The sequence below is a fragment of the Leifsonia naganoensis genome, from assembly GCF_013410615.1.
GTDB lineage: Bacteria > Actinomycetota > Actinomycetes > Actinomycetales > Microbacteriaceae > Leifsonia > Leifsonia aquatica.
This window is the reverse complement of record NZ_JACCHJ010000001.1, coordinates 1-56150: the sequence shown is the minus strand read 5'-3', so window position 1 is coordinate 56150 and position 56150 is coordinate 1. Positions and strand designations below refer to the sequence as shown.

Annotated in this window: 52 protein-coding genes, 2 tRNA genes, 1 other RNA gene and 1 pseudogene (1 of these 56 running past the window's edge); 21 read left to right on the top strand and 35 right to left on the bottom strand. The window is 69.9% G+C overall.

Going from position 1 to position 56150, the window contains the following annotated elements; all coding sequences use genetic code 11:
- Both HNR14_RS00275 and HNR14_RS00270 read left to right on the top strand, forming a co-directional pair.
- Positions 1-996 carry the 3' portion of a hypothetical protein gene (locus tag HNR14_RS00275; RefSeq protein ID WP_179699315.1) on the top strand. Its footprint begins 546 nt before the window's first position, so only the last 996 of its 1542 coding nucleotides appear in the window; its start codon lies off the left edge, out of view; its stop codon occupies positions 994-996.
- A gap of 22 nt (positions 997-1018) precedes the next feature.
- Positions 1019-1297 carry a DUF3039 domain-containing protein gene (locus HNR14_RS00270; RefSeq protein ID WP_021764578.1) on the top strand — a complete coding sequence of 93 codons (279 nt, stop codon included), beginning with the start codon at positions 1019-1021 and terminating at the stop codon, positions 1295-1297.
- A gap of 37 nt (positions 1298-1334) precedes the next feature.
- On the opposite strand, the gene HNR14_RS00265 is transcribed toward HNR14_RS00270, so the two are convergent.
- The gene (locus HNR14_RS00265) at positions 1335-2645 is read right to left on the bottom strand and encodes a nicotinate phosphoribosyltransferase (RefSeq protein WP_179699314.1); all 1311 of its coding nucleotides are present in this window, start codon (positions 2643-2645) and stop codon (positions 1335-1337) included.
- Between the two features lie 52 nt (positions 2646-2697).
- On the opposite strand from HNR14_RS00265, the gene murI reads away from it, so the two are divergent.
- From murI to HNR14_RS00245, 4 genes are all read left to right on the top strand, one after another.
- A complete protein-coding gene (gene murI / locus HNR14_RS00260) occupies positions 2698-3516 on the top strand; it encodes a glutamate racemase (RefSeq protein WP_179699313.1) in 819 nt (272 codons plus the stop codon).
- Positions 3517-3544: 28 nt separating this feature from the next.
- A complete protein-coding gene (gene rph / locus HNR14_RS00255; RefSeq protein ID WP_021762389.1) occupies positions 3545-4285 on the top strand; it encodes a ribonuclease PH in 741 nt (246 codons plus the stop codon).
- Positions 4286-4290: 5 nt separating this feature from the next.
- On the top strand, positions 4291-4881 hold the full coding sequence (gene rdgB, locus HNR14_RS00250) for an RdgB/HAM1 family non-canonical purine NTP pyrophosphatase (protein WP_179699312.1): 591 nt from the start codon (positions 4291-4293) through the stop codon (positions 4879-4881).
- Between the two features lie 69 nt (positions 4882-4950).
- Positions 4951-5853 carry a cation diffusion facilitator family transporter gene (locus tag HNR14_RS00245; RefSeq protein ID WP_021762387.1) on the top strand — a complete coding sequence of 301 codons (903 nt, stop codon included), beginning with the start codon at positions 4951-4953 and terminating at the stop codon, positions 5851-5853.
- Between the two features lie 14 nt (positions 5854-5867).
- Here HNR14_RS00245 and HNR14_RS00240 read toward each other — a convergent pair whose 3' ends face one another.
- From HNR14_RS00240 to HNR14_RS00225, 4 genes are all read right to left on the bottom strand, one after another.
- Positions 5868-6575 carry a DedA family protein gene (locus HNR14_RS00240; protein ID WP_179699311.1) on the bottom strand — a complete coding sequence of 236 codons (708 nt, stop codon included), beginning with the start codon at positions 6573-6575 and terminating at the stop codon, positions 5868-5870.
- Positions 6576-6714: 139 nt separating this feature from the next.
- A tRNA-Leu gene (locus tag HNR14_RS00235) sits at positions 6715-6796 on the bottom strand.
- A gap of 18 nt (positions 6797-6814) precedes the next feature.
- Positions 6815-7852, bottom strand: coding sequence for an LLM class flavin-dependent oxidoreductase (locus HNR14_RS00230; RefSeq protein ID WP_179699310.1), 1038 nt, complete (start codon positions 7850-7852; stop codon positions 6815-6817).
- Between the two features lie 88 nt (positions 7853-7940).
- Entirely contained in the window at positions 7941-9206 is a 1266-nt protein-coding gene (locus HNR14_RS00225) for an MFS transporter (protein ID WP_179699309.1), read from the bottom strand.
- Positions 9207-9276: 70 nt separating this feature from the next.
- On the opposite strand from HNR14_RS00225, the gene prfB reads away from it, so the two are divergent.
- The 6 genes from prfB (at position 9277) to HNR14_RS00195 (ending at position 14493) form a co-directional block, all read left to right on the top strand.
- Positions 9277-10395 (top strand): peptide chain release factor 2, encoded by a 1119-nt coding sequence (gene prfB, locus HNR14_RS00220; protein ID WP_179699308.1) that lies wholly within the window; start codon positions 9277-9279, stop codon positions 10393-10395.
- 111 nt (positions 10396-10506) lie between these two features.
- A complete protein-coding gene (gene ftsE / locus HNR14_RS00215; protein WP_179699307.1) occupies positions 10507-11601 on the top strand; it encodes a cell division ATP-binding protein FtsE in 1095 nt (364 codons plus the stop codon).
- Positions 11598-12503, top strand: a complete 906-nt coding sequence (ftsX, locus tag HNR14_RS00210) for a permease-like cell division protein FtsX (protein ID WP_021764028.1) — start codon at positions 11598-11600, stop codon at positions 12501-12503. Before ftsE ends, ftsX begins: the two co-directional genes overlap by 4 nt.
- 70 nt (positions 12504-12573) lie before the next feature.
- A complete protein-coding gene (gene smpB, locus HNR14_RS00205) occupies positions 12574-13050 on the top strand; it encodes an SsrA-binding protein SmpB (protein ID WP_021764027.1) in 477 nt (158 codons plus the stop codon).
- A 20-nt stretch (positions 13051-13070) separates the two neighbouring features.
- On the top strand, positions 13071-13811 hold the full coding sequence (locus HNR14_RS00200) for a tyrosine-protein phosphatase (RefSeq protein ID WP_179699306.1): 741 nt from the start codon (positions 13071-13073) through the stop codon (positions 13809-13811).
- A gap of 85 nt (positions 13812-13896) precedes the next feature.
- Positions 13897-14493: a hypothetical protein gene (locus tag HNR14_RS00195; RefSeq protein WP_179699305.1), complete on the top strand. Its 597-nt coding sequence runs from the start codon at positions 13897-13899 to the stop codon at positions 14491-14493.
- On the opposite strand, the gene HNR14_RS00190 is transcribed toward HNR14_RS00195, so the two are convergent.
- The gene (locus HNR14_RS00190) at positions 14494-15162 is read right to left on the bottom strand and encodes an SIMPL domain-containing protein (RefSeq protein WP_179699304.1); all 669 of its coding nucleotides are present in this window, start codon (positions 15160-15162) and stop codon (positions 14494-14496) included.
- A 128-nt stretch (positions 15163-15290) separates the two neighbouring features.
- On the opposite strand from HNR14_RS00190, the gene ssrA reads away from it, so the two are divergent.
- Positions 15291-15685, top strand: a transfer-messenger RNA (tmRNA) gene (ssrA, locus tag HNR14_RS00185).
- 82 nt (positions 15686-15767) lie between these two features.
- On the opposite strand, the gene HNR14_RS00180 is transcribed toward ssrA, so the two are convergent.
- From HNR14_RS00180 to HNR14_RS00165, 4 genes are read right to left on the bottom strand one after another with little or no spacing between them, the layout of a single operon-like run.
- Positions 15768-16847 carry a HesA/MoeB/ThiF family protein gene (locus HNR14_RS00180; RefSeq protein ID WP_179699303.1) on the bottom strand — a complete coding sequence of 360 codons (1080 nt, stop codon included), beginning with the start codon at positions 16845-16847 and terminating at the stop codon, positions 15768-15770.
- A complete protein-coding gene (locus HNR14_RS00175) occupies positions 16847-19315 on the bottom strand; it encodes an FtsX-like permease family protein (RefSeq protein ID WP_179699302.1) in 2469 nt (822 codons plus the stop codon). The genes HNR14_RS00180 and HNR14_RS00175 overlap by 1 nt, the downstream gene beginning before the upstream one ends.
- Entirely contained in the window at positions 19275-19949 is a 675-nt protein-coding gene (locus HNR14_RS00170) for an ABC transporter ATP-binding protein (protein ID WP_425485011.1), read from the bottom strand. Before HNR14_RS00170 ends, HNR14_RS00175 begins: the two co-directional genes overlap by 41 nt.
- A gap of 37 nt (positions 19950-19986) precedes the next feature.
- A complete protein-coding gene (locus tag HNR14_RS00165; protein WP_179699301.1) occupies positions 19987-20925 on the bottom strand; it encodes an LpxL/LpxP family acyltransferase in 939 nt (312 codons plus the stop codon).
- 272 nt (positions 20926-21197) lie between these two features.
- On the opposite strand from HNR14_RS00165, the gene HNR14_RS00160 reads away from it, so the two are divergent.
- Positions 21198-21860, top strand: a complete 663-nt coding sequence (locus HNR14_RS00160) for a hypothetical protein (protein WP_179699300.1) — start codon at positions 21198-21200, stop codon at positions 21858-21860.
- Positions 21861-21960: 100 nt separating this feature from the next.
- Complete coding sequence (locus HNR14_RS00155; protein ID WP_218874942.1) at positions 21961-23346, top strand: DUF1214 domain-containing protein; 1386 nt, start codon at positions 21961-21963, stop codon at positions 23344-23346.
- A gap of 3 nt (positions 23347-23349) precedes the next feature.
- Here HNR14_RS00155 and HNR14_RS00150 read toward each other — a convergent pair whose 3' ends face one another.
- From HNR14_RS00150 to HNR14_RS00140, 3 genes are all read right to left on the bottom strand, one after another.
- The gene (locus HNR14_RS00150) at positions 23350-24759 is read right to left on the bottom strand and encodes an APC family permease (protein ID WP_343064371.1); all 1410 of its coding nucleotides are present in this window, start codon (positions 24757-24759) and stop codon (positions 23350-23352) included.
- Between the two features lie 169 nt (positions 24760-24928).
- Positions 24929-25759: an alpha/beta fold hydrolase gene (locus HNR14_RS00145; RefSeq protein ID WP_179699298.1), complete on the bottom strand. Its 831-nt coding sequence runs from the start codon at positions 25757-25759 to the stop codon at positions 24929-24931.
- Positions 25756-26796: an adenosine deaminase gene (locus HNR14_RS00140; protein ID WP_179699297.1), complete on the bottom strand. Its 1041-nt coding sequence runs from the start codon at positions 26794-26796 to the stop codon at positions 25756-25758. Before HNR14_RS00140 ends, HNR14_RS00145 begins: the two co-directional genes overlap by 4 nt.
- 83 nt (positions 26797-26879) lie before the next feature.
- Here HNR14_RS00140 and HNR14_RS20675 point away from each other — a divergent pair.
- Positions 26880-27188: pseudogene (locus HNR14_RS20675) on the top strand (ribosomal maturation YjgA family protein); the annotation flags it as partial.
- Between the two features lie 37 nt (positions 27189-27225).
- Here HNR14_RS20675 and HNR14_RS00135 read toward each other — a convergent pair.
- The 5 genes from HNR14_RS00135 to HNR14_RS00115 all read right to left on the bottom strand — a co-directional run bounded on the left by HNR14_RS00135 (position 27226) and on the right by HNR14_RS00115 (position 32143).
- Positions 27226-28206, bottom strand: a complete 981-nt coding sequence (locus HNR14_RS00135) for an NAD(P)H-quinone oxidoreductase (protein ID WP_179699296.1) — start codon at positions 28204-28206, stop codon at positions 27226-27228.
- A complete protein-coding gene (locus HNR14_RS00130; RefSeq protein WP_179699295.1) occupies positions 28206-29447 on the bottom strand; it encodes an ABC transporter permease in 1242 nt (413 codons plus the stop codon). The genes HNR14_RS00135 and HNR14_RS00130 overlap by 1 nt, the downstream gene beginning before the upstream one ends.
- A 1-nt stretch (position 29448) precedes the next feature.
- The gene (locus HNR14_RS00125; protein ID WP_179702460.1) at positions 29449-30324 is read right to left on the bottom strand and encodes an ABC transporter ATP-binding protein; all 876 of its coding nucleotides are present in this window, start codon (positions 30322-30324) and stop codon (positions 29449-29451) included.
- Between the two features lie 127 nt (positions 30325-30451).
- Entirely contained in the window at positions 30452-31234 is a 783-nt protein-coding gene (locus HNR14_RS00120; protein ID WP_179699294.1) for an inositol monophosphatase family protein, read from the bottom strand.
- A gap of 9 nt (positions 31235-31243) precedes the next feature.
- On the bottom strand, positions 31244-32143 hold the full coding sequence (locus HNR14_RS00115) for an NAD(P)H-binding protein (RefSeq protein WP_179699293.1): 900 nt from the start codon (positions 32141-32143) through the stop codon (positions 31244-31246).
- A gap of 67 nt (positions 32144-32210) precedes the next feature.
- Here HNR14_RS00115 and HNR14_RS00110 point away from each other — a divergent pair, with 67 nt between their 5' ends.
- Together HNR14_RS00110 and HNR14_RS00105 are read left to right on the top strand one after the other, a co-directional pair.
- Positions 32211-32549 (top strand): metalloregulator ArsR/SmtB family transcription factor, encoded by a 339-nt coding sequence (locus tag HNR14_RS00110; RefSeq protein ID WP_021762968.1) that lies wholly within the window; start codon positions 32211-32213, stop codon positions 32547-32549.
- Positions 32550-32693: 144 nt separating this feature from the next.
- Positions 32694-33785 carry a fatty acid desaturase family protein gene (locus HNR14_RS00105; RefSeq protein WP_179699292.1) on the top strand — a complete coding sequence of 364 codons (1092 nt, stop codon included), beginning with the start codon at positions 32694-32696 and terminating at the stop codon, positions 33783-33785.
- A 15-nt stretch (positions 33786-33800) separates the two neighbouring features.
- On the opposite strand, the gene HNR14_RS00100 is transcribed toward HNR14_RS00105, so the two are convergent.
- The 10 genes from HNR14_RS00100 to HNR14_RS00055 all read right to left on the bottom strand — a co-directional run bounded on the left by HNR14_RS00100 (position 33801) and on the right by HNR14_RS00055 (position 44185).
- The gene (locus HNR14_RS00100; RefSeq protein ID WP_179699291.1) at positions 33801-34343 is read right to left on the bottom strand and encodes a hypothetical protein; all 543 of its coding nucleotides are present in this window, start codon (positions 34341-34343) and stop codon (positions 33801-33803) included.
- A gap of 104 nt (positions 34344-34447) precedes the next feature.
- Positions 34448-34523, bottom strand: a tRNA-Lys gene (locus HNR14_RS00095).
- 88 nt (positions 34524-34611) lie between these two features.
- Positions 34612-35718 carry an AI-2E family transporter gene (locus HNR14_RS00090; protein WP_179699290.1) on the bottom strand — a complete coding sequence of 369 codons (1107 nt, stop codon included), beginning with the start codon at positions 35716-35718 and terminating at the stop codon, positions 34612-34614.
- Between the two features lie 72 nt (positions 35719-35790).
- The gene (locus HNR14_RS00085; RefSeq protein WP_179699289.1) at positions 35791-36867 is read right to left on the bottom strand and encodes a glycoside hydrolase family 130 protein; all 1077 of its coding nucleotides are present in this window, start codon (positions 36865-36867) and stop codon (positions 35791-35793) included.
- Positions 36864-37889, bottom strand: a complete 1026-nt coding sequence (locus HNR14_RS00080; protein WP_179699288.1) for a glycoside hydrolase family 130 protein — start codon at positions 37887-37889, stop codon at positions 36864-36866. Before HNR14_RS00080 ends, HNR14_RS00085 begins: the two co-directional genes overlap by 4 nt.
- A gap of 22 nt (positions 37890-37911) precedes the next feature.
- Positions 37912-38778 carry a carbohydrate ABC transporter permease gene (locus HNR14_RS00075; RefSeq protein ID WP_179699287.1) on the bottom strand — a complete coding sequence of 289 codons (867 nt, stop codon included), beginning with the start codon at positions 38776-38778 and terminating at the stop codon, positions 37912-37914.
- The gene (locus tag HNR14_RS00070; RefSeq protein ID WP_021762962.1) at positions 38778-39734 is read right to left on the bottom strand and encodes a carbohydrate ABC transporter permease; all 957 of its coding nucleotides are present in this window, start codon (positions 39732-39734) and stop codon (positions 38778-38780) included. Before HNR14_RS00070 ends, HNR14_RS00075 begins: the two co-directional genes overlap by 1 nt.
- A gap of 2 nt (positions 39735-39736) precedes the next feature.
- Positions 39737-41044 (bottom strand): extracellular solute-binding protein, encoded by a 1308-nt coding sequence (locus HNR14_RS00065; protein ID WP_179699286.1) that lies wholly within the window; start codon positions 41042-41044, stop codon positions 39737-39739.
- Between the two features lie 31 nt (positions 41045-41075).
- Positions 41076-42101 (bottom strand): LacI family DNA-binding transcriptional regulator, encoded by a 1026-nt coding sequence (locus HNR14_RS00060; RefSeq protein WP_179699285.1) that lies wholly within the window; start codon positions 42099-42101, stop codon positions 41076-41078.
- Complete coding sequence (locus tag HNR14_RS00055) at positions 42098-44185, bottom strand: hypothetical protein (protein ID WP_179699284.1); 2088 nt, start codon at positions 44183-44185, stop codon at positions 42098-42100. Before HNR14_RS00055 ends, HNR14_RS00060 begins: the two co-directional genes overlap by 4 nt.
- Positions 44186-44374: 189 nt before the next feature.
- On the opposite strand from HNR14_RS00055, the gene HNR14_RS00050 reads away from it, so the two are divergent.
- Positions 44375-45496, top strand: coding sequence for a baeRF8 domain-containing protein (locus HNR14_RS00050; protein WP_179699283.1), 1122 nt, complete (start codon positions 44375-44377; stop codon positions 45494-45496).
- Here the strand turns inward: HNR14_RS00050 and HNR14_RS00045 are convergent.
- Genes HNR14_RS00045 through HNR14_RS00035 form a run of 3 tightly spaced genes read right to left on the bottom strand, consistent with a single transcriptional unit; the run spans position 45493 to position 48067 of the window.
- A complete protein-coding gene (locus HNR14_RS00045; RefSeq protein ID WP_179699282.1) occupies positions 45493-45996 on the bottom strand; it encodes a DUF2017 family protein in 504 nt (167 codons plus the stop codon). The two genes, HNR14_RS00050 and HNR14_RS00045, sit on opposite strands and share 4 nt — an antisense overlap.
- Entirely contained in the window at positions 45993-46295 is a 303-nt protein-coding gene (gene clpS, locus HNR14_RS00040) for an ATP-dependent Clp protease adapter ClpS (protein ID WP_179699281.1), read from the bottom strand. The genes HNR14_RS00045 and clpS overlap by 4 nt, the downstream gene beginning before the upstream one ends.
- On the bottom strand, positions 46292-48067 hold the full coding sequence (locus HNR14_RS00035) for a glycoside hydrolase family 15 protein (protein ID WP_179699280.1): 1776 nt from the start codon (positions 48065-48067) through the stop codon (positions 46292-46294). The genes clpS and HNR14_RS00035 overlap by 4 nt, the downstream gene beginning before the upstream one ends.
- Positions 48068-48096: 29 nt before the next feature.
- On the opposite strand from HNR14_RS00035, the gene HNR14_RS00030 reads away from it, so the two are divergent.
- Entirely contained in the window at positions 48097-49473 is a 1377-nt protein-coding gene (locus tag HNR14_RS00030; protein ID WP_179699279.1) for a glucose-6-phosphate dehydrogenase, read from the top strand.
- A gap of 12 nt (positions 49474-49485) precedes the next feature.
- On the opposite strand, the gene HNR14_RS00025 is transcribed toward HNR14_RS00030, so the two are convergent.
- Both HNR14_RS00025 and HNR14_RS00020 read right to left on the bottom strand, forming a co-directional pair.
- Positions 49486-49890, bottom strand: a complete 405-nt coding sequence (locus tag HNR14_RS00025; RefSeq protein ID WP_246311492.1) for a hypothetical protein — start codon at positions 49888-49890, stop codon at positions 49486-49488.
- Positions 49891-50045: 155 nt separating this feature from the next.
- Positions 50046-50264, bottom strand: coding sequence for a hypothetical protein (locus HNR14_RS00020; protein ID WP_039921017.1), 219 nt, complete (start codon positions 50262-50264; stop codon positions 50046-50048).
- Between the two features lie 78 nt (positions 50265-50342).
- Here HNR14_RS00020 and HNR14_RS00015 point away from each other — a divergent pair, with 78 nt between their 5' ends.
- A complete protein-coding gene (locus HNR14_RS00015) occupies positions 50343-51497 on the top strand; it encodes an SLC13 family permease (protein WP_179699277.1) in 1155 nt (384 codons plus the stop codon).
- A gap of 30 nt (positions 51498-51527) precedes the next feature.
- Here the strand turns inward: HNR14_RS00015 and HNR14_RS00010 are convergent, their stop codons facing one another.
- Positions 51528-53501 carry a YhgE/Pip family protein gene (locus HNR14_RS00010; protein ID WP_179699276.1) on the bottom strand — a complete coding sequence of 658 codons (1974 nt, stop codon included), beginning with the start codon at positions 53499-53501 and terminating at the stop codon, positions 51528-51530.
- Positions 53501-56150: MMPL family transporter (locus HNR14_RS00005; RefSeq protein ID WP_179699275.1), on the bottom strand; the 2650-nt coding region annotated here is incomplete at its 5' end. The genes HNR14_RS00005 and HNR14_RS00010, both read right to left, overlap by 1 nt.

Genomic DNA, 56150 nt, shown 5'->3' with positions numbered 1-56150 from the left:
GACTGGGGTCGCGACGGCCTGGCCTCCCTCCATGCGACGGCCTCCTGGCTGGCCTGGACGCCGCTCGGCGCCGTCTGGGGCGCTCCCGGCGCGGCCGCTGCCGGCGACTGGGGCACCGCACTGCTCCAGCTGCTCATCGCCGCCGCCACGGCCGGTGCGCTCTGGCTGGTGTGGGATGTGCTGGTCCGCACCGTCCTGGTGAGCCCTCCGCGGCAATCGCGGGTGAAGTCGTACCACGGCACCGGCTGGTTCGGCCGGCTGCACGGCGGCCCGACCGCGGCGATCGCCGCCCGGTCCATGACGTACTGGGGGCGCGACCCGCGCTACTGGGTGTCCCTGGTGATGATCCCGGTCATCCCGGTCTTCGTGCTCGTCGCCCTGCTCCTCGCCGGCCTGCCGGCCCACTACGTCTCCCTCGTGCCGCTGCCGCTGGTGTGCCTGTTCCTCGGCTGGAGCATCCACAACGACATCGCCTTCGACGGCACAGCCATCTGGCTGCACGTCGTCTCTGGCACCAAGGGCATCGCCGACCGCGTGGGGCGGCTCTTCCCGCCCGTCGTCGTGGGCATCCCGGTGATCGCCATCGGTTCGATCGCGACGGTGATCGCGTACGGGGACTGGGCGCTCCTGCCGGCGGTCGCCGCCTTGAGCGGCGCGATCCTGGTGATCGGCCTCGGACTCTCGTCGATCTCGTCGGTGCTCTTCCCGTATCCGGCGACGAAGCCGGGCGACAGTGCGTTCACGCAGCCCCAGACCTCCGGCGCGTCGGCGGCGCTCGTGCAGTCGCTCAGCTTCTTCGCGATCCTGATCCTCGCCTCCCCGGCCATCGTGTTCCTGGTGCTGGGGTTGACTGTCAACCCGTTCTGGCTCGGGATCTCCCCGATCGTCGCCGTCGTCATCGGCTTCGTCTCGCTCTTCGCGGGGCTGTGGGCGGGCGCCCGGTTGTTCGACCGTCGCGGTCCGGAGCTGATGGCCTTCGCCACGCGCAACGGCTGAGCCGCGCGTCTACACTGGAACGATGAACGAGGCGAGCATCTCCGAACCAGGCGGCCTGCCCTCGGGCGGCGGCGCGGCGACGCTGGACCGCGAGCTCGAGGAGCTCCTCCAGAACGTCGAGCCGGGCGACCACGAGCGCTTCTCGCACTACGTGAAGAAGGAGCAGATCCTCGAGTCGGCGATCACCGGCAAGCCGGTGAAGGCGCTATGCGGCAAGATGTGGACGCCGGGACGCGATCCGGAGAAGTTCCCCGTCTGCCCCACCTGCAAAGAGATCTACGCGAAGCTCCGCGACGAGTAGGCGGGCGCGCAGGGGGCCGGCGCGCAGCCGGTAGCGCTCACGCGAAGATCGTCGGAAGCACCGGATCGCCGCGGCTCACGCGGAACGCCTGCTCCGGCAGCTCCCGCATCGCCTGCTCGCGGTGTTCGCGCGCGCGGCGCGTCCCCTCGGCACCCAGATGCTCGGGGTGCACCTCACCGTCGGTGACCAGGGGCACGAGGAGGTCGCGTCCGGTGTCGTCGGGACGATCCCCGCTCTCGACGATGTGCACGACCTCGGCCACGGCCACGCCCCGGTCGTCGAGCCGCCGCACCGGGTGCTTGCGGCCTCCGACGCTCGCCTTGCCGTCCGACTTCTTCGCCACCGGCACCCAGTCGCCCGTCCCGTCGGCCGAGCGGTGCGCGACCAGCTTGTAGACCATCCCGGAGGCGGGGGAGCCCGAGCCGGTGACGACGGAGGTGCCCACCCCGTAGGAGTCGACGGGGGAGGCCGCGAGTGCGGCGATGGTGAATTCGTCGAGGTCGTTCGTGACCGTGATGCGGGTCTTCGTCGCTCCGAGGCCGTCCAGCTTGTCCCGCACGCGGCGGACGAGCTTGGGGAGGTCGCCCGAGTCGAGCCGGACGGCGCCGAGCTCCGGCCCGGCGACCTTCACGGCCGTCTCGATCGCCTGGTCAACGTCGTAGGTGTCGACGAGGAGGGTGGTCCCCGGCCCCAGCGCGTCGACCTGCGCGCGGAACGCGTCCTCTTCGCTGTCGTGCAGGAGCGTGAAGGCGTGGGCGGCCGTCCCCATGGTCGGGACACCCCACGTGCGGCCGGCCTCGAGGTTCGAGGTCGCACCGAAGCCGGCGATGTACGCGGCCCGTGCCGCGGCGACGGCGCTGCGCTCGTTGGCGCGGCGCGAGCCCATCTCGGCGAGCGGGCGCCCCCCGGCGGCCGAGACCATGCGGGCGGCGGCGGAGGCCACGGCCGAGTCGTAGTTGAAGACGCTGAGGATGAGCGTCTCGAGCACCACTCCCTCGGCGAACGGAGCGTCGACGACCAGGAACGGGGAGCCGGGGAAGAACACCTCGCCCTCGCGGTAGCCGCTGATCGTCCCCGAGAAGCGGTATCCGGCGAGCCAGTCCAGCGTCTCGCTGCGCACCACGGAGTTGTCGCGCAGGTAGTCCAGCTCCTCATCGCGGAAGCGGAACTCCTGCAGCAGCTCCAGGAGGCGCCCGGTGCCCGCGAGCACGCCGTACCGGCGCCCGGCTGGCAGCCGCCGGGTGAAGGCCTCGAAGACGCACTCCCGGTCGTGTGTGCCCTTCAGCAGGGCCGCATCGATCATGGTGAGCTCGTAGCGGTCGGTCAGGAGCGCGGATGACTCGGTCACGCGATCAGCCTAGCGGCGTGCCGTCGCGGACGGCGGGGTAGGCTGGATCGCTGTGACGGATGCGCCGATTGGGATCTTCGACTCGGGAGTCGGCGGGCTCACGGTCGCCCGCGCGATCCGCGACCAGCTCCCGAACGAGTCGATCCTCTACATCGGCGACACCGCGCACTCCCCGTACGGCCCGAAGCCGATCGCGGACGTCCGGCGCTACTCCCTGGAGGTCCTGGACCTCCTCGTCGAGCAGGGCGTCAAGCTGCTCGTGATCGCGTGCAACACGGCCTCGTCCGCGATGCTCCGCGACGCCCGCGAGCGCTACTCGGTGCCGGTCATCGAGGTCATCCAGCCCGCCGTACGCCGCGCGGTCGCCGCCACCCGCACCGGCCGCGTGGGCGTCATCGGGACCGTCGGGACCATCGCCTCCCGCGCCTACGAGGACGCGTTCGCCGCCGCGCCGACCCTGCAGCTGTTCACGCAGGCGTGCCCGCGGTTCGTGGAGTTCGTGGAGGCGGGGATCACCAGCGGCGACGAGGTCCTGCGCGTCACGGCCGAGTACCTCGAGCCGCTCCGTGAGGCCGACGTGGACACGCTCGTCCTCGGCTGCACGCACTACCCGTTCCTGAAGGGCGCCATCTCGTACGTCATGGGAGAGGGCGTTTCGCTCGTCTCGAGCGACACCGAGACCGCCAAGGACGTCTACCGCACGCTCGTCGGCGGCGGCCTGGAACGTCGCTCCGCGGAGCCGCCGACCATCCACTACGAGGCGACCGGTCTCGACGCCGACAACTTCCTGCGCCTCGCGCACCGCTTCATCGGTCCGGAGGTCTCCCGGGTCGACCTGGTGCAGACCGGCGTGATCGACCTTCCGCTCTGATCCACCCACACCACACGAGGAGATCCACGTGACCGACATCATCCGCGCCGACGGGCGCACCGCCGATCAGCTCCGCCCGATCACCATCGAGCGCGGCTGGAGCAAGCAGGCGGAGGGATCGGCCCTGATCTCCTTCGGGGAGACCCGCGTGCTCTGCACCGCCTCGTTCACCAACGGCGTGCCGCGCTGGATGGCAGGCAAGGGCCGCGGCTGGGTCACCGCCGAGTACGCGATGCTCCCGCGCTCGACCAACGACCGGATGGACCGCGAGGCCGTCAAGGGCAAGGTCGGCGGGCGGACCCACGAGATCAGCCGCCTGATCGGCCGCAGCCTGCGGGCCGTCGTCGACATGAAGGCGCTGGGCGAGAACACCATCGTGCTCGACTGCGACGTGCTGCAGGCCGACGGGGGGACGCGCACGGCCGCGATCACCGGGGCCTACGTCGCGCTCGCCGACGCGCTGGAGTGGGGCCGCGAGCACCGCTTCATCGGCCAGAAGGCGACCCCGCTGATCGACTCCGTGTCGGCGGTCTCGGTCGGCATCATCGACGGCACGCCGATGCTCGACCTCGCCTACGTGGAGGATGTGCGCGCCGAGACCGACATGAACGTCGTGGTCACCGGCCGCGGTCTGTTCGTCGAGGTGCAGGGCACCGCGGAGGGCGCACCCTTCGACCGCGACGAGCTGAACTCGCTCCTCGACCTCGCGCTCCTGGGCACGACCGAGCTCGCGGGCATCCAGACCGCGGCGCTGGGCGAGAAGGCCTGAGCCGGATGGTCCGCGTCGTCCTCGCCACCCACAACGCCCACAAGGCGCTGGAGTTCCAGCAGATCCTCGGCGACGCCGTGCCCGGGCTCGAGATCGTCCGTTACGACGGTCCCGAGCCCGTCGAGGACGGCTCGACCTTCGCCGCCAACGCCCTGATCAAGGCGCGCGCGGCGGCCGAGCACACCGGCCTGCCGGCGCTGGCGGACGACTCCGGCATCTGCGTGGACGTGATGGGCGGCTCGCCCGGCATCTTCTCGGCCCGCTGGGCCGGGCACCACGGCGACGCGGAGGCCAACCTGCAGCTGTTGCTCGACCAGCTCTCCGACATGCCGGAGGGCTCCCGAGCGGCGCACTTCACGGCCACCCTGGCGCTCGTCGTGCCGGGGGAGGAGCCGGTGATCGTCGAGGGGGTCTGGCCGGGCAGCATCGCCCGCCACGCCCGGGGCGGCCACGGGCACGGATACGACCCGATCTTCGTGCCGGAGGGGCACGACGGGACCGCGGCGGAGCTGGGGCCGGACGTGAAGAACCGCGAGAGCCACCGTGCTCGGGCGTTCGCCGCGATCGTCCCCGCGCTGCGCGGGCTCGCCAGCTGAGAACGGCACTCATTCCTATCTAGCGCGATCGCTGGCTTCGCGAGCGGCAGTGTGTCTACCGTAGAAGCGATGAGTCACGACCACGGGCATTCCGCCAACCGCAACCGCCTCCTGATCGCGATCGGCATCGTATCGACGGTGCTGGTCGTGGAGATCGTCGGCGCCTGGTTGAGCGGCTCGCTCGCGCTGCTCGCCGATGCCGGCCACATGCTGAGCGACCTCACCGGCCTCATCGTGGCGCTGGTGGCGACGATCGTGGCCGCGCGCCCGGCGACCGACCGCCAGACGTTCGGCTACCGCCGGGCCGAGGTCTTCGGGGCCCTCATCAATGGATTGATCCTGCTGGTCGTCGCGGTCGGCGTCGCGATCGGCGCGATCGGGCGTCTGACCGGCGGGGAGACGGAGGTCCACAGCGGCCCCATGCTCATCGTCGCGGCGATCGGCCTGGTCGCGAACCTGGTCGCACTGCTCCTGCTGCGGCCGGCGGCCGGGCACTCGATCAACATGCGCGGGGCGTACCTGGAGGTCTTCGGCGACCTGATCGGATCCATCACCGTCATCGTCGCCGCCGTGGTGATCATGACGACGGGGTTCGCTCCGGCGGACGCGATCGCCTCGCTGCTGATCGCGGCCTTCATCGTCCCGCGCGCCTACCTGCTCCTGCGGGACGTGGTGCACGTGCTGAGCGAGTCCGCGCCCGCGGACACCGACGTCGCCCAGATCCGGGACCACATCCTGCGGACGAAGGGTGTCGTGGCCGTGCACGACGTGCACGTCTGGGCGATCACCTCGGGGGCGCCGGTGTTCACGGCGCACGTGGTGGTCGAGCCGGAGGTGTTCCGCTCAGGCGGGACGGGTGCGCTGCTGGACGAGCTGTCGGGCTGCCTCACGGAGCACTTCGACGTCGAGCACTCGACGTTCCAGCTCGAGCCGGCCGAGCATGCCGAGCACGAGGACGAGTTTCACCGGTAGCAGCGAGCGCGGTCTCAGACCTCGGGGGTCGGCGCGGGATGCGCAGCGGCCTCGTCGGCCTCGGCGAGACGCTTCTTCTTCGCCTTGCGCAGCGACTGGAAGTAGTGGAACAGCGTCGGGATGAGCGTGATGACAACGGCCCCGATGAGGATGATGTCGATGTAGTTCGAGACGAACGTCGCGACCGGCGGGATGTAGCCGATGAGGTACCCGAACAGGGTCAGGCCGGCGCCCCAGATCAGCGCGCCGATAGCGTTGTAGAGCGAATACTTCTTGTAGTTCATGTGCCCGACGCCGGCGGCGACCGGTGCGAACGTGCGCACGATCGGGACGAAGCGGGCGAGGATGATGGCGAGGGCGCCGAACCGGTCGAAGAAGGCGTTCGTGCGGCGCACGTTCTCCATGCTGAAGAGGCCGCTCTCCCGGCGTTCGAACACCCTCGGCCCCGCCTTGTGCCCGATCAGATAGCCGACCTCACCGCCGAGGAAGGCGGCGAACGCGATCGCCAGGCACACCCACCAGATGTCGACGCCGAACACGAGCGACGTGTGGGTCAGCAGGCCGGAGATGACGAGAAGTGTGTCACCGGGGAGCAGGAAACCGATCAGGAGTCCGGTCTCGGCGAAGATGATGCCGCAGACGACGACGAGCGCCCACGGCCCGGCGGCCGTGATGATGGTGTTCGGGTCGAGCCACGGGATGAGGCCGGCGTGATGGATCAAGACGCTCCAGACGGGTTCGAGGTACGGAGCCGAGTTTAGTGTCCGGAAGCTGCACGAACCGTGCGAATTCTCGCCGCGCGGCCGAAGATCATCCTGTGGTGTGACTGTGCGCCGTCTTTGACGGTGCGACGGTCTGATGTGCGGGAGAAGGGACTCGAACCCTCACGCCGTGAAGCACAGGAACCTAAATCCTGCGTGTCTGCCAGTTTCACCACTCCCGCGGCGCGCGCTGGGCGCGGCTACGACAATAGCTCATGCACGCGCGGGGCGACCTCGGTGCCGTACAGCTCGATGGCGCGCATCAGGTGGTCGTGCCCGAGCGTCCCGTTGCTGATCTTGAGGTCGAACCGCTCGATGCCGAGACCGCGCGCCGTGTAGGCGATCTTCTGTGCGACCGTCTCGGGCGAGCCGACGACGAGGGCGCCGTCCTCTCCGGCCTCGTGCTCGAAGCGGGCGCGCGACGCCGGCGGCCAGCCGCGCTCCCGGCCGATCCGGTTGGTCATCGCCTCGTAGTGCGGCCACAGGATCTCCTTGGCCTCCTCGTCGGTCGCGGCGATGAAGCCCGGGGAGTGCACGCCGATCGGGAGGGTGGTGTCCTGCCCGAACTGGTCGAGCGCCTTGCGGTAGAGCTCGGCGAGCGGCTGGAAGCGCATCGGCCCGCCGCCGATGATCGCGAGCATCAGGGGGAGGCCGTAGTGGGCGGCGCGCACGACCGACTCGGGGCTGCCGCCGACGCCGATCCAGGTCTTCAGGGGGCCGTTCTCCAGGTGCGGGTAGACCGACTGCCCGGTGAGCGAGGGACGCAGACTGCCCTCCCAGGTCACCGGCTCCTGCTTGCGCAGCTCGGCGAAGAGGTTCAGCTTCTCCTCGAAGAGCTCCTCGTACTGCCCGAGGTCGAGGCCGAAGAGGGGGAACGACTCGATGAAGGAGCCGCGCCCCAGGATGACCTCGGCGCGCCCGTCCGAGACGCCGTCGAGTGTCGCGAAGCGCTGGAAGACCCGCACGGGGTCGTCCGAGCTCAGGACGGTGACGGCCGAGCCGAGGTGGATGCGCTCGGTGCGGCCGGCGATCGCGGCAAGCACGACCTCCGGGGCCGAGACGGCGAAGTCCTCGCGGTGGTGCTCGCCGACGCCGATGAAGTCGAGCCCGACCTGGTCGGCCAGCACGCCCTCCTCGACCACGTTGCGCAGCACCTGCGCGTGGCTCAGCGGTGCACCGTCGGCGTCACGGGTGACGTCTCCGAAGGTGTCGATCCCGAGTTCGATCCTGGTCGCCATGTCAGTCCTCACATTCATGCGTTTGCATGAAGCCGAACGGCCTCGGCGCCGAGCCTATTCCCGCGTCCGTCCGTCGCGCAGGCCCCGGTCAGGCCGTGCGGACCTTGCGGGGCACATAGCGCGGGATGTAGCGCGCGAGCATCCCGGCGCCGAGCAGGCCGAGCACGCCCATCACCCCGCCCGCGAACGAGATGGAGACGACGGCGGTGAGCAGCGAGACCACGAGCGGAGCGGCCGCCTGACCCGCATCGCTGGAGAACCGCCACGCGCCGAGGAAGGCCGCCGGTGCATCGCGCGGCGCCAGGTCGGCGCCGAGGGTCATGACGATCCCCGACCCGATCCCGTTCGCCATCGACAGGAACAGGGAGACGCCGATGTACCAGGCGACTCGGGAGTCCAGGTCGTGCGTGAACGACAGCGCCAGGAAGCCGAGTCCCAGGCCGATCATCGACGGGATGGCGCTCCACATCCGCCCGAAGCGGTCCATGATCTGGCCGCTGGCATAGAAGAGGGCGAAGTCGACGGCGCCGGCGATGCCGATGATCAGGGCGGTGTTGGCCTCGCTGAGCCCGATCGACACCGCCCACAGGGGGAGGAGCACGGTCCGGGCCGAGCGCACCGCGCTCACCAGCGCGACGCCGGAGCCCATCCGGACCAGGACGGCTCGGAACGCCCAGATGGTCTGGAACAGGCCGTGCGTCCGCTCCTCGGCCTCCTCCTCGCCGGCGGTCACGCGCTCGCCCGCGGCGTCGGTCGTGCGCGGGCTCGGCCCGAACATCTTCTCCGGATCGGGCAGGGCGACCAGCACGAGCACCGCGCCCACGCAGCCGACGACGAAGATCCAGAACACCGACTGCGTCGATCCGGTCAGCGCGATGATGCCGGAGGCGATCAGCGGCCCGACGAACCAGCCGCAGCGGAAGATCCCGCCGAGCGTGGAGAGCGCCCGCGCGCGATACCGCTGCGGGACGTAGGTCGTCATGAAGGCGTGCCGTGCGAGTGCGAACACCGCGGTCGCGAGACCGACGAGGAAGATGCCCACCATCAGGACCCAGTAGTTCGGCGCGAGCAGGCACACCGCGATGCCCCCGATCGCGACCAGGGCCGCGGCGATCATCGAGCGGCGCTCGCCGAAGCGCGACACCACCCAGCCGCTCGGGATGTCGCCCGCAAGCTCGCCGAGCATCACCATGGACGCGATGAATCCGGCCATCGCGAGCGAGGCGCCGAGGTTGCCGGCGGCGATCGGGATGATCGGGATGATCGCGCCCTCTCCGATGGAGAAGAGGAGCGTCGGCAGGAAGGCCGCGAGTGCGACGGAGCGGAAGCTGAAGGGGCGCTCGTCGGAAGTCATGTCCTTAACACCGTACAACTTCCGGGCGCCGCCCCCGCGTGCACGCCCGGCCGGTAGGCTGGATGCCGACATGATTGAACTGGACCTCACCCCGCAGATCGCCGAGCTGCGCTCGACCCTGGGCGACATCACCGCCGTCGTCAACCCGGACAAGCTCCGTGCCGACATCGCCGCACTCAGCGAGCAGGCCGGTGCGCCCGACCTCTGGGACGACACCGCGAACGCGCAGAAGGTGACCAGTGCGCTCAGCCACCGGCAGTCGGAGCTCGGCCGCATCACCGCGATCGAGCAGCGCCTCGACGACCTCGAGGTGCTCGTCGAGCTCGCCGTCGAGGGCGACGACGAGGAGTCCGCCGTCGAAGCCCGCGCGGAGCTGGAGGCGCTGCAGAAGGCGCTCGGCTCCCTCGAGGTGCAGACCCTCCTGAACGGCGAATACGACGAGCGCGCCGCGATCGTGACCATCCGCTCCGGCGCCGGCGGCGACGACGCCACCGACTTCGCCGAGATGCTGCTGCGCATGTACCTGCGCTGGGCGGAGCGCCACAAGTACCCGGTCAAGGTGATGGACACCTCCTACGCCGAGGGGGCGGGCATCAAGTCCGCGACCTTCGAGGTCGATGTGCCCTACGCCTTCGGCACGCTGTCGGTCGAGGCCGGCACCCACCGCCTCGCGCGCATCAGCCCGTTCGGCTCGGCGGACAAGCGCCAGACGTCCTTCGCCGCCGTCGAGGTCATCCCGCTCATGGAGGAGGCCGTGCAGGTCGACATCCCCGAGGGCGACATCCGCGTCGACGTCTTCCGTTCGTCCGGCCCCGGCGGCCAGTCGGTCAACACGACCGACTCCGCGGTGCGCCTCACCCACCTCCCGACCGGCATCGTCGTGTCCATGCAGAACGAGAAGTCGCAGATCCAGAACCGCGCCGCCGCCATGCGCGTCCTGCAGACCCGCCTGCTCCTGCTGCAGAAGGAGGAGGAGGCCGCGAAGAAGAAAGAGCTCGCCGGCACCATCACGGCGAGCTGGGGCGACCAGATGCGCTCCTACTTCCTCTACGGTCAGCAGCTCGTCAAAGACCTGCGCACCGGATTCGAGTCGGGCAACCCCAGCTCGGTCTTCGACGGCGACCTCGACGGCTTCATCGCCGCGGGCATCCGCTGGCGCGCCGGAGCCAAAGCAGAGGCCCAGGCGTAGCCGATCAGGCTCCGACCCCGCACGGACCCCGTGCTCGGCGCGCTGTCAGGCTCGCGCCACGCCCGCGCTGATACGGCGGATGCGCCCGAAGATGCATAGTCTCTAGAGGTCATGATCCGGTTCGAACACGTATCCAAGCAGTACTCGGGCACGACCCGCCCGGCGCTGAACGGCATCAACCTCGAGGTGCTGCGCGGTGAGTTCGTCTTCCTCGTCGGCGCGTCCGGCTCGGGCAAGTCGAGCTGCCTGCGCCTCATCCTGAAAGAGGAGAAGCCCACCAAGGGCAACATCCACGTGCTGGGGCAGGACCTCGGCTCGATCTCCTCCCGCAAGGTGCCGTACTTCCGCCGCAACCTCGGTGTCGTCTTCCAGGACTTCCGCCTCCTCCCCAACAAGAACGTCTTCCAGAACGTCGCCTTCACCCTGCAGGTCATCGGCAAGTCCCGTGGCTTCATCCAGGAGGCCGTTCCGGACGTGCTCAAGATGGTCGGACTCGACGGCAAGGCCCAGCGCCTGCCGCACGAGCTCTCCGGCGGTGAGCAACAGCGCGTCGCGATCGCGCGCGCCGTCGTCAACAAGCCCCAGATCCTCCTGGCGGACGAGCCGACCGGAAACCTCGACCCCGCGACGAGCGCCGGCATCATGGCCGTGCTCGAGCGGATCAACGCCGGCGGCACCACCGTGCTGATGGCGACCCACGAGGCCGCCATCGTCGACCAGATGAAGCGACGCGTGATCGAGCTCGTCGGCGGCCAGATCGTGCGCGACGAGCGTCACGGCGGCTACGGCGTGACGGCGGCCGTCCCCATCCAGCGCGAGCAGCTCACGGTCCCCGCGCAGGGCGTGCCCGTCCCCGTGGGAGCCCCCGCGCCGGCTGCGCCCTTCGCCTCGGAGCCGATGACGCGACCGAACACGCCGGTCGGCAACCCGACCGGGCCCGTCTCCGTGCCGCAGCCCACCGGGCCGCAGCCGTCGGTGCCGCAGCCGGTCGCGTACCCGCCCGCGGCGTACCAGCCGGTCGCGCCGCCTCCCGTCGCCCAGCCCGTCGTGTCGCAGGCCGCACCGGCCCAGCAGCAGCCGGTCGAGCCGGCCCCCGCCGGCGAGTCCCTGCCGGACCACCTCAACTTCACCGCGAACCTGGACCTGCGGGGCCTGCGCGAGAACACCGACCGCGACGGCGAGCAGAATGTGGGGCCGACCAAATGAGATTCGGACTGATCTGGTCCGAGGTCGGCAACGGCCTGCGCCGCAACCTCTCGATGGTGATCTCGGTCATCCTCGTCACGTTCATCTCGCTGACCTTCGTCGGCACGGCGGTGCTCCTGCAGGTGCAGATCGGCCAGATGAAGAACTACTGGTACGACCGGGCGCAGGTCGCCGTGTACATGTGCACGGAGGCGGACAACTGCCAGGGCGGCGCCGCCACCGACCAGACGGTCGAGGCGGTCAAGAAGCAGCTGGAGTCGCCGGAGCTGTCGCCGTACATCCAGAAGTTCTACTTCCAGAACCAGCAGCAGGCCTACGACGAGTTCAAGCAGCAGTTCAAGGGCAACCAGATCGCCGACTTCGTCACGCCGGACATGATCCCGCAGACGTTCTGGGTCAACCTCAAGGACCCGAACCAGTCGGCGGTGCTCACCGAGACGCTGGCGGGATCCGCCGGCGTGCAGAGCGTGGTCGACCAGCGCAGCTACCTCGACCAGATCTTCAGCATCCTGGGCGCCGCCAGCGCCACGGCGCTCGTCGTCGCGGTGGTGATGCTGGTCGCGGCAGTGCTCCTCATCGCCACGACCATCCGGCTCTCGGCGTTCTCGCGAAGGCGGGAGATCGGGATCATGCGACTCGTCGGGGCCTCGAACAGGTTCATCCAGACACCGTTCATCATCGAGGGCGTGCTCGCGGCCCTCATCGGGGCGCTGCTCGCAGCGACCGTCCTGGTGCTGATCGTGCAGCTGTTCGTCCGCGGACCGCTGCAGAACAGCATCCAGTCGATCAACTTCGTCTCGATGTCGCAGGCGTGGCCGGTGATCCCGCTGATCGTCCTCGTCGGAGTCCTTCTGGCGGCGGCGTCGGCCAACTTCGCCATCAAGCGCTATCTGAAGGTCTGACGCACGATAGACTGGTCTGCTGCCCGGCGATGCGCCGGGCAGCACCACCGTCGAACGTCAGGAGTGAGCCGTGCCCAAGGAGCAGGGACAGAAGGTCGTCGCGACCAACCGTCGCGCCCGCCACGACTACCTCATCGAGGACACCTTCGAGGCCGGTCTCGTCCTCACCGGCACCGAGGTGAAGTCGCTGCGGATGGGCAGGGCGTCGCTCGTCGACGGGTACGCCTTCGTCGATCGGGGAGAGGCGTGGCTCGATGCCGTGCACATCCCGGAGTACGCCGACGGCACCTGGAACAACCACGCCCCGCGCCGCAAGCGCAAGCTGCTGCTCCACAAGGCCCAGATCGTCAAGATCGAGAACAAGGTCAAGCAGGGCGGATACACGATCATCCCGCTGCAGATCTACTTCAACGACGGCCGCGCGAAGGTCGAGATCGCGATCGCCAAGGGCAAGAAGGACTACGACAAGCGCCAGGCGCTGCGTGAGCGGCAGGACAACCGCGAGGCCGAGCGGGCCATGTCGAGCCGTCGTCATCTCGGCGAGTAGCCTCCTGGCAGACTGAGGGCATGACCGTCTCTCCGCAGCGCATCCCCGTCCCCGGCACGTACAACTTCCGCGATGTCGGGGGATACCGGGTGGAGGGCGGCGAGACCCGGTCGGGCAAGCTGTTCCGGGCTGACGCGCTCGGTCGCCTCGGTGAGGCGGGCAAGGAGTCCCTGCGCGAACTCGGCGTGCGTGTCGTCATCGACCTGCGCGACGACTTCGAGGTGGATTCGCTCCCCGACGACCTCGACGGCCTGGACGTGAAGGTGCTCCGGCTGCCGGTGTTCGAGGGCTCGGGGGCATCCCAGGCCACCATCGGCGCCACGCTGGCCGACCTGTACGAGAAGATCGTCCTCCAGCATCGGGATGTCGTCGTACGCGCGCTCCGCGAGATCGCGGACACCGGCGACGAGCCCGTCGTCGTCCACTGCACGGCGGGAAAGGACCGCACCGGCGTCGTCGTGGCGCTCGCCCTGCTGGCGGTGGGTGTCGACCGCGAGACCGTCCTCGACGACTACGCCGCGACCCAGGCGAATCTCGCCGGGGAATGGCTCGAGGGGATGCTCGCCCTGGTCCGGGGCTATGGCGTCGAGATCACGCCGGACCTCCAGGTGATCATGGGCGGCAGCCCTCGGGAGGCGCTGGCGGCCATGCTCGACCTCATCGGGCGCGACTTCGGCGGCGTGCGTGCCTACCTGCTCGACGCGGGGCTGGACGAGCTGGAGCTGGCGAAGCTGCGCTCGGTGCTCATCCAGCCGGCCTGACCCTCTCAGACTCGGCGCCTGATTCACAGGGAAGTCATCATGCGCTCGCAGTCCGATCGCGGGCTGCGCATGCTTCCATGTGCTCATGGATGAGAACCAGCCGACGCAGCCGCTGCCACCGGCGCAGCCGCAGCAGCCGCTCGCGCCACCGGTGGCCGAGCCGTTCTACAAGCGGCACGGCCTCGCGTTCGCCATTTCGACCCTGGTGCTCGGGATCGTCGTCCTGGTCGGGCTCGTCGGCGTGGGGACCGTCGTCGCGGTGAACGTGGTGACGCACTCGATCTCCGCGCGGAACCATGCCGCTCCGGGCGACCGCACCGTGCCGGGTCAGGGTCGGGACAACGGCGGGCGCGGCCAGGGCGGCACGGGCGGCACGCAGGGCGGCACCGGCGGGACGCAGCGTGAGCTCGTCCGCGGGACGCTGGAGTCGGCCGCGGGCGCCGAGTGGAGCGTGAAGACCACCGCCGGGGAGACCGTCACGGTGAAGGTCACCGCATCGACCGCATACGGCCTCCCGAACCAGGCGGCGTCGAAGTCCGATTTCGCGACCGGCGACGAGGTCGTCGTGGTCGGGACCGACCGCAGCGGTGACACCATCACCGCGACGCGCATCCTGAAGCTCGCGGACTTCCCGCGCCCGCGCTCCACCCCCGGTCCGACGCCAGGGAACGGCGCACCCTGATCAGGAGGCCGCGAAGCGGGCGTGCACCTGCACGGCGACACGGATCTCATCCGGCTTGAGGGCGAGGGAGGCGCTGCCTGCGTCTGCCGCCATCATGCGCGCCGCGAACGGCGGCGCGGGCTGCGGGGGAGCGCCGGCATCGCCCAGCAGCCCCGTGTCGCTGAGCGCGACCGGGCGGAGGTCGGTCAAACCCAGACCGGACGCGTACCGGCGTGCCTTCGCCACGGCCTCCTCGACTGCACGCTGCGACACCTGCGCGGTGAGCCGCCGGTGGGTCTCGTCGGACAGTCTCCAGGTCACCCCCTCCACCGTGACGCCATCGCGGAGGGAGACCGTGCCCACCCAGTCGGACAGGGCGGCCGGGTCGGAGAACTCCGCTTCGATCCCGACCTGGGCGTGATGGACGATCGGCAGTCGCTCGCCGTTCTGGCTCCAGGGCCGGTCGCCCCAGACCCGCAGCTGATCGGAGGACCAGTGCAGCACCGGGCCGTTCTGCGCGTCGTGGATCTCGCGAAGCCCGGCCGCGAGTTCCGCGTGCCGCTCGGTCGCGAGCGCCTGCGTCTCGCGGCGGGAGTCACCGTCGTAGGTGACCAGGAGCCTCACCGTGCCGCGTTCTGCGGCCCGCCGTTCCTCGTGCTCGCCCTGGACTGTGATGATCGTCTCCGACATGGACCGATCGTGGCATAGAACGACCCTCACCGCTGTTGTATGATGAGAAGCTCGCCGGCAGCGGCGAGATCTGCATCTGGACAATTCAACAGCGCGCGACAGCGACCCAGCCACACCAGGCTGCGCATGGGGATGATCGGTTTCGACATTGTCTGCGTGACTGTGAGAAGCGGGTCGAGGATGCATGCTTATCTCGTTAACGACGCATGCAAAACAATAAGTGCCAATTCCAAGAGCACTGTCTCGGCCAAGGCCGACTTCGCCCTCGCGGCGTAAGTTCACCTCCGCCATTTAAGAGACCGTCAGACCGGGAACCGTCTTCTACCCGGATCCTGGCGTCAGCTAGAGGACTAGCTTCTGCGTTGAGTATCAGGGCGCAGAGGGACTTCAACTGATGCTGGGCCCGTCGGATCAGGTGCCAGTGGCAAGATCCGGGGCCGAGAACACGCCTTCACTGGCTACACCCGTAGAAGGCACATGACCACAGCAGTGGACGGGGGTTCGATTCCCCCCATCTCCACCACCAGGCCGCTGTCGCGCGTTGTTCGAACAGGCGCAGAACCACGAAGGCCGTCCCGTATCCGGGGCGGCCTTCGTGGTTCCCGTCATCCGACACCCGCGCAGGCCGCGCACGCCCGCTGCGGCTCGACGTCGAGCGTCCGCCATCCGAAGCCCGCGAGGTCGAGCTCGCGGACGGCGTTGACCAGGGTCGGAGCGAGGCCTGCGAGGATCCTCAGCGCGTCCAGCGCCACGAAGTTCGAGATCAGGCCCGTGATCGGTCCCAACGTGCCGGTCGTTCGTGCGCGTCCCTTGATCGCGGTCATCCCAGCTCTTGGAGCGAGAGTCCCCGTCGCGGCCCGGATGCAACTCCAGCACACGGAGAGCCCCGGCACGACTGAGACCGGCAGCATCCCGAGGTTGGCGCCGTATGCGCCACCGACGATATGCGGGATGCCCCGACCCATCGACCAGTCGGCGACCGTGTCGGACATCTCGAGGACATCCGGTTCGTCTGCGCAATTGACCACGAGGTCGATCCGGTCCGATCTCGGGGTCGACGCTCTCTCGAACCGTTCCCGGCGGGCGCGGACGATGGTGCCCGGGCTGATCTCTTCCAGCCGCTGCGCGGCAGCGTCGGTCTTCGGTCGACCGACGTCTGCGTGAGCGTAGAGAATCTGCCGATGAAGGTTCGACGGCTCGACGATGTCAGGGTCGAATATCTCGATCGCGCCGACGCCGGCGCGTGCGAGAGCGTCGAGAACATGGGTGCCCATCCCACCGCAACCGACGACCAGTACGCACGAACGTCGAACGCGCGCCTGAATTTCTTCGCCGGACGTGGTGGCGAGTTCCGGCTGCCGCGAGACCATCTCGTCGAAATAGGCGATCTGCCGCGAATGCAATCCCTCACTCGGCTCTGCGGCGCGAGGATGCGACAGGAGCCGCTCGGCGGCCAAGACCTGGATGCACTGGATGATGTCGCCCTCCGACGCTTCGCTCCGTATCGCCGCAACGATGTTTCTGACGGAGTTCTCGCCCGTCAGCAGCCTGATCAGGCTCGGAACCCATTCGTCGACCGCGAAGTCCTTCATCACGAGCGAGCCCAGGTCGACGAAACGAACAAGGTGCTCGCCTTCGAACGCCATCACCTCTCCGCGCACGCGCGGCCGCCAGTTCGCATCCATCAGCTCTCCTTCCTGAGCGCGTCCATGGGCTGGACGCGCCGTGCCGTTCGAATCGACGTCCATGCTGCGAGTTGCACGGCGAGAGCCATCGCGATGGCGATCGTGACGGACCCCGGCAGCGCGGGATTCCACGACAGGGTCGCCCCGAGCAGCCCACCGATCACCCGGGTCACGAGACCGCCGGCGAGGATGCCGAAAAGGAGGCCGCCGACGGCCGCGGCGACCCCGGTGTTGATGGCGTCCGACGCAGCCAGCATGGCCGAGCTCCTCCGGGATGCGCCGACTGCTCGGAGGACAGCCAACTCCTCAGAGCGTTTCCGCTGGTTCACCGAGAAACCGATGGAGGCAGCCACGCAGATGAAGACAGCCAGGACGACGGCGATGGCGAAGACCATCGCGGTATAGCCGAGGACTTCGGAGGCGGCACGTTCGCGCATCTGTGCCGCCGAGATCACGGTGACGCCGGGAACCGACCCGACCGACGACTCGATACGGTCCTGCGCGATCGCGATGCTCGTACCCTCTCGCACCGCGATGTTCCATCCGGTGATCGTTACGACGCCGAGTTCCTGGGCGTCTGCTCGCGTCATGAACAACTGGTTGCCCGTGATCATGGCTCCGAACGTGCCGGCGACCGTGAAGGAGCGCACCGCATCGCCGTGGCCGAGCGTGACCGTATCGCCGGGTCGCGCATCCGCCTTATCGGCGAGCGCGGTGGGTAGGGCGACGTAGCCGCCGCCTTCGAGCCGAGCCCGCGCGACGTCGCCAGGGGTCCCCATCCAGGAGAAGTCGGCGCCGGCGAAATAGTCGGACGGGTCCGCGGCGAGCACGTCGCAGTCGCAGGAATACGACGAAGTGGAGAGCGAGACGGTCCCGGTGACCAGAGTGGCGACGCTCTTCACCCCATCGACGGCGCGAAGGTCGGCGCCGATGGCGTCGGAGCTCTGTGCCACCGTGCTCGCGACCTGGACGTCCGAACCGAACTGCTTCCCGATCTGAGCGACGGTCGCGTCCGCGATCGCTGTCGCGCCCGACAGCAAGGCGATGATCACGGCCGTCGCGGCACCCGTGACAGCCGTGACCGTGGTGACGCCGCCGCGCTGTCCCATCCTGCGCAGGCTTGCCGACCGGGTCCACCTCGCGGCACCCATTCGCCCGACGACAGGCAGCAGCGCGACGCTCGCGAGGGCGGCGGCCACGACGAGAGCGACGACGGCGACGGCGTCGTGCAGCGGCGATCGCGGGAGGGTAGCGAGCACGGCCGCGAGGACGGCGGCGCCGCCGAGTGAGAGACCCCACCCCATCCTGCTCCGTCGGCGGACGACCTGGCTGGTGAGACCGATGACCGGCTGGATCCGGGCGAGCTGGATGAGTCCCTTCGCCGCCGCCGCGAGTCCGGCGAGCATTCCGAGCGACACCACGATGAGCACATCTCCGGCTCCGGGCGGGGAGAGCGCGGGATCACCCCCGATGAGCGGAGTCACCGCGGCCTGGATAGCGAACGAACCGAAGTAGCCCGCGATCAGACCCACAGCGACGGCGACGACCGTGACAGCGAGGGACTCGGAGAGGAGTGAGCGCACCATCCAGGCACGAGTCGCCCCGACAGCGCGCAGCGTGCTGTAGAACTGTTGACGCCGAGCGACGACATCCGCATAGGCCGATGCTCCGAGGAGTGCCCCGAGGAGCGACATCAGGACCGCGAGCCCGATCATGACCCACCTCAAGGCCGAGAGGATGGGGCTGAGCGTCGACGACAGCGCCGACGTGTCCTGCACTCGGGATCCGGCGGGAAGCGAAGCCGACTCCGACAACTCCCACTCTTCCGCGGGAACATCCAGCATCAGGTCGACACGCGTGATTCGATGGTCATCCCCGAAGATCCGCTGCGCGAGACGCAGGTCGGTGAACACGTTCTCGTAGGCCAGTATGCCGAGCTTCTTCGCGTCCGCGAGTCCCACGATCCGCAGGTCGACCGGCCCGGAGGGGGATGCGATCACGACGGAGTCGCCGACATCGGCGCGAAGGGATGCGGCGATGTCGTCGGGGAGGAGGACTTCGGGGGCGCCCTCACGAGGCATCCTCCCCGATGTCGCAGCAGCTGAGACGCGGTCATTCAGGTCCGGGGGATAGCCCGTGATCGTCACGCTCTGCTCGTCGGACGAACCTGTCGCCCGAATGACCGTCCTCCTGCTCAGCGTCGGAACCGCGAGAGCGACACCCGGCGCGGACGACACAGCGGCGAGATCGCGTTCGTCGAGGGTCGCGCCGTTCTCGGTCGGCACGATCCCCAACTGGCCGAAGCCGCCCAGCCCCTCCACGCCGTCCGAGACCGTCCGTTCGACGGCGCCGATACCGGTCAATGTCGCCATCATGACAGCCGCACCCGCCGCCAAGCCGATCGCACCGGGGGCGAGCCGCTTCAGTTCACGGCGTGACCGTCTCCAGCCACGCGCGTAGCTGCTCATGAGGGTCACCTCCCAGCCGCATCTCGCCGGCGACGCGCCCGTCGGAGAGGAGCACGACTCGCTCGGAGCGCGCCGCCACCGCCAGGTCATGTGTCACCGTGATCAGGCATCCGTTCCCCTGGGCGCGGACGTGCTCATGCAGAAGGTCGAGCACCGCTCGGCCCGTCGCGCTGTCCAGGCTTCCGGTCGGCTCGTCCGCGAGCACGACTTTCGGGCGTGCGAAGAGTGCTCGCGCGACAGCCACGCGTTGCCGTTGGCCGCCAGACAACTCCTGCGGCAACCGATCCGCGGCACCTTCGAGTCCGAGCGCAGCCAGCAGCCGAGCCGCTTGTTCGCTCCACCGGCGCTCACCCCCGACGATGGCGGTGACGGCGACGTTCTCGCCGACGGTCATCGACGGGACGAGGAAGAAGGATTGAAAGACGAATCCGCAGTCGCGTCGTCGGTACAGTGTCCGCTCCCGCTCGGACGCCTGGACGATGTCCCGCCCGTCCACGTGAACCGTGCCTGCTGTGGGACGGTCGAGCGCGCCGAGGATGTGGAGCAGGGTCGATTTTCCTGATCCCGACGCGCCGAGGATGGCCACGGACTCTCCGTCGGCGACGCTGAGGTCGACTCCGCGGAGCGCGAACACGTCCGAGTCGTCGTAGCGCCGCTCGATCCCCGCCGCCTCAATACCCACGGGGATCCTCCCGGTCTGTCAGCATCCGCTCGAAGTCGTACCAGATCTCCCAATCACCGAATCCGGTCCGCTCCAACTCGCTTTCGATGAGTCGCCACACCGCGACGGTGCGGTCGACGCACTCCGCCGAGGTGGTGGGCGCAGCGATCGGCTCATGGATCTGCAGACGGTAATGTCCGCCGGTATCCGCTCGCTCCAGCGTCACGGGCATCATCGCCGAACCCGATGCGCGGCTCAGGATCGCTGGCCCGAGCGGCACGTCCAGTTCGGCGCCGAAGATCTGCACGGCTGTGTGATGTCTCGACTTTCCTCGCGGGTCGACTTCGGGATACATGGAGAACAGTCGGCCACCCGCGAGGGCTCGAAGAGCGCTGCGGTAGGTGCCTCCCTCGGCTAGAGGCACGGCTTCCACGTCGAGATCGGGGAAGGCGAGCGGGCGAAGGTCGTCGACGTTGGCTCGGTTGTAGACGAACGTCGTCGGATGAAGATGCCCGAACAGGAGCGGGGCGGCGTAGGAGGGGCCGATGTGCAACGGCAGGAGGACGACTCCGCGACGGCGCGAGGCCTCGGCCAGCAGCCGCTCCGTCCCGGATAGGTCGACGCAGCGGAAGAGCGCCTCTGGGTCGTTCAACCACAGCGCTAGAAAGTAGCTGTCCAGTTGCATCCGGTACGGGTAGGCCTCGAACCGGCGCGCCTCGTCGGCGATCCGCTCTCGATCGAGGCGCGGTGCGCGAGCCATCGCTCGTCGTGCGATCTGTTCGAGGGTCGGCTCCCCGGCCGGAGAATCCTGCGCCCGGTAGTGCGGCAGGTCGGCTTCCGATAGCTCGCTCATGACGTCCCACGCGCGTTCCGGACCGAGACTCTGGAGGGAGCGGAAGAGCGCGGGATGCGAGGGAAGGTCGAAGGAGTTGAAGACAGGAAGGGTCATGCTTGAGCCAATCGATACGTGTGAGGAGAGGGCTGAGAGCGCCGACACGCTCTCAGCCCTCCGTCCGTCAGGTGCACATGCACTGCTGGTTGCAGCGCATCGCTGCTCCGATGTCCAGCGGGCGCTCATCGAGCTTGATCATGTCGTCACCCCCTCCGCGTCGATTTCCTTCAAACTAGCGGGATGAATCTGACATTCACAAGAGGTATCTCAGGCGTCACCGATGGGTGCCCATCATGGCCGTACCCGCCCGGCGGGCGTATCTTCGGCGCATGTCCACCTTCGATGAGCGGATGAACGAAATGCGGGGCTGGTCGAGCGCGCGTGCGACCGTGGACCTCGATGTCACGGTCGACCGGATGCCGGGTGTCGTCCGGCAGGCCGTCGCCTCCGTGCCGAGGCTGGGTGTCTCCGAGTTGGGACCGGAAGCGGGCACCCTCTTTCGGAAGACGACCCTCGCGTATCGCGCGGGCACCATCGCACTGACATTCGCGCCGCAGGGGTCTCGGACCCGTGTGGTCGCAGTCACCCGCTCGTCGATGCCCCTGGTCGGTACCGACTACGGGAGGGGGGACAAGGACATCACCGCACTCTTCGAAGCGATGAGGGCGGCAGTCGCCGGCCCGAAGCCCGTGCCGTTTCCGCTGCCGCACTCGCCGTCACCGGCGATGCAGCGCATCGCGATCGAGCGTTCGCGGGTATTCGGCGTGATCTTCGTCGTCGTGGGCACGATCGGGTGGGCGCTGGCAATCGCGCTTCTCATCTCAGGCGGAGAACCGGTCAGCGCCGTGCTTCTCGTGGGGACGTGGGCGGTCTTCATCGGCGCGGGGATCGCGCAGCTGGTCAGAGCGCGCCGACGCCTCAAGGTCTTCGAGGCGAAGTACGGCGCGGGAGCGGGGCAGCGTCGGGTTGCTGGTCGGGGGTGGACGCCGTAGGGAGGCTCCTGTTGCCCGTGCAGGGTCTTCCGCGGGCTTCCCGGCCCTCGTAGGCTTCGCGCAACGGCACCGCCAGGAGCCGCCGATACGGGGGTGCCAGGTGAAGCGACACGACTACCGGTTCGACGGGGGATTCCCGGACCAGGAGACAGTGGCCGAGGCCTACGATCGGTCCGACTTCGTACGTGCCATCGTGGCGTACAAGCACTTCTTCCCGGCCGTTTCGGGCATGGCGATCTGGGCGGGCACGCAGGCGGCCGGGATCGTCCCCAACCGGGTGTTCGGCACGATGGACACGCGGCCGGGCCAGGTGGGCTTCACCCTGAACTCCGACACTCCGTACGCCCCGCTGTTCCTCGACCTCACTGCGGAGCCGCTCGTGGTGACGCTTCCACCGGGCCCGATCGTCGGTGCCGCGCTCGACATCGATCAGGGCTGGATCGCCGACCTCGGCATCGCCGGCCCCGATGCGGGAGCCGGCGGGAGGCACATCTTCGTCCCGTTCGACCACCCCGCCGAGGGCCTCGATGACGTCGACGGCTTCGTGCACCGCGGCCGCGGCCGGCGGGTGGTGGTCGGCCTGCGCGGGATCCCGCAGAACGGCGACGTCGAGAAGGCGATCGCGCTGCTGCGGTCGGTCACCGTGGCTCCGCTTCGGGACGACCAGGGCTGGGTCGAGCCCGTCTGGACGGACCTGACGGGAAAGCCTCAGGACACGACTCCTTTCGCCGTGCAGGGGACGCTGGACTACTGGAGGGTGTTGCAGGAGTACATCGACACCGAGCCGGTGCACGACGACGACCGCGCCTACCTGGGCGAGCTGGCCGTGCTCGGCATGCGCGCCGGACAGCCGTTCGATCCGGACGACCGACTCCGCTCGATCCTCACCGCCGCGGCGGCGGAGGCCGACGCGCAGCTGCGGGTGCAGTCGCTCGCCGATCGCCGCCCGGACCGGGTGGTGTGGCCGGACCGGCAGTGGGAGTGGGTGACACTGCGCCCCGAGAACGCGGACTTCCGTGTGGAGGGCCGGACCGACGTGGATGCGCGGGAGACCTGGTTCTACCAGGCGATCGCGGCCTCCCCGGCCATGTTCCGCAGGCAGGCCGGCGCCGGCTCCCTCTATTGGTTCTCGGCCCGGGATGCGGACGGACGCTATCTCGACGGCGGACGTGCGTACACGCTCCAGGTGCCGTTGCCCGTTCCCGCCGGTCTGTTCTGGTCGGTGACGGTCTACGACGCGGTCACGCGCAGCCAGATCGCGACCGAGCAGGACGGGGCGGCGCTGCGCAGCCTGTTCGAGTTGACGGGACTCCCCGTCTCGGGCGCGACGACGCTGCACTTCGGTCCCGAGGCGCCACAGGATGCGGGCGCGGCCTGGATCCAGACCATCCCGGGCCGTGGCTGGTTCGTCTACGTGCGGCTCTACGGCCCGACGGCCGAAGCGTTCGACGGGTCGTGGACGCTCGGCGATTTCGTCGCGGGGTGACGCCTACTCGTCATCCTTCGTGATCGCCTTGTTGAACCCCGTCACCGGCTGCGCCTCGTCGAAGGCGGCGGCCTTGCGGCGGAATCCGCGGGTGAGCACCAGCAGGTAGACGAAGCCGATCGCCGCCCAGATGACACCGCCGACCAGCGCGTCCGTGTGGAGGTTGGCCCAGAGGATCCCCGTCATCAACATGCCGATCCCGGGCAGCACGATGAACGTGACGATGTCCTTCGCCGTCTTGCGGCGCCCCTTGCGGATGGCGAACCAGGCGATCACGGAGATGTTCACGAACGTGAACGCGATGAGGGCGCCGAAGTTGATGAAGGCCGCGATCAGCTCGAGGGTGAACGCAGCAGCGAGCAGGCTGATGACGCCCACGAGGACGATGTTGAACGTCGGAGTGTGCGTCTTCGGGCTGATGTACCCGAACAGGCGCTTCGGGAGGACGTTGTTGCGGCCCATCACGAGCAGCATGCGCGACACGGACGCGTGCGAGGCGAGCCCCGACGCGAGGGTCGCGGCGAAGCCGGCGGCCGTCAGGACCGCCTGGAGCACGGGGCCGCCGACCTGGAGGCCGATCTGCGGGAGCGTGCTGTCCTCGATGGCGTCGCTCGGGAACGCCGACGACGAGGGGAAGCGCAGCTGGGTGAAGTAGGCGGCGATGAGGAAGATCGCGCCGCCGATGATCACGGTGAAGAGGATGGCCTTCGGCATGATCTTCGGGTGCTTCGCCTCCTCCGCGTACATCGTGACGGCGTCGAAGCCGATGAACGAGAAGCAGACGATCGTGGCGCCCATGAGCACGGCGCCGAGGGTGACGCCGTCGTGGAAGAACGGCTGGACGGAGGCGACGGTGCCGGCGCCCTGGCCCTGGGCGAGCTGCGCGATGACCATGATGACGAACACGGCCATGACGACGATCGAGAAGACCAGCAGCAGCATGTTCATGTTCGACGTGCCGCGCATCGTCAGGTAGATCACGGTGGTGACGACGGCGCAGTAGATGACGACCCAGATCCAGCCGGGCACGTCGGGGAAGATCGCCTCGAGGTAGCTGCGGATGATCAGGCAGTTCACCATCGGCAGGAGGACGTAGTCGATGAGCGAGGTCCAGCCGACCATGAAACCGACGTTCGGGTGGATGGACTCGCGCACGTACGTGTAGGCGGAGCCGGCGCTCGGGATGGCGCCCGCCATCTTGCCGTAGCTGATGGCGGTGAACATCATCACGACCAGGGCGACGAGGTAGGCGGACGGGACGACGTTGTCGGTGTCGCGCGCCACCATCCCGAACGTGTCGAAGACCACTGTCGGTGTCATGTAGCCGAGGCCGAGGCCCACGATGGCCCAGAGGCCGAGACTCCGTTTGAGGTTCCCCGACTTCGGGATCGCGGGAGCGGATGTACTCGTCACAGTCTCTCCTAACCGACGTGGCCTGCGGACGAGCGACTCTGTTCGTCCGCGAGCAGTGACAGCCATCATGGCAGAGCCGCGGAGCGACACGCGCCACACACTCCGTCAGGACGATGCGCGATTCCGGACGATCCGACCGGCGACTCGCAGGAGCCGAGCCCGGGAGGACCTAGCGGCTGAGCGCCCAGTCGAGGCCGACGCCGAAGCCGGTGAGCACGGAGACGTGGCCTTCGCGGGGCCGCAGCCAGAGCTCGCCGCGGGGAAGGCGCTCGAGCTGCTGTGCCGCGTGGCCCGGCGGAACAACCCGGTCCGCGCCGCCCTGCACGAGCAGGACGGGGCAGCGCACGGCCGCGAGGTCGACGCCCCACGGGGAGACGTAGGCGATGTCGTCGTCGACCTCGCCGTCCGGCCCCTCGGCGGCGCCGGCCCCGGCGTCAGCGCCGAGGGGCGCCCAGTCCGCGTTCAGCGCTTCGAAGTCGCGGGAGGTGAAGCTGTCCGGGTCGAACTCCGCCGTCCGTGCGTGCTCCAGCCGGTCGTCGCGACCGCCGAGTGCCGCGCCAAGACCGGAGGGATCCGCCATGCCGGTGAACCAGTCCGGGGAGGCCGTGTACGGTGCGATGCCGGCCAGCACGACCGCGGCGCGCACGCGGTCGGGAGCGATCGCGGCGAGAGCGAGGGCGTGGGGGCCGCCGCCCGATGCGCCCGCGACGATCACCTGGTCGACGCCGAGCCGGTCGAGCACGGCGACGACGTCGGCCGCGGCGTCGGCGACCGACCGGCCCGGAAGCGCGTCCGAACCGGGGTAGCCGGGCCGGGCGCAGGAGACGACCCGCAGGCCGCGTACCGCCGCCGCGGCCGCGATCGGGGCGATGACGGCGCCCGTCTGCGGCGTGCCGTGATGCCAGACGAGCACCGGAGCGCCCGCGTCCCCGCCGGTGTCGAACCAGCGAACGCGCCGCCCGTCCGGGAGGGCCAGGGACCGCGGCTCTGTCGCGCTCATCCCCGCCACGCCTCCAGCTCCTGCAGCAGCTCCGCCTTGCGGTCGTCGCTCGCGAACGACGCCTCGATCGAGTTGCGGGCGTATCGCGCGGCCTGATCGGCCGTCAGCCCCAGCGCGTCCCGCACGGCGATGAAGTTGTCCCCGACGTAGTCGCCGAAGTAGGCAGGGTCGTCGGAGTTGATGGTGACGGCGACGCCGGCCTCGTCGAGCCGGTGGAGTGGATGGTCGGCGAGGTTCGGCACCGCGCGCAGGCGCAGGTTCGAGAGCGGGCACACCGTGAGCGCGATGCGGTCGGCGGCGAGCCGGGCGACCAGGGCCGGGTCCTCGATCGAGCGGATGCCGTGGTCGATCCGCTCGGCGCCGAGCAGGTCGAGCGCCTCGTGGACGTACTCGGCCGGGCCCTCCTCGCCCGCGTGAGCCACCACGTGGAGGCCGGCCTCGCGAGCGCGTCGGTAGACGCCCTCGAAGAGCGACGGCGGGTAGCCGACCTCGGCGGAGTCCAGGCCGACGCCGACGATCCGGTCGGTGTGGCTGAGCCCGGCGCTCAGGATCTGCTCGGCCGAGTCGACCGACTCGTCGCGCAGGAAGCAGAGGATCAGCCCGCTCGTGATCCCGAGGTCGCGCTCCGCTTCGTCGAGCGCCGCGCCGATCCCTTCGATGACGTCGCCGATGCGGAGGCCACGGGCGACGTGCGCCTGCGGGTCGAAGAACAGCTCGACGTGCCGCACGCCCTGCTCGGCGGCGCGCGCGAGGTAGCGGCGCGTCAGCTCGGCGAAGTCGTCGCGCGTGCGGAGCACATCCATCGTGGCGTAGTAGAGGTCGAGGAACGACTGGAGGTCCGCGAAGTCGTACTGTGCGGCCAGCTCCTCGACCGAGCCGTAAGGGAGCGAGACCCCGTTGCGGCCCGCGAGCTCGAAGGCGAGGTCGGGCTCCAGCGTCCCCTCGATGTGCAGGTGCAGCTCGGCCTTCGGCAGCGCCATCAGAGCGGAGTCGGAGGGGGACGGGGTGGTGGAGGCGTCGGGTGCGGCGTCGGTCATGCAACGATCCTCCCACCTGCGGCGGGGGCGGATCATCCGTCCGGCCGATGACCGGGCACCGCGCGGCTCGGTAGCGTCGCAGGATGCGTCGTCTTCTCCTGCTCATCTGCGCCATCGTGGTGCTGGCCGTCGGCCTCGGAGTGTACGAGTGGGTGCCGGGCGGCCTCGGCGCCTTCACCGGAGACGCGCTTTACGCCGTGCTCGTCTTCCTGCTCGTCTCGTTGGTCGCCCCGCGCGCGCCCCTGCTGCTCACCGCGGGCGCCGCGCTGACCTTCTGCTGGGGGATCGAGCTGCTCCAGCTCACCGGCGTCTCCGCCGTGCTGTCCCGAGCGGTGCCGGGGGCGTATCTGGTGCTCGGGAGCACCTTCCAGACGATCGACCTCCTCGCCTACGCCGTCGGCGTCGGTGCGGCGGCCGGAGTGGACGCCCTCAGTCGGCGCGCAGCAGGATCTTCCCGAGGTGGGCGGACGACTCCATCCGGCGGTGCGCCTGCGCCGCATCGGCCAGCGGGAACACCGAGTCGATCACCGGGCGCAGACGACGGCCGATGAGCAGCGGCCACACCTGCGCTTCGACGTCGGCGATGATCTCCCGCCGCTCGGCGAGCGGGCGCGCCCGCAGCGTGGTGCCGTGGATGAGGGCGCGCTTGCGCATGAGCAGACCGACGTCGAGCGAGGCGGGCGCGCTGTCGCGGATGGCGATCGACATGATGCGGCCGCCGACGGCGAGGGCATCCAGATCGCGGGCGATGTACGAGCCGCCGACGATGTCGAGGACGACGTCGGCGCCGCGCCCGTCCGTGACCGCGAGCACGGCCTCGACGAAGTCCTGGCTGCGGTAGTCGACCGCCGCGTCAGCGCCGAGGTCGCGGCAGAAGGCGGTCTTGACGTCGCTGCCCGCCGTCGCGATGACCTGCGCCCCGAAGGCCCGGCCGAGCTGGATCGCCGTGCTGCCGATGCCGCTCGATCCGCCGTGCACGAGGAGCGTCTCGCCCGTGGCGAGGCGAGCGATCCGGAAGACGTTCGACCAGACGGTGGCCACCGCCTCCGGCAGGCCCGCGGCTTCGACCAGATCGACCTGTGCGGGCACCGGCAGGACGAGGCCGGCATCCACGGAGACGAGCTCGGCGTAGCCTCCACCGGGCAGCAGAGCGCACACGCGGTCGCCGACCTGCCAGCGCTCGACGCCGTCGCCGACCGAGGCGATCGTCCCCGACACCTCGAGGCCGGGCCATTCCGGAGCGCCGGGCGGTGGTGGGTAGAAGCCCCGCCGCTGGCTGAGGTCGGCGCCGTTGAGGCCGGCCGCAGCCACGCGGATGACGACCTCGCCGTCGCGCGCCACCGGGTCCGCGACCTCGCTGATCCGGAGGACGCTCGGGTCTCCCGGTTCGGCGATGGTCACGGCGCGCATCAGCGGGTCACCCGCTCCGCGTCGCTGCGGGCGCTGAGCACGTCGCGGATCTTGACCCGGCTCGAGTACTGGATCGAGCCGTAGCGGAAGAGGCGCACCGCCAGCCGCAGCACGATCGCGGCGAGCACGAAGAGCTCGACGATGATCACGATGGCCTGCCACAGCGGCAGCGACCCGAACGCGTTCAGGATGAGGGCGGTGATCGGCGCCGTGTACGGGAAGTACGCCAGGACCTGCACGATCGGCGACTCCGGAGCGCTGATCGCGAAGCTCGACGCGTAGAGCGGGATGACGACGGCGAAGATCACCACGGAGAACACCGGGGCGGCCTCCTTCGCGGTCGGCATCACCGCGCCGACCGCGACCAGCGTGCCGGTGAACAGGGCGAAGCCGCCGATCAGGATCAGCGAGCCGACGATCATCTTCTGCGGGTCGAACACCAGCCCGCTGAGATCGAGGTTCGGGATGTTCAGCTGATCTCGGAAGAAGACGTACCCGACCAGCACCGGCAGCGCGAACACCGCTATCTGGATGAGCCCGACGGCGAAGAGAGAGATCACCTTGCCGATCAGCAGGTTCGTCGGGTTGATCGTGGTCAGGATCATCTCCGTGACCCGGTTCTCCTTCTCCTCCAGAGTGGAGTTCAGCATCTGGTTGCCGAGGAAGACGATCACGATGAAGAACGCCGCCAGGAAGATGAGGGCCGGGATGATGGCCTCGAATCCGGGCGCCAGGGCGCCGTCCTTGAAGGTCGTCGTGGAGGTGTTCACCTCTCCGCGCAGGATGGCGACGTCGGTCGGCGAGTCGAGACGCTGCTCCACGCTCGCGGACAGCAGGGACTCGGCGACCGAGGAGTACTTGCCGTTCTGGAAGACGCCGGCGTCGGCGCCGTAGACCTTGATGGTCTCGGTCTTCGGGTCGGCGGGGTAGTCGAAGTACGCCTTGGTCCCACCGATCTGGACCTCCTCGACGCCCTCCGCGTCGCTCTCGATCAGCTTGCCGCCGTACTCGCGCGCGATCGTCGGGTTCACGAGCCCGGAGGCGTCGCTGTAGAGGAAGTCGAAGCGCGCGTTCTTCTGCGCGTCGGCCGAGTTCGACGTCGAGACGTTGGCCGAGATGATCAGGGCACCGAGGCCGAAGACCAGCAGCGGCAGGATGAGCGTGACCACCCAGAACGACCGCTTGGTGACCGTTCGCTTGAACTCGAACGAGATGACGGTGGAGAGGTTGTGGCGGGCCATGTCAGTCCTCCTGGCGGCTTTCGGCGCCGTAGACCTCGACGAAGATGTCGTCGAGCGACTTGCGGGTGGGGGCGAAGCGGGTGACGTTCAGGCCCGCGTCGAGCAGGCCGCGGAGGATGGCCGCGTCGTCGGCGTCGTTCGCGACTTCGAGCTCCGCGCGGCCGCCGGCGTCCGAGGCGATCCGGTAGGCGGGGGACTCGGGGACGGATCCGTCGTGGTCGACGTGGATGACCGTCCCGCCGAACTGCTCCTGCACCTCCGGCACCGTGCCGTAGGCGCGCGAGACGCCGTCCTTGAGCAGGATGACCCGGTCACAGAGGCGCTCGACCTCCTCCATCTGATGGGTGACCATCATGACGGTGGAGCCCGCGCGCTTCTGGTCGGCGATGATGTCCATGAGCAGCCGCCGGTTGACCGGGTCGAAGCCCTTCGTCGGCTCGTCGAGGATGAGCAGCTCGGGGTCGTTCATGATAGTGACGCCCAGCTGCACCTTCTGCTGCTGGCCGCCCGAGAGCTTGTCGAGGCGCGTCTTCTCCTTGTCGGGGAGGCCGACGCGCTCGAGGTACTCGCGCGACCAGCGGCGGGCCTGCTCGGCTCCGAGCCCCTTCAACCGGCCGAAGTACACCATCACGTCGATGACGGACTCCTTCTTGTAGAGCCCGCGCTCCTCGGGCAGGTAGCCGAGGCGCTCGCCGGTCTCGGGCGAGAACGGCTTGCCGTCGATGTGCAGCACGCCCGCGGTCGGCTGGTAGATGCCGAGCAGGGCGCGGATCGTCGTGGTCTTGCCGGATCCGTTGCTGCCGAGGAAGCCGAACGTCTCGCCGCGCTCGATGTCGAACGAGAGGTCGCGGATTACCGTCGTGCGGCCGAAGTCCATCCGGAATCCCTGGATGTGGACGAGGGGTTCGAGTGTCGATGCGCTCACGCGTACAGCCTAGGGGTGGCCCTGCGATCGCGGTCGGGGCCACGCCCGGGCGGGGAGACGCCGGTCGGGCGTGCGCGGGTCAGGCGAGGGCGGCGAGGAGCGCCGGGTGGAGGTGCCCGTTGCTGGCGAGCGACGACCCGTTCCCGGGACCGGGGGTGCCGTCCACCGCGGTGAACATGCCCCCGGCCTCCTGCACGATCGGGATGAGGGCGGCCAGGTCGTAGGTCTTCACGTCGAACTCTCCGACCGCGTCGAGCACGCCCTCGGCCAGCAGCATGTACGACCACATGTCGCCGTAGGCGCGGTCGCGCCACACCGCGCGGGTCAGCGCGATGAGCTTGTCGAGGTAGCCGGCGTCATCCCACTGCGCGATGCTCTGGAAGCTGAGGGAGGCGTGCTCCAGCTCCGAGACGCCCGACACCTGGAGCCGGCGCGGCCCGCCGGTGGTCGCGTCCGCAGTCCACGCGCCCTCGCCGGTCGACGCCCACCAGCGGCGGCCGAGTGCGGGGGAGCTGACGACGCCCACCACCGGTACGCCGTCGACCGCGAGCGCGATCAGGGTGCCCCACACGGGCACGCCGCGCAGATAGTTCGCGGTGCCGTCGATCGGGTCGAGGATCCACTGCCGGGTGGCGTCGCCCTCGGTGCCGTACTCCTCGCCCAGGATGCCGTCGCCCGGCCGTTCCGCGGCGATCAGGTCGCGCAGCGCCCGCTCCACGGCCAGATCGGCCTCGGTCACGAAGGACCGGTCGGGCTTGGTGTCGATCCGGAGGTCCTGGGCACGGAAATGCTCGGACGAGATCCGGTCGGCGGTGTCGGCGAGGCGCAGGGCGAGGGCGAGGTCGTCGCTGTGGCGGGTCACGGGACGAGCCTACCGGGCGAGCCTGCGGCGGGCGATCCGGAGGTCCCGGAGGGAGAACCGTCCGTCCGGGAGCGCCGCCCGGATGCTCGCGTCGTCGAACGGCCGCGCCGGACGGATGCCGACCGGCGGCTCGGGCGCGAACGGCGCGGGCTCGCTGACGCCCTCGTCGAGCATGCGTGCCTGCGCCCTGGCGACGAGCGGGACCACCATCGCCCACTCGGTCAGCCGGGCGAGCAGGCGGATGGTCCAGACCGGCGCGGGGAAGAACACCGGGCGCCGGTCGGCGACGCGGGCGATCCGTCGCACGGCCTCGCCGAGCGTGATCTCGTCGGCGCCCATGACCGCGACCGTCGGCTCCGGGATGCGGCCCTCCAGGGCGGCGACCAGGACATCGATCGCATCGTCGAGCGGGACCGGGCGCACGGTCCGCTCGCGGAAGCCGACCGTCGCGAACAGCGGCAGCGTACGCACCGCGCGCGTCACGTGGTCCACCATGTGGTCGCCGGGGCCGTAGATCATGCCGGACTTCAGGATGGTGTGGTCGATCCCCGAATGGCGGATCAGCTCCTCCGCCGCCCACTTGGTCTCGTGGTACGGCGAGCCGCAGTCCGGCCGGGCGCGTAGGAAGCTGACCAGGACGATCCGCTGCACACCCGCGCGGCGGGCCGCCTCGACGACTGCCCGCGTGCCCTCGACGTGGACGCGCTGGAACGTCTGGTCATCGAGCTCGCGGTTGATGCCGGCGCAGTGGGCGACCGCGTCGCAGCCGGCGAAGGCCGCGGCCAGGGCGTCCACGTCGTCGATCTCGACACCCGTGCGCCGCGAGATGATGACCGTTTCGGCGGGGTCGAGCCGTTCGGCGAGGTGCCGTCCGACGAACCCGGTGCCGCCTGTGATGGCTACGCGCATGAAGTTGCTCCTTCGCTTATTAGCAATATAGCGAAACTGTATATAGCAATGGTGCTATATTGCAACCATGACCGACAGTGCGACCGACGTGTTCTCCGCTCTCGCGCACCCGACGCGGCGGCAGATCCTCCAGGACCTCAAGGACGGCGAGCTCGCCGCGGGGGAGATCGCCGCCCGGTTCAACGCCACCGGCCCGACCATCTCCCGGCACCTGAGTGTGCTGCGCCAGGCGGGACTGGTCTCCGAGCGGCGCGACGGCAACCGCATCCTGTACTCCTTGGTGGGGGACCGGCTCGCCCTCTCGGTGGGGGACTTCCTCTCGACGGTGTGCCCGGAGCAGATCGTGCTCCGCGAGGTGCGCAAGCGCGGTTCGGGCGCGAAGGGCGGCCGCGCCGTCGAGGCCTGAGCCGCCACGTCGTCGGGAGTTCGCTGCGAGTTCCCGCGGTCACAGCAACCTCCGATTGACCCCGACGCCGCGCGGCGTATCGTCGTGTGCACAGCGCCCCAGACCATCGACGCGATCCGAATCCGAGTCGAGTCGAGGTGTGCGATGTCGCAACTCTCTGGAAGTGCCACGACGCGCGACGGCGGCTATTCCGCTCTCGCCACCGTCGTCCGGGAATCCGGCCTGCTGCACCGGCGGTACGGCTACTACTGGACGAAGCTGATCCTCGTGCCGGTGGTGACAGCTGCCATGATCGCCGTGTTCATCGTCATCGGCGACAGCTGGTGGCAGGTCGCGACGGCCGTCGTGTTCGCGTTCGTCTTCACCCAGATGGCCTTCCTGGGCCACGACGCCGCGCACCGGCAGATCTTCCGATCGGGGCGCTGGAACGACTGGATCAGCCTCCTCATCGGCGACCTGTTCGTCGGGATGAGCTACGGCTGGTGGCAGCACAAGCACACGCGCCATCACGCCAACCCGAACCAGGAGGGCGCCGACCCCGACATCGATCTGCCGGTGATCTCCTTCACCCCCAGCCAGGCCGCAGAGAAGCGCGCGCCGGCGGTCCGCTGGCTGATCGGCCATCAGGGCTGGTTCTTCTTCCCGATCCTGCTGCTCGAAGGGTTGTCGCTGCACGCATCGAGCGTGCGTCGCGTGCTCTCCCGCGGCGCCGTCAAGCGCCGGCCCGTGGAGATCGCGTTCCTCGCCGTGCGCATCGTCGGCTTCCTCACCCTCGTCTTCGTCGTGCTGTCGCCGGGTATCGCCGCCGTCTTCCTCGCCGTGCAGCTGGGGCTGTTCGGCTTCTACATGGGGATGTCGTTCGCGCCGAACCACAAGGGGATGCCGCTGGTGCCGCACGGGCTGAAACTGGACTTCATGCGCCGCCAGGTGCTGATGAGCCGCAACATCCGCGGCAACCGCACCCTCGACTTCCTGATGGGCGGTCTGAACTACCAGATCGAGCACCACCTGTTCCCCTCGATGCCGCGTCCGCATCTGCGCCGCGCCGCGCCGATCATCCGCGCCTACTGCGAGGAGCGGCAGATCGCGTACACGGAGACCGGGCTGTTCCAGTCGTACGCGATCGTGACGCGCCACATCAACCGGGTGGGGCTCGGCGACAAGGATCCCTTCAGCTGTCCGCTGCTCGAACTGCGCCAGGTGTCCTCGACGCCCGAACCCCCGCGGGCCGCCTGAGGACGGCGTGTGCGATCAGCGTGCCGCGGCGCCGCCGTTGCGGACGTCGTACCAGGAATGGTCCGGCGAGCCGCCTTCGCCCTCCCAGCGGGCCTCCGCATCGTTGCGCGACGTCGGGCGGACGAAGCTCACGGCAGCGGCGGCCAGGACGACCAGTGCGGCCCGGTCGGTCTCCCGCTGCGTCTTCTCCAGCAACTCGGCCGCGAACCGGTCGTGGTCCGCGGCGGACTTCACGCTGATCGCGTGCAGCCGTTCTGCGATGGCGGAGGCGAGCCCGTCGCCGAGCTCCTCCAGATTCGTGTTCGAGATCTCCAGCCGCCGGTCGGAGACCCGGAGCTCGGCGGTCGGATACCCGGCCGTGGTGAGGGCGTCGCGGGTGGCGCCGTCCTGGATGGCGTCGATCTCGCCGCGACTGGGCCGCCGGGTGAACACTGCCGAGACGGTGTACCGCTCGGGAGCGTCGGGAGTCAGCAGCGTGGACGGGAGCGTGTCCACGAGGACGGCCCCGGCTTCGAGTTCATTCGTGGCCGCCTGAGGCGGGCCGATTTGTGCGTTCATGATCAGACGTTACGCGCGCGGGATGTGCGGGTACCCAGGTTGGGCGCGGCGCACGAAAAAGCCCCCGATCCCTCTGTTTCCAGAGGATCGGGGGCTTTTCGCAGTGGTGCGCCCCCAGGGACTTGAACCCTGAACCCATTGATTAAGAGTCAATTGCTCTGCCGATTGAGCTAGAGGCGCATTCGATTCGGTAACCCGAACCGAGGCTCAACATTAGCATCGGTTTCGGCCGCTTCGCCAATCGAGCGATCCTCGGGTGTGTCGAGGGTCAGCGCAGTTCCTTGCGGGGCATCACGATCTCTTTGATGATCAGGATGATGCCGGCGGAGATCGGGATGGCGACGAGCGCTCCGGGCAGGCCGAACAGCGTCGAACCGGCCAGCGCCGAGATCAGGACGACCGAGCCGGGCACCTGCACGGCCTTGCCCATCACCTTCGGGGTGAGGATGTACGCCTCCACCTGCATGTACACGAGCATGAAGATCAGCACGATGACCGCACTGACGGGGGAGTGGATGAGCGCGAGCACGGTCATGACCGCGGTCGTGAGCACCGTTCCGATCAGCGGGATGAGGGTGATGAAGAAGGCGGCGATACCGATGAGGAACGCGCCGGGCACGCCCGTCACCAGCAGCAGGATGGTGCTGTAGACCGCGTTGAAGAACGCGAGCACGACCATCCCGCTGAGGTACTTGCCGAAGTTCTGCAGGATGCGCTCGGTGTACTTGGTGAAGCTGTCGCGGTGCGAGCGGGCGACGAGCCGGTAGAGCGACGCCTTCGTCGTGTCGTACGAGGCGATGAAGTAGAGCGTCAGGATGGCGATGAAGAACCCGGTGGTGAGACCGTTCACGACCGAGAGGCCGAACCCGACGAGACCCGAGCCGATACTGGCCCAGAGCTGCGGATCCTGCACCTCCTGCGCGATCCAGTTCAGGACGGCGGACAGCGTGCCGTTGCTGGTCTCGTTCGCGGGATCGAACCATCCCTGCGCCTTCAGGGCCGCGATCTGCTTGGGGATCGAGACGGCGAGCGACTGGATCTGCTCGATCACGAGCGGCAGCACCACCCACACGATCGCGACGATGACGCCGATGAGCAGCAGGCTGACCGTCACGATCGCCCAGCCCCGCTTCATGCCGCGGCGCTGGAACCAGCGGATCAGCGGATCGAGGCCGACGGTCGCGAACGCGGCCAGGAACACGGAGAAGATGATCGAGCGCAGGCCGTAGAGCATGAGGCCGGTGAGCACGGCGCCGACGGCGCCGAGAGTGATGAGGTACCCGAAGAGCAGCGGGCTGCGATTGAGGAGCGGTTCGCTGCGGCGCTCCTCGGCGGCTCGGGAGGCCGGGGTCGCCGGCGGACGGGTGAAGCGCATCGCGCCCTCCTTCAGGTTCCCGCTGAGCGTACGGGTCGCACGTCGCGCGCGACAAGCACGACACGCTCGCCGTCAGGGTGCTGCTGGATCGTTCCGCGACAGCCGCGCGACCCCGATCTTCGAATCGGCCATCCCGTAGAAGACCCAGTCGACATCCCCGACGCGTTCGATGGCGGTCGGGAACACGACGTTCGGGACGATGCCGCTGCGCTCGTCGTCCGTCTCCGCCGCCAGCAGCGGCTCGGCCGTGCGCTGCAGCACCCGCCACGGCTCGTCGGCGTCGAGGATCATCGCGCCCGCGGCGTAGTTGACGTTCTGCTGCTGGGCGACGCCGGTCTCGAGCCGGCCGGTGACGCCGTGGTGCAGCAGGAGCCAGCCCTCCGGCACGCGGATCGGTGCCGGCCCGGAGCCGATCTTGAGCTCCTCGAACGGATGCTCGGGGCCGGCCAGGAAGCGATTCTGCCGCCACCGGGTCAGCTCGCGCACGTCGGCGAGGACGGCGTCGAGGGGCAGGAACGCGATCCAGATGCTGGGCCGCGACTCGGCCAGGGCGGCCGGGGGATGGGCGCCCTCCCCGGCACGGATCTCGTCGAGATCCCAGACCGGCCGGTGCAGCACGGCGAGGCTCGGCGTCCCGTCCGGAGCGGTGACCGGTTCGGGAAAGAAGACCGTGTCCTTGTTGGGGAAGAGGGCGAGGTCGGTCCCGATCGCGTCGTCGTACTCGAAGGTCACGGGGCCCAGCCGCCTCCACCCGCGCAGGTCCTCCGACACGGCGACGGCCGTGCGCGGGCCCAGGGGGCCGTACGCGACGTACGTCATCACGTGCAGGCCGAGCCGGGGGATGAACGTGATGCGCGGATCCTCGACGCCGGCGTTGCTCGTGCCGCGCTCGAACTCGCGGTCCGGCTCGAGCACGACGCCCACGCGCTCGACGCCGACCGGGACGCCGTCCTCGACCTCCACCCGGGCGAGCCCGACCCGGGAGACGTTACCCGACGCGACCAGACGGGGGAGGAGGTAGAGCTCGCCGTCGGGTCCGCGACCGGACGCGGGGTTCAGCACCCCTTCGGCCTCGAGTGGATCGCCGGGGGCGGGCGTCATCACGACACCCTCCCGGACGAGGCGGTAGGGGAACGGTGTGCTCGTCATCGGACGACCTCCCGGTAGAAGAAGAGTTCGCGCTCGCCGGGAGCGGCGTCCCAGCCCTGCGCGAAGGACCAGCGGCCGCCGAGCTTCTGCAGGCCGCCCCACGCCAGCGAGCCGCCGCGGTGCAGGGCGAGCTGGGTGAAGGGGTCGTCGAGCGTGTAGAGGGCCTGCGCCGCGGCGAAGTCGCCGGCGGCGTCGGCGTAGAAGAAGTCGAGCACCATCCTGTCCCCGTCGACGGCTGCGCACGCCACTTCGTACAGGGAACCAGGGAGCGAGGAGAGATCGAGGTACGGCTGCTCCTCGAACCGCCAGCTCAGGAGGTCGTCGGAGTGCCCGACCATCGGGCGACCGCCGCATCCCTCCGACAGGAACATCAGGTACTCGCCGCCGATGCGGACCGCGCGACCGTGCTCGTCCCGCGGCACGACCGCGCCCTTCGCCCAGCCCTGCGAGACGGCGTAGGGGACGGCGAGGCCGAGCTTGCGCCAGGTGGTCAGGTCGTCCGAGACCGCGGACATGACGTCGCAGGCGACCTCACCGGCGTCGGTACGCCAGATCGCGTTGTAGAAGAGGACGTACCGCCCGTCCGCCTCGTAGACCTTGGGGTCCTCGCAGCCGAGCGCCTCGTTCGCGGTCGTCGGGTAGACGATCGGATTGGCCGGATCGTCGCGCCAGACGCCATCGCGGTGCACGGCGTGCCCGATCCGGCTCGCCGTCGACTCCTTGCGCGGCGACGCGCGGTAGAAGAGGTGCAGCTCGTCGCCGGCCTCGATGACGGTCGGGTTGAAGACCGAGTCGCTGGTCCAGCCGACGCCGGTCGGGTCATCCCACTGGCCCTGCGGGCGGAAGGTGAGCCGGTCGTCCCGCTCGAACGGCCCGATCACCCACTCGGGCCGATCCTCGTAATGGGCCGAGAACTGGTCGGTCGAGATGCGGTCGGTGAGCGCGTTCGTGTGCTCCAGGGCCTCCTGATAACTGGCGCGCAGGGCGTCGATGGTGACGGGGACGGTGTCCACGGTGTCCACGGATCTCCTTGGGGTGGGCGGCTCAGCCCTTGACGGACGAGCCGATGTCGGTCGAGGTGAAGTAGCGCTGGAAGACGATGAACAGCACGACGACGGGTGCGGCGAGCACGACCGCCCCGGCCAGGATGGCGCCGAAGGGGTTGCTCGTGGAGGCCGCCACGGTGCTGATGTAGTTCGCCAGCGAGACGGCGAGCGGCTGCATGCTCGCCTCCTTCGTGATCAGGAACGGCCAGAGGAACTCGTTCCACGGGCCGATGAAGGTGAGCAGCACCACCGTGACGAGCGCCGGACGCACGAGCGGCAGGGCGACCCGCCACAGCACGGTGAACTCGCCCGCCCCGTCGATCCGCGCCGCGTCGAAGAGCTCGCGCGGCAGCTGGAGGAAGTACTGACGGAAGATCAGCACGGCGGCCGAGTTGATCGCGAACGGCAGGATCATCCCGAGGTAGTTGTCCGCTAGCCCGTAGTTGCGCGCGATGAGCACGTACAGCGGGATCATCAGCAGCTGGAACGGGATGGTCTGCACCAGCAGGGCGAGGGCGAACGTCGTGCCGCGCCCCTTCCACTGCAGCACCGACAGCGCGTATCCGGCCAGCACGCCGAAGACGACCGTGCACAGCAGCACTCCGCCTGTGAAGATTCCCGAGTTCGCGAGCCCCGACCACAGGTTGATCCGGGAGTCGATGGCCCCGTAGTTCTGCAGCGTGAGGTTCGCGGGATTCGGGAACGCGCCGGCGATCGACGTGTCGGGGGTCGCCTGCAGCGAGCCGACGAGCATGTAGTAGAAGGGGAACAGGAAGGCGATCGCGCCGATCGTCAGCACGACGCCCTGCAGGATCGCCTGCGGGCGGCTGAGCGCTCGGGACGCCGCCAGGTCTTTGCGTGCCATCAGTCTCGTCCTCCCGCGAATCGGTTCTGCAGCCAGCCGATGATCAGCACCAGGATGACGAGGACGACGCCGATCGCCGCCGCGTACCCGGGGTGCCCCTGCTGGATGCCCTGCTGGTAGATGAGCAGCACGGGCGACGTGGAGTGGCCGTCCGGGCCGCCTCCGCCGGTGAGCAGGTAGGGCTCGGTGAAGAGGTTGGCACCGGTGATGGTGGAGAGCAGCAGCACCAGTACCGTCGCCGGACGGACGCCCGGCACGGTCACCGAGAAGAACTGGCGGACCTTGCCCGCGCCGTCCGTCGCCGCGGACTCGTACAGCTCCCGCGGCACATTCTGCAGCGCAGCGAGGTACAGCAGGATGTACAGCCCGAGCTGCTTCCAGGTCACGTAGATCGCGATGGTCGGCATGGCGAGCCACGGGTTGACGAACCAGGTCGGATTCGGGGCCAGCGGCCCGAGGATGTGGTTGACCAGGCCGTTCCCGCTGAACAGGAAGAGCCACACGCCGATGATCGCGACGCTCGCGGTCACGTACGGCACGTAGTAGCTGACCCGCAGGAACGTGCGGAACCGCGTGATGCTGTTCAGCCCGCTCGCGAGCACCAGCGACAGGATCACCGTGAGCGGCACGTTGATGATCAGGAAGATGCCGACGTTCAGGAACGACTGCAGCACCGCCGGGTCGGTGACCACCTGCACGTAGTTGTCGAAGCCCACGAACGGCTGGTTGACGTTCGCGCCGGGAGCGGCGAAGAAGTAGTCGAAGAACGAGATGTAGACGGCGTAGCAGAGCGGGTAGGCGAAGATCACCAGCACGAACAGCAGGTACGGCGCGCCGAACAGCCAGCCGAGCGGGTTCTTCCCCAGGATCCGCTGGACGAGCGGGCGGCGCCGTCGGGGCGGCGGCCCCGCGGCGGGCGTGGTGCCCGCCGCGGGGGGAGCGGAGACGGTGCTCATGGCTACTTCTGCGCCTGCAGCTTGTCGATCTTGTCGGAGGCGGCCTTGAAGGCGTCCTCGACCGAGCCGCTGCCGTTGATCACGGCCTTGCTGTACGCGTCGCGCAGCGCCTGCATCTGGGCGATGGTGTTGCTGCCGGTGGGGTCGTCCACCGTCCGCGCGCTCTGGTCGCCGAACTCCTTGTAGTCCGGGTGCGAGCTGAAGTACGACGCGTAAGTGGTGGCGATGTCGGTGCGGATCGGCATCTGGCCGGTCACGTCGAGGAGCTTGCCGTCCTGCTCCTTGCTGGTCGCGAACTTGATGACGTCCCAGGCCGTGCCCTGGTTCTTGCAGGACGTGTACATGCCGATGTTCTTGGCGTCCGGGAAGGTGTAGACCTGATCGGCCGGCTTGCCGTCCTTGGTCGGCACCGGGACGGAGCCCCACTGGACCTTGTCGCCGTAGTACGCGATCGCCCACGGGCCGACGATCGCCATGGCGGCCTTGCCGTCGGCGAACGCGTCGCCCTGGTACTGCTCCTTGCCGGCGAGGCCGTCGCTGTAGACGGTCTTCCAGAAGTTCGCCACGTCGAGGGCGTCGTCGGTCGTGATGGCGGCCTTGCCGTCCTCGATGAAGGTCTTGCCGCCGGTCTGCGCGGCGAGCAGCGGCAGGTAGTCGAAGTTCACCTGGAAGAACTCACTGGTCGGAGCCGGGTAGATCGCGTACGGCGCGGCTCCCGAGTCCTTGATCTTCTGCGCGGCGGCGAGGAAGGACGAGTAGGTTGAGAGGTCCGGGTTGTCGGCGTCGAGACCGGCCTTGGCGAAGATCGCCTTGTTGTAGAAGATCATGACCGGGTTCTGCTTCCACGGCATCTGGTAGTAGTCGCCGTCGGAGGACTTGTACTGGTCGGCCGCGTCCCCGCTGCGCGCCTCGATGTACTTCGCGCCGTCGGAGAACTTCGACAGGTCGACGAGGCCGCCCTGCTTCTGCCACTGCCCCGTGGCGGCGGGGAGGTTGTTGAAGACGAGGCAGGGAGTGGTGCCCGCGGTGATGGCCGCGCCGATGACCTCCTCGGTGCTCTTGCCGGCGGGAACCTCCTGGGCCTTGATCTTCTCGTCCGGGTGCGCGGAGTTCCAGGCCGACACCATCGACTTGCCCCACTGCACCTCCTGCTCGTTGTTCGAGTACCAGATGGTGATGGGGCCGTGGGCCTTCATCGCGTCGGACGATCCGCCGCCGCTGGAGCCGCACGCGGCGAGGGTTCCGGCGACGATGCCGGCGGTGACGACCGCCAGCGCGGCCCGGTGGAGGGCTGTTCTGCGTGTTCGCATGGGGTTCTCTTTCGTGAGTGGGGTGTTCGCGTTATCGATCGGCGGCGGGTGGAGCGGTGGATGCGCGCACCACCAGCCGCGCTCGGGGCAGGTCGACGTCGGCCGCTTCGTCGTGCTCCACCAGCCGCAGCAATGCGGTGGCGGCGGCGATGCCCCAGCCGGCCGGGTCGTTGTCGAGCGTCGTGAGGGAGGGATAGATGTAGGTGCCGATCTGGGACCCGTCGAGGCCCGTGATCGACAGGTCGTGCGGAAGCCGCAGACCGCGTTCGTGCGCCACCCCCATCCCCGCGATCGCCATCGGGTCGTTGCCGTACACGATGGCGGTCGGAGGTTCGGGGGCGTCGAGGAGGGAGGCCGTCGCGGCGGCGCCCTGCTCGGGGGAGAAGTCGGTGGCGACGACGACGGGGTCGAGGCCCGCCGCGCGCATGGCGCTGTCGAAGCGTTCGCGACGGCGCAGCCCGTGCAGCATCCGCTCGTCGCCGGACACGTGCACGATGCGGCGGTGGCCGAGGTCGACCAGGTGCGCGACGAGCTCGTCGATGCCGGCGTCGTAGTCCCGGGTGATGACGGGGAAGGGGCTGCCGCCGACCGGCTCGCCGAGCGACACGGCCTGCGAGCCGAGCCGCTCGATCAGTCCGATCCGGTCGTCCGACGCCAGCAGGTCGGTGAGGAGGAATCCGTCGACCCGCTTGTCGGACGCGAGCCGGGTGTACGCGCGCTCCTCCGCCTCCGGGTCGGGCACGACCGTCAGGACGAGCACCTGGCCGCGCTCGGCGAGCACGGTCTCGACGCCGGCGATGAAGGCCGCGAAGAACGGGTCGACCTCGATGGTGCGGGCGGGGCGTCGGAGGATGAGGCCGAGTGCGTAGGCGCGGCGGGTCGTGAGGCCCCGGGCGCTCGGGTTGGGCGTCCAGCCGAGCTCGCGGGCGGCCGCGAGGATGCGCTCACGGGTCTCGGTGGCGACGCCGGGTCGCTCGTTGAGGGCGAGGGAGACGAGTCCCTTGCTCACGCCCGCAGCGCGCGCGACGTCGTTGATGGTGACGGCGGCGGGCGTCATCGGGGGACGACCGTCGTGAAGCCGCCGGGCTCGACCGCGATCAATCCGCGGGCGCCGACGGTCTGCGCGCCGCCGACCTGGCGGCCGGAGCTGTCGTAGCGGACGACGGTCGCCGGCGCCGACGTGCTCAGCCGCTGGGGGACGGGGAGCTTCGTCGCGTTGACGTAGACGTCGAGGCTCGAGGAGCCGGTGAGCGCCAGATGGGAGACGACGGGCTGCACCAGAACCGCGTCGAGTTTCGCCGAGCCGGAGACATGGGCCGTGACGGCGGTCGTCGAGGCGAGCACGGGGAGCGTCAGCGTCTGAGGGAGCAGGAAGACAGGGCTCGCGCCACTGCCCTGGGCGGCTCCGGCGCGGATGTTCGCCGTCGATCCGATCGGCACGGTCACCCGGCCGAGCTGTGCGGTCCAGCGGGTGCTCCCCGAGCCGGCCGGCAGCCCGGTCGCGGGGTCGCCCGGTCCGAGGTCGGCGATCGGGAGGAGGCGGGCCGCCGGGTGACCGGTGGGCAGCGTCACGGTGACCGTAGCGCCCGACGCGGCGGCGACGTACGCGCCGCCCGACCAGTTCGCCGATCCGGTCCAGGCCGAGGCCGGGGTGACGACGGACGCCGAGCCCGTGAGCCGGCCGGACTCCGCCTCCACCACCTGGATGCCATCGGTCGCCGTCGTCCGGGTGAGGCTGGTCGCGGCGCGGGCGATGGCGGGATGGGCGTCGAGCGCGAGCATCGTGAGCTGGGTGTGGATGACGGACTCGGCGCCGCAGTTGCGGTTCACCGTGCCGTCGGTGGCGATGCCGTCGACGCACACGCCGGTCGCGGGGTCGTACGCCGGGGTGCCTGCCGGATTGGCCCCGAAGAACCAGGCGGCCTGGGCTCCGGCCAAAGCGGCGAGCCCCGCGGCGCCGGTCGCGTCGGACGCGGCGACGAGGCCCTCGACCCGCGAGTCCACGCCGTAGGCGATCTGCGTGCGGTCGGCCGGGGTGGGCGTCCATCCGTTGTCCGGACCGCCGGAGGCCAGCAGCTGGGCGGTGAACTGGGCGAGGTCGGTGGTCGCCGCCTTCTGCAGGGACGCGTCGCCGAGGACGCTCGCCGCGGCGGTGAGCGCCGCCGGCTGCATCGCGCCCCAGGCGTGCCAGAACGTGGGGGAGTTCGCCTCGGGCAGGAGAGCGCCGAACGGCCACTGACCGATCCCGCCGCTCGCGAGTTTCGCGATGCCCTCGGCGTACCGGGCGAGCGCCGTACGCGCGGTCTGGTCAGAGGGGGCGGCGGCGGCGTATTCGCTGAGGCCCAGCACGGCCTCCGCCGTCGGGCTCGCGCTCCCCGAGATCAGCCAGGCGGGGACGGTGACGCCGTTGGCGGTCGTCGTCGTGCCGTACTTGCTGAGCGATTGGCGGCCCAGCGCGCCGAGGGCGAGCCCGAGGCGGTCGGCGAGGAATCCCGCGAACTGCGGGTCCGCGTCACGGAAACCGGCGTAGCCCTCGCCGAGCGCCCACACGGTGCGGGCGAGCCAGAACGACTCGGCGGAGTCGCTCGGGTCGGGGAGCTCGACGGGGATGGCGGACGGGTTCAGGGTGCCGTCCGACTGCTGCCAGAGCACGACGTTGCCCGCGTTCGGGCCGGAGTCGGTCTGCAGGTAGGTGAGCGAGCGCAGCAGCTCGTAGGCGCTCTGCTTGCTCGAGGCGGTGCCATTCTGCTTCCAGTCCCGCAGATAGACGACCGCGGCACGGGAGATGTCGTCGGCGTCGAACGCGCCTTGCGCGTACCAACCGCGCGCGGCGTCCGTGATGGGTCCGCCTCCCACCCGGGAGAAGGTGCCGTCGGCCTGCCGGTCGGCGTACACCCAGGGTGCGCGCGCCGACGGTTCGGTGTCCTGCCGGTAGGTGGTGTGCCCGGCGATGCCGGTGAGCAGCGGCACGTCGTCGAGGAGGAAGTCGAGGTGGGCGAGGTTCGTCAGCTTCGCGGGCGCGGCGGCCGTGCGACTGCTGTCCGGGGCCGTCGGTGTCGCCGTGGCCGCTGCCGCGGGGAGGGCGAGCGCCGCCGTCACGAGCGTCGCGGTGGCGACGGCGAGCAGAGTGATCCGCTTCATTGCGTTTCCTTCGTCTGGTGTCCCGGCGAGTGACCTAAACCGGTTTAACGCACCGTAGGCGGGTTGAAGGGAGATGTCAACAGGCGTTCCCGCTCCAGGTGCTCGGGGGCTTGTGGCACCGGTGGCGGGAGGCGAGACTGAACGGACCGGTCGCGGACGACCGCCACCGGCGACGACCGAGGAGGAACCGTGGAGTACAAGGACATTCCCACCAAGGCCGACATCGAGAGGATCGCCGCTCTGCGCGAGCCGGGATGCGTCAGCATCTACCTGCCCACCGGCACGACTCCGCCCGAGGCGGACCGCGCGCGCATCGAGCTCAAGAACCATCTCAGCCAGGCGGTGCGCGCGCTCGAGGCGCTCGGCGTCGCGAAGGCCCGCATCCAAGCGGTCCAGGCGGAGGGGGAGGTGATCCTCGACGACCGGGACTTCTGGCGCTACCAGTCCCGTTCGCTCGCCGTCTTCCTGGACGGCGAAGTCGCGCAGACGTTCCGGCTGCCGAACCGTCTGAACAGCGCGTGCGAGGTCGCGGACCGGTTCTACGTGAAGCCGCTGCTGCGCGCCGTCACGTTCCCGCAGTCCGCGCTCATCCTGGCGCTCGCCCAGAACTCCGTGCGACTGATCCGGATCGCCGCGGAGGCGCCTCCCACGCCCGTCGAGGTCGAGGGGATGCCGCAGGACGTGGCCTCCGCCGCCGGACTGCCGTCGATCAGCGGACGCTCGCCGGACGGACGCGTCCAGGGCTCCGAGGGTCAGAAGGTGCGGATGCTGGAGTACGTGCAGGCGATCGACCGAGCGCTGCACCCGCTGCTCGCGAACACGACGGAGCCCCTCATCCTCGCCGCTGCGGAGCCGCTCAGCGGCATCTTCCGCGGCGCGAGCACTTACCCCCACCTCGTCGAGGAGACCATCGGCGGCAACCCGGAGGAGAAGACCGACGAGGAGCTCTCCACGGCGGCACGCGGCGTGCTCGACGCCGTCTACGCCCGCAAGACCGACGAGCTCAAGGACGACTTCGAGGCGCGGATCGCGGCAGGGACGGCCCTCGTCGACCTGAGCGACATCGCCCGCGCGGCGACGTTCGGCGCCGTCGAGGCACTGGTCTTCGACATCGACCGCCGCGTGCCCGGCTCAGTCGACGACGAGTCGGGCGCGATCGACCTGGCCCCGGAGGACGCGCCCGGCTACTACGGCGTGGTGGACGAGATCATCCGCCGCTCCCTCGCCTCGAAGGCGAAGGTCTACGCCGTGCGCGCGGAGGACGTGCCGGGCGGCGGTGCCGTCGCCGCGGCGGTGCGCTTCCCGGTCTAGCGGCGGCTGAGGGACAGCACGAGGGACTCCTGCACGACGGCGAGCCAGTCGAAGACCGTGCGACGGATCTGCGACTCCTCGTCGTGCAGGTCTCCCTCGTCGCCGTCCTGCACGATCCCGAGCCGGGCGGCGAGCACGAGACGGATGTCGGTCAGGCAGCGGAGCCACGCAGTCGCCTGCGCCTCGTCGAGCATGACGTCCACGCGGGAGGCATCGGACCGGGCGAGGCATTCGACGACGATGCGGGCGTTGAGCGCCTTGCGCTCCGCGATGCCGTCCGCCGTGAACCGCCGGAACTCGGCGGAGGCTGCCGGGTCGCCGGGATAGGCGTCCGGCATGAGCCGGATCAGCGCCGGGTCGCTGCGGAGCTCGTCGTCCTCGATCGCCGCCTCGGATGCCAGCTCGGCGGCGTCGGTGGCGAGGCGCAGCAGCAGTTCCGCCTCCTCCGCCTCGAAGCGGGCGGCGACGCGGCCGTGGCCGACGGGATGGAAGAGCCTCATGCGTCCGCCTTCGTCAGCGTCGCCCACAGTCCGTAGTCGTGCATCGCCTCCACGTGCCGCTCCATCTCCTCGCGGGTGCCGGTCGCGACGACGGCGCGACCCTCGTTGTGCACCAGCATCATCAGGCGTTCGGCCTCCGCGCGGGGATACCCGAAATAGGTGCGGAACACGTGGGTGACGTACGACATGAGGTTCACGGGGTCGTTCCACACGATGGTGACCCAGGGCGAGCCGAGCTCGAGGCGCTCCTCGAGGCCGACCGACCCCTCGGTCCGCTCCGTCGGTCGCGCATCCGTCATCGGCTCGCCGCCGCGATCGCGTCCGCCGCCCGCACGAGCGTGAGGTGGGTGAGCGCCTGGGGCGTGTTGCCGGCCTGGGAACGCCCCTCGACGTCGTATTCCTCCGAGAGCATGCCCACGTCGTTCGCGAGGGACACCAGCCGGTCCATCAGCCGGCGCGCGTCGTCGAGCCGGTGCGAGTGCGCGTACTGCTCGACGAGCCAGAACGAGCAGGCGAGGAAGGGATGCTCACCCGGCGGGAGGCCGTCGACGCCCTGCTCCGTGCGGTAGCGCAGCACGAGATCGTGGCGCAGCAGATCCTGCTCGATCGCGCGCACCGTGCCGAGCATGCGCGGATCCTCCCAGTCGACGTAGCCGACCTGGGCGAGCTGGAGCAGGGACGCATCCACCTCCCGTGTGCCGTAGTGCTGCACGTAGGTGCCGCGCACCCGGTCGAAGCCGTTCGCCTCGATGTCGGCCCTGACCTCGTCGCGCAGGGTGCGCCAGCGGACGACCGGCCCCTCGAGCCCGTCGCGCTCCACCGCGCGGACCGCGCAGTCGAACGCCGCCCAGACGAGGGCCCGCGAGTGCGTGAACGTCTGCGGTTCGCCGCGGATCTCCCAGATGCCGTGGTCCGGCTCCCGCCAGTGCTCCTCCAGGTACCCCATCAGCGCGCGCTGCAGCGCCCACGAGAACCGCGTCTCGCCGTTGCCGAGCCGGCGCCCGCGGTCGAGGCCGATCATCACCTCGCCGATCACGTCGGCCTGGAACTGGGTCGACGCGCCGTTGCCGATGCGCACCGGATGCGCGCCCTGATATCCGGGGAGGGAGGTGAGCTCCCGTTCGGCCAGGTCGCGCTCGCCGGAGAGGCCGTACATGATCTGCAGGTCGGCGGGGTCGCCGGCGATGGCGCGCAGCAGCCAGTCGCGCCAGTGGTCGACGTAGTCGTCGTAGCCGTGGGCGAGCAGCACGCCGATGGTCAGGGACGCGTCGCGCAGCCACACGTAGCGGTAGTCCCAGTTGCGCTCGCCACCGAACGCCTCGGGGAGGGAGGTCGTCGCTGCCGCGACGATCCCGCCCGTCTCGAGGTGCGTCAGGGCGCGAAGGAGCAGCAGCGAGCGCACGACCTCGTCGCGGTACGGCCCGTCGTGGTCGCAGCCCTCGGCCCAGCGGGTCCACCACGTGCGGGTCTGCTCCAGCGCGTGCTCGACGTCGAGCGCCTCCGGGGTCGCGCGGTGCGACGGGAACCAGGTGAGGGTGAGGTCGACGATCTCGCCGGCCTTCACGGTGAACTCCCCGTGGTGGGCGTGATCGGTCGCGTGGAGCACCGGCCCGCGCACGACGATGGCGTCGGGCCCGGCGACCGCGACCAGCGCGGACGGGTGCTCGGCGGTGTCCTTGCGCACCCAGGGCGTCGCGGAGGCGTAGCCGAAGCGGATCCGCAGCTCCTGCTGCATTCGCACCGTGCCGCTCACGCCCCGCACGCGGCGGATCACGTCGGCTCGATGGTCGCCCATCGGCATCGTGTCGGTGACCTCCACCTCCCCGTCGCCGGTGCGCCAGCGCGTGACGAGCGTCATCGTGTCGCCCTCGTAGTGACGCGTGCTCTTGGCGGAGGCGTCGAAGGGCGCGACGAGCCAGCGGCCGTGATCCTCGGTGCCGAGGAGGGCGCCGAACATCGACGACGAGTCGTAGCGGGGGAGGCACAGCCAGTCGATGCTGCCGTCCTTGCCCACGAGCGCTCCGGTGAAGCAGTCACTGATCAGGGCGTATTCCTCGATGGGGAGCGACATATCCCCAGTATGGCCGTACTGTGATGTTCATGACGCAGACCGTCGACACTCTCGCGATTCTCGGAGCGAGCGGCGATCTTTCCGCCCGCCTGCTGCTCCCCGCCATCGGCCAGCTCCTGTCGGATCACCCGGATCGACGGTTCCGTCTGGTCGGCGCCGGCTTCGAGGACTGGACGGACGCGCACTGGCGCTCCGTCGTGCGCGCGTCGTTCAAGACCATGAAGGCGTCGGGGCCGGCGGTTGAGGAAGTCCTCAAGGAGACCGTCTACGTGCAGGCCGATGTCACGCAGGCTGCGGACCTCGAACGCATCTTCGCCGCCTGCGAGGGCGCGCCCGCCCTCTACTTCGCCCTGCCGCCGGCGATCACCGCGAAGGCGTGCGGGGTTCTCGGCACGATGGACCTCCCGCGCGGGCTGACGCTCGCCCTCGAGAAGCCGTTCGGCACGGACAAGCGCAGCGCCATCGCCCTCAACAAGCAGCTCGCCACCCTGGTGCCGGAGGACCGCATCCACCGCGTCGACCACTTCCTCGGCCGGTCGACCGTCTTCAACCTGATCGGGCTGCGGTTCGCGAACAGCATCCTGGAGCCGCTCTGGAACAGCGACCACATCGAGCGGGTCGACATCGTCTACGACGAGTCGCTCGCGCTCGAGGGGCGGGCACGCTACTACGACAACGCCGGTGCGCTGGTCGACATGATCCAGAGCCACCTGCTGCAGGTCCTGGCCGTGGTGGCGATGGAGCCGCCGTCGACGCTCGACGCGGTCGACCTCCGCGACGCCAAGGCCACGGTGCTCCGCGCGACCCGGGTCTGGAAGGACAGCCCGGTCGAGTCGAGCAGGCGGGCGCGGTACACCGCGGGCCAGGTCGAGGGCGAGACGGTCCCGTCGTACGTCAAGGAGCCCGGAGTCGACCCCTCCCGCGGCACGGAGACGCTCGCCGAGGTGACCCTGCAGATCGACACGTGGCGCTGGGCGGGTGTGCCGTTCACGCTGCGGTCCGGCAAGGCACTGGGGCAGCGGCGGCGGGAGGTCGTGGTGACGTTCAAGCCCGCTCGCCACGTGCCGAAGGGCCTCAAGGGCACGAAGGAGCCGACCAAGCTCCGGATCATGCTGGCTCCCGACGAGATGTCGCTGGAGCTCAACGTCAACGGTCCGGGCGACCCCTTCGAGATCGAGCGCGCGGCGCTGAGCGTCTCGTTCGGGCCGGGCCAGCTGCTCGCGTACGGTGAGGTCTTGGAAGGGATCCTGGACGGGGATCCGTCGCTCTCGGTGCGCGGGGACACCGCGGTCGACTGCTGGCGGATCGTGGCACCGGTCTTGACGGAGTGGCGCAAGGACGAGGTCCCGCTGCAGAACTACCGCGCGGGGTCGGAGGGCCCGGCATCCTGGAAGCGGATCGGCTGAGCCCGCGGCGGGTCAGGCGGCGTTGCGCTCCACGATCGCGGGGATCTCGCCGGTGACGGGCTTGCGGAGGTCGGTCCAGACGGTGATGGGGGCAGGCTCCCAGCCGAATGCGGCCGGCTCGTCGCTCTCGTCGGCGGCGATGGTCTCGTCGGTCTCGATGCTCGCGGCGACGGGCGCGCTCTCGGAGGGGGCCAGGTGCTGCGGCTCGGTGACCGCGCCGATCTCGCCCGCTTCGAGTCGATTGCGCGCGTCGACGAGCGCCGCGGCGATGCCGACGGAGACCGACTGCGCGAGCACGGAGTGGAAGATGGTGTCGGTGTCGTCGGCCGAACGGCGCGAGACCGTCCATTCGCCGCTCTCGCCGATCAGCTCGGCGATCTTGCCGTGCACGATCTCGAGGATCTGCGCGTCCGTCAACTGAGGGACCGGCGCCGCCGGAACCTCTGCCGCGGCGTGCCGCCTGCGTCCAAACATCGCGATACCCCTTCCCTGGCTCTCCGTCGTTACCAGTGTCGGGGAGGAACGGGCTGTCTGCGGCGCGGACACGCCGGTTGATCAGCGGAATTCCGCGGTCAGGAGCCCTTTCGGGAGCCCAGCGGCTTCGCCTCGCGCTCGGCGGCGTCCTTCGAGTCCTCCACCACGGTGCCGATGGCGATCGCCAAGGACAGGGCGGCACTGATCCAGAGCAGGGGGACACGCCAGTCCCGCACCCCGCTCCTGGTCGACTGGATGGTGGTCCACAGGCCCATGATGGCCGAGAGCACCGCGCCGTTGAAGACGTACTTGCGCATCCGCATCCTTTCGCTCTTCCCGTAGCGTACGCTGCCTACGGCGCCGGGGGGACCCGGCCCTGCGGAAAGGGAGTCGGGATGCGCACAGCCGTCGTCGGGGCGGTCCTGCTCGTGCTGGGCGCGATCGCCGTGGCCGTCGGCATCCTGCCGCTGCCGGAGGTCGCGGTGCTGTGGGACCGGGTGTGGCCCATCCTGCTCTTCGTCATCGCGGTCACCGTCGTCACGGAGCTGGCCGCGGAGGCGGGCCTCTTCACCTGGGTGGCTCAGCGCGCGGCCCGCTGGGGGCGCGGGCGCGCCTGGGTGCTCTGGCTGCTCGTCGTGCTCGTCGCTGCGCTGTGCACGATCTTCCTCTCGCTCGACACGACGGCCGTCCTGCTGACGCCGGTGGTGATCGTGCTCGCCCGGCATGCCGGGCTCAACCCGCTGCCGTTCGCACTCACGACGGTGTGGATGGCGAACGCCGGCTCGCTGCTGCTGCCGGTCTCGAACCTCACCAACCTGCTGGCCCAGCACGCGATGGGTGATCCGTCGCCGGCGGCGTTCGCGGCTCTGATGTGGGCACCGGCGCTGGTCGCGATGGTCGTGCCGATGATGGCGGTCTTCGTCATCGCGCGGCGGTCGCTCGTCGTGCGCTACGAGCCTGGCGAGGAGGAGTCGGTCGGCGACCGGGTGCTCTTCGCGACGAGCGCGATCGTGGTGGTCGCCCTCGTTCCGCTGCTCGTCTCCGGTCTGCCCGTCTGGTTGCCGGCCTCCGCGGCCGCGATCGTGCTGGGAGCGGTGTTCGTGGTGCGTCGGCGTTCGGTGCTGCGCTTCGGGCTGGTCCCGTGGCAGCTGGTGGTGCTCGCCTCCGGCCTGTTCCTGTTCATCGAGGCGTTGCACGCCGTCGGGCTCGGCGCTCTGCTCGCCGCGGTCTCGGGGACCGGGGAGTCGCCGCTGGCGCTGCTGCGGCTCTCGCTCACCGGGATGGTCGGCGCGAACGCGATCGACAACCTCCCCGCCTACCTGGCGCTCGAGCCGGTGGCGGGATCCCCGGTGCGGCTCGCCGCCCTGCTCATCGGCGTCAACGCGGGGCCGCTCGTCACGCCGTGGGCGTCACTGGCGACCCTGCTCTGGCATCAGCGGTTGACGTCGTTCGACGTGGAGCTGCGGTGGAAACGCTACGTGCTGCTCGGTGCCATCGTGGCGCCGGTCACCGTCGTGCTCGCGACGCTCGCGCTCGCGGTCACCGGCTGAGCGGGACCGCGAACGCGAGCGGCGCTGCGGCTATTCGGCAGGGAGCAGCTGAGAGGCGCGGACGACGCGCTTGCGTGCGATCGCGATGAGCACCAGCCCGAAGCCGAACGCCGCCCAGAGGAGCAGCCCGCCGAGGCCGCGCCAGAGGTCCGAACTGCTCGCGATCACGCCCTGGAGCGCGGTGATCGCGGGTGAGGTCGGCAGCCACGGGAGGGCGCCGTCGAAGAAGGCGGGCGCCGTCGACACGATCCCCGACGCCAGGGTGATCACGACCACCAGCATCGACAGGAATCGGCCGATGCCGCCGAGGAGCGCGACGAGACCGTGGTTGACCGCGGCGAAGGCGATCCCGACTCCGACGGCGACGCCGGCGAAGCCGAACCAGTGGCCGGCGTCGAGGTGCAACGCCGGCTGCATGATCGCGGCGACGAGCACGCCCTGGACGGCTCCGAGCACGGCGGCCGGGACGAACCCGTCGAGGGCGATGAGCCCGGCGGCGCGGGAGGTCAGCAGCGCACGGCGCGAGACGGCCTGCAGCACCAGGAACGAGGCCAGCGCGCCCAGCCAGAGGGCGACGGACGCGAAGAGCGGGATGCTCGTCGACCCGAACGCGGCCGTGCCCGACGCCTTCTGCGTCACCGGCTCGGAGGCGACTGAGGCGAGGTTGGTGCGCTCGCCGCTGTCGTAGCTCGGCAGCTGCGCCACCGCGGTCTTCAGCCCGGAGGCGAGGGAGGCCGCCCCGGACGCCGACTGATCGGCGCCGGTCGCGAGGGGCGTGATGCCGGTCGCGAGCTGGGAGACACCGTCCGAGAGCTGGGAGGCTCCGGACGCGCTCTGAGCGGCGCCGTCAGCGAGCTGCGCGGCGCCCGAGGCGGACTGCTGCGTGCCCGCGGCGAGCTGCTGCGCGGCGGAGGCCGACTGCGCGAGCTGCCCGGGAAGCGGGGCGACCTGGTCGGACAGCGTCTGCGCTCCGGAAGCGACCTGGGTCGCGGCCGCGAGCAGGCCGGGCTTCTGAGCGGTGCCGGGTTGAGTGATCCCATCGATCGCCTGTTGGATGCCGGCACAGATCGGGTCTCCTGGGTGCAGCGCGTCGCAGTTCGCCTTGAGCTCGGCGAGGCCGGTTGCCGTCTGGCCGATCCCGTCACGCACTCCGGCTGTGCCGGCCGCCAGCTGGGCCGTGCCCGCGGGGAGCGCCGCAGCGTCCGAAGCGCCTGACGTCAGCGCATTCGCGAACGTCGTCATATTGCTCGACAGCGTCCCGAGCCCGCTGGAGAGCCCGCTCGCCCCCGAAGACAGCTGGCCGATGCCGCTCGACAGCGAGGACGCCCCGCTCGCGAGCTGACCGGCCGCGTCGTTCAGCTGGTGCGTGCCGCTCGCGAGCTGCGTGAGTCCGCTCGACAGCTGGTCCGCTCCGGTCGCCGCCTGCCCGATCTGGTCGTGCAGGGTGTTGAAGCCCACGTACACGTTCTCGAGGTACGTCGAGGTGAGTTGCTTATTGAGCACCGTGGTGGCCGTGGTGGTCACGGCCTGGCTGATCGCCGGGTCGACGAGCTTCGACTTGTCGCTCGTTCGCACGTCGATGGTGGCCTGGGTGGCGTCGGCCGCCTCGCCCGACGGGGAGGTCGCGGCCTTCGAGAACGTCTTCGGGATGGTGACGACGGCGACGTAGCGCCCGTCGGCGACACCGCTGGCGGCGTCCTTCTCGTCGGTCAGCACCCAGCTGAAGTTGTCCTTCGAGCTGTCGAGCAGCCCGGCGGAGAGCTGCCGCCCGAGGGGCACGGTCTGGTCGCCGATCTTCACCGGCTGATCGAGGTTGACGACAGCGGCCTTCACCGAATCCAGTCGGTCCGTGGGGTTCCACAGCGCCCAGACGAGCAGGCCGCCGATGGCGAGCGGGACCAGGATGATGCCGACGATCGTGAGCCAGGTGATCCGCTTGTCGGAGCGCATGCGCTCGAGCGAGAACAGGGAGCCGGGACGGCGGAGGGGGGACGGGCTGGTCATCAGGCGTTCGCCTTCTCGAGGTGGGCCGGCGCATGGGCCGTGCGGTCGGGGGAAGCGGTGGGGTCGTCCGGCAGGAGCACCGTGCCGGTCTCGACGCCGTCGGGGAGGATGTCGTCGAGCCCGGTGGGGTCGACGCAGCTCACCACGAGGGCGAACGGCCGGTCCTCCACGTGGGCGCGGCTGAGCGCGGCCGAGAGCTCCGCGCGGATCCGGCGGCGTTCGATCGGATCGGTCACGGTGTCGGCGGCGTCGAGGGCCAGCAGCTGCGGACGGCTCGCCAGGGCACGACGCACGTCGTCGACGGGGGTGTCGGAGGCGCCGAGCCGGACGACCGAGGTGCGCGAGCGCACGCCGGACCCGCGGGTGGGCAGCACGAGCCCCGCCACCTTCATCGTCCCGGAGTCCGCCTTCGTGCGTCCGGTCACCGCCATCAGGAGGGTGAGGGCGGCCATCCGATCGCCGCCGTGCACGACGAGGACCTCGCGGTCCCGGAGGCGGAACGACACGTCGTGCAGGACGGGGCGGCGGCGCACGCTCACCGAGAGGCCGTCGGCCGCGGCAACCACGCCCGCGCCGTTCTCCGGCCAGTCGGCCAGCTCGAGCTCCTTCTGCAGCCCGTCGCCCTCCACGTCGAACGAGGGAAGGATGCGGTCGAGCCAGCGCGGCATCCACCACGCCTTGTCGCCGAGCAGCTGCAGGATGGCGGGCACCAGGGTCATGCGCACGATGAACGCGTCCACGAACACGCCGACGGCGAGCCCGAGGGCGATGGGCTTGATGGACGTGTCGCCCTCGGGGACGAACGCGGCGAACACCGAGATCATGATGATCGCGGCGGCCGTGACCACCTTCGCGGAGCCGACGAACCCGCTCTGGATCGCGCGCCGGGCGTTGCCGCCGTGCACGTAGTCCTCGCGGATGCGGCTGACCAGGAACACCTCGTAGTCCATCGCGAGACCGAACAGCACGCCCATCAGGATGATCGGCATGAAGCTGATCACCGGCCCGGTCTTGTCGACGTTGAGGGCGTCGGAGAACCAGCCCCACTCGAAGACGGCCGTGACGGCGCCGAACGCGACGCCGACCGAGAGCAGGTAGCCGAGGGCGGCCTTGATCGGCACGGCGATGGAGCGGAACACCATCGTCAGCAGCACGAGGGAGAGCCCGACGACGAGGATGCCGAACGGCAGCAGCGCCCCGGCCAGCCGGTTGGAGACGTCGATCTGCGCGGCCGTGGTGCCGGTCACCTTCAGGTCGACCTTGTACTCGTCGAGGAAGTGCTGGTGCTTGGCGCGCAGCTCGGCGACGAGGTCGGCGGTGCGCTGGTCGTCCGGGCCGGTCGTCGGGATGACCTGGACGATACCGGTGTCGGCCGTCGCGTTCGGCGTGGAGAGCGGGACCGCGGCGACGCCGGGCATCTCCGCGATCTCGGCGCCGATCTTGTCCATCAGGCCGACCGGGTCGGTGCTGGAGATGATCGAGCCGGTGACGATCAGCGGACCGTTGTAGCCGGGCCCGAAGTGCTCGGAGATGAGGTCGTAGGTGATGCGCGCGGGGTCGTCGGGAGCGTGCGATCCGGCGTCCGGCAGAGCGAGCCGCAGCTGCAGTGCCGGCACGGCCGCGATGCCGAGCGCCACGATCACGGCGACGACGGTCACGATCGGGAAGCGGGTGACCGCGCGCACCCAGCCGCGGAAGAACCCCTTCGGGATCTCGGCGGTGGCGGCGTGGGCGAGGCTGGGTGCGGCTGCGCGAGCGGGAGCCGCGGCGGGCGCGGCGACCGGAGCGGGCTCGGACTCGGCGGACGGAGCGGCGGCCGTTCCGTCGTTCGTGGCGGCGCGCGCGGCACGCTTCTCCGCGCGACGGGATGCCCGGCGCCCCGGCGTGATGCGTGCCCCGGCGAAGCCCAGGAGGGCGGGGGTGAGGGTCAGCGCGACGAGCACGGCGATCGCCACCGCGGCGGACGCGGCGAAGCCCATCGTGGTGAGGAAGGGGATGTTCGCGACCGCGAGACCGGCCAGCGCGATGATCACGGTGATGCCCGCGAAGAGCACCGCGGATCCGGCCGTGGCGACCGATCGCGCGGTCGACTCCTCCGGATCGACGCCCGCCTTCAACTGGCTCTGATGACGGGAGATGATGAAGAGCGAGTAGTCGATCCCGACCGCCAGCCCGAGCATGAGGGCGAGCAGGGGAGTGGTCGACGAGATCGGCCCGAACACCGTCGCGATGAAGATGAGGGCCATCGAGAGCCCGACGCCGAGCAGTGCCGTCAGCAGTGGCATCCCGGCCGCGATGAACGACCCGAACGTGACGATCAGCACGACCAGCGCGATCCCGACGCCGACCAGCTCGGTGAGCGACAGGGTGGGCAGGCTCTGCGAGAACAGCTGGCCGCCGACGGCGACCTGCGAGCCGTGCGGCAGTTGCTTCTGCAGGTCGGCGCCCGCGTCCTGCAGGGCGGTCTTGGTCTCCGCCGTGACGGTGGTCTGCTGGCCCTTCAGCTGCACCGTGATGATGGCCGCGGTGCGGTCGTCCGAGATCAGGTTCTTGACGGTCGTGCTGTACGGCGAGGTGGCGCCCGAGACGCCGTCGACCTTCGCGAGGTGGTCGACCGCGTCTTCGACAGGATCCTTGATGCCGGCCTGG

What these genes read in the sequence shown, in the direction of transcription:
- HNR14_RS00165 (WP_179699301.1), bottom strand. Translation starts at nt 20,925, where the DNA reads ATGACCCTTCCTGTCTTCAACTCCTTCGACCTTCCCTCGCATCCCGCG.
- HNR14_RS00030 (WP_179699279.1), top strand. Translation starts at nt 48,097, where the DNA reads ATGACGCAGACCGTCGACACTCTCGCGATTCTCGGAGCGAGCGGCGAT.
- HNR14_RS00225 (WP_179699309.1), bottom strand. Translation starts at nt 9,206, where the DNA reads ATGACTTCCGACGAGCGCCCCTTCAGCTTCCGCTCCGTCGCACTCGCG.
- HNR14_RS00180 (WP_179699303.1), bottom strand. Translation starts at nt 16,847, where the DNA reads ATGGATGCGAACTGGCGGCCGCGCGTGCGCGGAGAGGTGATGGCGTTC.
- prfB (WP_179699308.1), top strand. Translation starts at nt 9,277, where the DNA reads ATGATTGAACTGGACCTCACCCCGCAGATCGCCGAGCTGCGCTCGACC.
- HNR14_RS00045 (WP_179699282.1), bottom strand. Translation starts at nt 45,996, where the DNA reads ATGAGGCTCTTCCATCCCGTCGGCCACGGCCGCGTCGCCGCCCGCTTC.
- HNR14_RS00090 (WP_179699290.1), bottom strand. Translation starts at nt 35,718, where the DNA reads ATGCGCTTCACCCGTCCGCCGGCGACCCCGGCCTCCCGAGCCGCCGAG.
- HNR14_RS00195 (WP_179699305.1), top strand. Translation starts at nt 13,897, where the DNA reads ATGGATGAGAACCAGCCGACGCAGCCGCTGCCACCGGCGCAGCCGCAG.
- HNR14_RS00200 (WP_179699306.1), top strand. Translation starts at nt 13,071, where the DNA reads ATGACCGTCTCTCCGCAGCGCATCCCCGTCCCCGGCACGTACAACTTC.
- HNR14_RS00125 (WP_179702460.1), bottom strand. Translation starts at nt 30,324, where the DNA reads ATGGACTTCGGCCGCACGACGGTAATCCGCGACCTCTCGTTCGACATC.
- HNR14_RS00035 (WP_179699280.1), bottom strand. Translation starts at nt 48,067, where the DNA reads ATGTCGCTCCCCATCGAGGAATACGCCCTGATCAGTGACTGCTTCACC.
- HNR14_RS00190 (WP_179699304.1), bottom strand. Translation starts at nt 15,162, where the DNA reads ATGTCGGAGACGATCATCACAGTCCAGGGCGAGCACGAGGAACGGCGG.
- HNR14_RS00135 (WP_179699296.1), bottom strand. Translation starts at nt 28,206, where the DNA reads ATGCGCGCCGTGACCATCGCCGAACCGGGAGACCCGAGCGTCCTCCGG.
- HNR14_RS00085 (WP_179699289.1), bottom strand. Translation starts at nt 36,867, where the DNA reads ATGACGAGCACACCGTTCCCCTACCGCCTCGTCCGGGAGGGTGTCGTG.
- ftsE (WP_179699307.1), top strand. Translation starts at nt 10,507, where the DNA reads ATGATCCGGTTCGAACACGTATCCAAGCAGTACTCGGGCACGACCCGC.
- HNR14_RS00245 (WP_021762387.1), top strand. Translation starts at nt 4,951, where the DNA reads ATGAGTCACGACCACGGGCATTCCGCCAACCGCAACCGCCTCCTGATC.
- HNR14_RS00015 (WP_179699277.1), top strand. Translation starts at nt 50,343, where the DNA reads ATGCGCACAGCCGTCGTCGGGGCGGTCCTGCTCGTGCTGGGCGCGATC.
- rdgB (WP_179699312.1), top strand. Translation starts at nt 4,291, where the DNA reads ATGGTCCGCGTCGTCCTCGCCACCCACAACGCCCACAAGGCGCTGGAG.
- ftsX (WP_021764028.1), top strand. Translation starts at nt 11,598, where the DNA reads ATGAGATTCGGACTGATCTGGTCCGAGGTCGGCAACGGCCTGCGCCGC.
- HNR14_RS00060 (WP_179699285.1), bottom strand. Translation starts at nt 42,101, where the DNA reads ATGACGCCCGCCGCCGTCACCATCAACGACGTCGCGCGCGCTGCGGGC.
- HNR14_RS00110 (WP_021762968.1), top strand. Translation starts at nt 32,211, where the DNA reads ATGACCGACAGTGCGACCGACGTGTTCTCCGCTCTCGCGCACCCGACG.
- HNR14_RS00010 (WP_179699276.1), bottom strand. Translation starts at nt 53,501, where the DNA reads ATGACCAGCCCGTCCCCCCTCCGCCGTCCCGGCTCCCTGTTCTCGCTC.
- clpS (WP_179699281.1), bottom strand. Translation starts at nt 46,295, where the DNA reads ATGACGGATGCGCGACCGACGGAGCGGACCGAGGGGTCGGTCGGCCTC.
- HNR14_RS00070 (WP_021762962.1), bottom strand. Translation starts at nt 39,734, where the DNA reads ATGAGCACCGTCTCCGCTCCCCCCGCGGCGGGCACCACGCCCGCCGCG.
- HNR14_RS00175 (WP_179699302.1), bottom strand. Translation starts at nt 19,315, where the DNA reads ATGAGCAGCTACGCGCGTGGCTGGAGACGGTCACGCCGTGAACTGAAG.
- HNR14_RS00160 (WP_179699300.1), top strand. Translation starts at nt 21,198, where the DNA reads ATGTCCACCTTCGATGAGCGGATGAACGAAATGCGGGGCTGGTCGAGC.
- HNR14_RS00130 (WP_179699295.1), bottom strand. Translation starts at nt 29,447, where the DNA reads ATGGCCCGCCACAACCTCTCCACCGTCATCTCGTTCGAGTTCAAGCGA.
- HNR14_RS00140 (WP_179699297.1), bottom strand. Translation starts at nt 26,796, where the DNA reads ATGACCGACGCCGCACCCGACGCCTCCACCACCCCGTCCCCCTCCGAC.
- HNR14_RS00145 (WP_179699298.1), bottom strand. Translation starts at nt 25,759, where the DNA reads ATGAGCGCGACAGAGCCGCGGTCCCTGGCCCTCCCGGACGGGCGGCGC.
- HNR14_RS00020 (WP_039921017.1), bottom strand. Translation starts at nt 50,264, where the DNA reads ATGCGCAAGTACGTCTTCAACGGCGCGGTGCTCTCGGCCATCATGGGC.
- HNR14_RS00115 (WP_179699293.1), bottom strand. Translation starts at nt 32,143, where the DNA reads ATGCGCGTAGCCATCACAGGCGGCACCGGGTTCGTCGGACGGCACCTC.
- HNR14_RS00105 (WP_179699292.1), top strand. Translation starts at nt 32,694, where the DNA reads ATGTCGCAACTCTCTGGAAGTGCCACGACGCGCGACGGCGGCTATTCC.
- HNR14_RS00075 (WP_179699287.1), bottom strand. Translation starts at nt 38,778, where the DNA reads ATGGCACGCAAAGACCTGGCGGCGTCCCGAGCGCTCAGCCGCCCGCAG.
- HNR14_RS00100 (WP_179699291.1), bottom strand. Translation starts at nt 34,343, where the DNA reads ATGAACGCACAAATCGGCCCGCCTCAGGCGGCCACGAATGAACTCGAA.
- HNR14_RS00065 (WP_179699286.1), bottom strand. Translation starts at nt 41,044, where the DNA reads ATGCGAACACGCAGAACAGCCCTCCACCGGGCCGCGCTGGCGGTCGTC.
- HNR14_RS00055 (WP_179699284.1), bottom strand. Translation starts at nt 44,185, where the DNA reads ATGAAGCGGATCACTCTGCTCGCCGTCGCCACCGCGACGCTCGTGACG.
- HNR14_RS00270 (WP_021764578.1), top strand. Translation starts at nt 1,019, where the DNA reads ATGAACGAGGCGAGCATCTCCGAACCAGGCGGCCTGCCCTCGGGCGGC.
- HNR14_RS00230 (WP_179699310.1), bottom strand. Translation starts at nt 7,852, where the DNA reads ATGGCGACCAGGATCGAACTCGGGATCGACACCTTCGGAGACGTCACC.